40 protein-coding genes and 1 pseudogene (1 of these 41 running past the window's edge) are annotated in these 57,671 nt (G+C 62.1%); 21 read left to right on the plus strand and 20 right to left on the minus strand.

Annotated elements, in window-relative coordinates; translation table 11 throughout:
• The 19 genes and pseudogenes from sdhB to purF form a co-directional block, all read left to right on the plus strand.
• Positions 1 to 84: pseudogene (gene sdhB / locus NCT04_RS15870) on the plus strand (succinate dehydrogenase iron-sulfur subunit); the annotation flags it as partial.
• Positions 85 to 97: 13 nt separating this feature from the next.
• The gene (locus NCT04_RS15875; RefSeq protein ID WP_250466477.1) at positions 98 to 394 is read left to right on the plus strand and encodes an FAD assembly factor SdhE; all 297 of its coding nucleotides are present in this window, start codon (positions 98 to 100) and stop codon (positions 392 to 394) included.
• A 147-nt stretch (positions 395 to 541) separates the two neighbouring features.
• Entirely contained in the window at positions 542 to 1,843 is a 1,302-nt protein-coding gene (gltA, locus tag NCT04_RS15880; protein WP_244829112.1) for a citrate synthase, read from the plus strand.
• Positions 1,844 to 2,090: 247 nt separating this feature from the next.
• On the plus strand, positions 2,091 to 3,500 hold the full coding sequence (gene leuC / locus NCT04_RS15885) for a 3-isopropylmalate dehydratase large subunit (protein ID WP_244829113.1): 1,410 nt from the start codon (positions 2,091 to 2,093) through the stop codon (positions 3,498 to 3,500).
• A gap of 9 nt (positions 3,501 to 3,509) precedes the next feature.
• The gene (locus tag NCT04_RS15890) at positions 3,510 to 3,647 is read left to right on the plus strand and encodes an entericidin A/B family lipoprotein (protein WP_250466478.1); all 138 of its coding nucleotides are present in this window, start codon (positions 3,510 to 3,512) and stop codon (positions 3,645 to 3,647) included.
• Positions 3,648 to 3,718: 71 nt separating this feature from the next.
• A complete protein-coding gene (gene leuD / locus NCT04_RS15895) occupies positions 3,719 to 4,369 on the plus strand; it encodes a 3-isopropylmalate dehydratase small subunit (protein WP_244829115.1) in 651 nt (216 codons plus the stop codon).
• 141 nt (positions 4,370 to 4,510) lie between these two features.
• Entirely contained in the window at positions 4,511 to 5,578 is a 1,068-nt protein-coding gene (gene leuB / locus NCT04_RS15900) for a 3-isopropylmalate dehydrogenase (RefSeq protein ID WP_250466479.1), read from the plus strand.
• A gap of 376 nt (positions 5,579 to 5,954) precedes the next feature.
• The gene (asd, locus tag NCT04_RS15905; RefSeq protein ID WP_244829118.1) at positions 5,955 to 7,076 is read left to right on the plus strand and encodes an aspartate-semialdehyde dehydrogenase; all 1,122 of its coding nucleotides are present in this window, start codon (positions 5,955 to 5,957) and stop codon (positions 7,074 to 7,076) included.
• Between the two features lie 183 nt (positions 7,077 to 7,259).
• The gene (locus NCT04_RS15910; protein WP_250466480.1) at positions 7,260 to 9,323 is read left to right on the plus strand and encodes a motility hub landmark protein FimV; all 2,064 of its coding nucleotides are present in this window, start codon (positions 7,260 to 7,262) and stop codon (positions 9,321 to 9,323) included.
• Between the two features lies 1 nt (position 9,324).
• Entirely contained in the window at positions 9,325 to 10,128 is an 804-nt protein-coding gene (truA, locus tag NCT04_RS15915; RefSeq protein WP_250466481.1) for a tRNA pseudouridine(38-40) synthase TruA, read from the plus strand.
• A complete protein-coding gene (locus NCT04_RS15920; RefSeq protein ID WP_250466482.1) occupies positions 10,125 to 10,793 on the plus strand; it encodes a phosphoribosylanthranilate isomerase in 669 nt (222 codons plus the stop codon). Before truA ends, NCT04_RS15920 begins: the two co-directional genes overlap by 4 nt.
• Before the next feature lie 51 nt (positions 10,794 to 10,844).
• The gene (gene trpB, locus NCT04_RS15925; RefSeq protein WP_244829123.1) at positions 10,845 to 12,038 is read left to right on the plus strand and encodes a tryptophan synthase subunit beta; all 1,194 of its coding nucleotides are present in this window, start codon (positions 10,845 to 10,847) and stop codon (positions 12,036 to 12,038) included.
• 8 nt (positions 12,039 to 12,046) lie between these two features.
• Entirely contained in the window at positions 12,047 to 12,901 is an 855-nt protein-coding gene (locus tag NCT04_RS15930) for a DNA-methyltransferase (protein ID WP_250466483.1), read from the plus strand.
• An 81-nt stretch (positions 12,902 to 12,982) separates the two neighbouring features.
• On the plus strand, positions 12,983 to 13,786 hold the full coding sequence (gene trpA / locus NCT04_RS15935) for a tryptophan synthase subunit alpha (RefSeq protein ID WP_250466484.1): 804 nt from the start codon (positions 12,983 to 12,985) through the stop codon (positions 13,784 to 13,786).
• A gap of 71 nt (positions 13,787 to 13,857) precedes the next feature.
• Positions 13,858 to 14,730, plus strand: coding sequence for an acetyl-CoA carboxylase, carboxyltransferase subunit beta (accD, locus tag NCT04_RS15940; protein ID WP_244829127.1), 873 nt, complete (start codon positions 13,858 to 13,860; stop codon positions 14,728 to 14,730).
• A 76-nt stretch (positions 14,731 to 14,806) separates the two neighbouring features.
• On the plus strand, positions 14,807 to 16,117 hold the full coding sequence (gene folC, locus NCT04_RS15945) for a bifunctional tetrahydrofolate synthase/dihydrofolate synthase (RefSeq protein ID WP_250466485.1): 1,311 nt from the start codon (positions 14,807 to 14,809) through the stop codon (positions 16,115 to 16,117).
• A gap of 61 nt (positions 16,118 to 16,178) precedes the next feature.
• Positions 16,179 to 16,997, plus strand: coding sequence for an SPOR domain-containing protein (locus NCT04_RS15950; RefSeq protein WP_250466486.1), 819 nt, complete (start codon positions 16,179 to 16,181; stop codon positions 16,995 to 16,997).
• A 17-nt stretch (positions 16,998 to 17,014) separates the two neighbouring features.
• Positions 17,015 to 17,554 carry a CvpA family protein gene (locus NCT04_RS15955; protein ID WP_244829130.1) on the plus strand — a complete coding sequence of 180 codons (540 nt, stop codon included), beginning with the start codon at positions 17,015 to 17,017 and terminating at the stop codon, positions 17,552 to 17,554.
• Between the two features lie 117 nt (positions 17,555 to 17,671).
• Entirely contained in the window at positions 17,672 to 19,219 is a 1,548-nt protein-coding gene (gene purF / locus NCT04_RS15960) for an amidophosphoribosyltransferase (RefSeq protein ID WP_244829131.1), read from the plus strand.
• Between the two features lie 66 nt (positions 19,220 to 19,285).
• Here the strand turns inward: purF and NCT04_RS15965 are convergent, their stop codons facing one another.
• From NCT04_RS15965 to NCT04_RS16020, 12 genes are all read right to left on the minus strand, one after another.
• Positions 19,286 to 20,056, minus strand: coding sequence for a helix-turn-helix transcriptional regulator (locus NCT04_RS15965; RefSeq protein ID WP_250466487.1), 771 nt, complete (start codon positions 20,054 to 20,056; stop codon positions 19,286 to 19,288).
• Positions 20,057 to 20,067: 11 nt separating this feature from the next.
• Entirely contained in the window at positions 20,068 to 20,409 is a 342-nt protein-coding gene (locus NCT04_RS15970; protein WP_244829133.1) for an FKBP-type peptidyl-prolyl cis-trans isomerase, read from the minus strand.
• Positions 20,410 to 20,543: 134 nt separating this feature from the next.
• Complete coding sequence (locus NCT04_RS15975) at positions 20,544 to 21,974, minus strand: O-antigen ligase family protein (RefSeq protein WP_244829134.1); 1,431 nt, start codon at positions 21,972 to 21,974, stop codon at positions 20,544 to 20,546.
• Between the two features lie 76 nt (positions 21,975 to 22,050).
• Positions 22,051 to 24,411 carry a polysaccharide biosynthesis tyrosine autokinase gene (locus NCT04_RS15980; protein ID WP_250466488.1) on the minus strand — a complete coding sequence of 787 codons (2,361 nt, stop codon included), beginning with the start codon at positions 24,409 to 24,411 and terminating at the stop codon, positions 22,051 to 22,053.
• A 368-nt stretch (positions 24,412 to 24,779) separates the two neighbouring features.
• The gene (locus NCT04_RS15985; RefSeq protein ID WP_250466489.1) at positions 24,780 to 25,892 is read right to left on the minus strand and encodes a glycosyl hydrolase; all 1,113 of its coding nucleotides are present in this window, start codon (positions 25,890 to 25,892) and stop codon (positions 24,780 to 24,782) included.
• A 24-nt stretch (positions 25,893 to 25,916) separates the two neighbouring features.
• Positions 25,917 to 27,110 carry a glycosyltransferase gene (locus NCT04_RS15990; protein ID WP_250466490.1) on the minus strand — a complete coding sequence of 398 codons (1,194 nt, stop codon included), beginning with the start codon at positions 27,108 to 27,110 and terminating at the stop codon, positions 25,917 to 25,919.
• Between the two features lie 22 nt (positions 27,111 to 27,132).
• Positions 27,133 to 28,218, minus strand: coding sequence for a glycosyltransferase family 4 protein (locus NCT04_RS15995; RefSeq protein WP_244829138.1), 1,086 nt, complete (start codon positions 28,216 to 28,218; stop codon positions 27,133 to 27,135).
• A gap of 12 nt (positions 28,219 to 28,230) precedes the next feature.
• Entirely contained in the window at positions 28,231 to 29,385 is a 1,155-nt protein-coding gene (locus NCT04_RS16000) for a glycosyltransferase (protein WP_244829139.1), read from the minus strand.
• 422 nt (positions 29,386 to 29,807) lie between these two features.
• Positions 29,808 to 29,984 (minus strand): hypothetical protein, encoded by a 177-nt coding sequence (locus NCT04_RS16005; RefSeq protein WP_244829140.1) that lies wholly within the window; start codon positions 29,982 to 29,984, stop codon positions 29,808 to 29,810.
• A 246-nt stretch (positions 29,985 to 30,230) separates the two neighbouring features.
• The gene (locus tag NCT04_RS16010) at positions 30,231 to 31,496 is read right to left on the minus strand and encodes a flippase (protein WP_250466491.1); all 1,266 of its coding nucleotides are present in this window, start codon (positions 31,494 to 31,496) and stop codon (positions 30,231 to 30,233) included.
• 337 nt (positions 31,497 to 31,833) lie between these two features.
• Positions 31,834 to 33,324 (minus strand): N,N-dimethylformamidase beta subunit family domain-containing protein, encoded by a 1,491-nt coding sequence (locus NCT04_RS16015; protein ID WP_250466492.1) that lies wholly within the window; start codon positions 33,322 to 33,324, stop codon positions 31,834 to 31,836.
• 22 nt (positions 33,325 to 33,346) lie between these two features.
• Positions 33,347 to 34,402: a glycosyltransferase family 2 protein gene (locus NCT04_RS16020; protein WP_244829143.1), complete on the minus strand. Its 1,056-nt coding sequence runs from the start codon at positions 34,400 to 34,402 to the stop codon at positions 33,347 to 33,349.
• 620 nt (positions 34,403 to 35,022) lie between these two features.
• Between NCT04_RS16020 and NCT04_RS16025 the strand changes: the two genes are divergently transcribed.
• Positions 35,023 to 36,144 (plus strand): histidine kinase dimerization/phospho-acceptor domain-containing protein, encoded by a 1,122-nt coding sequence (locus tag NCT04_RS16025; protein ID WP_250466493.1) that lies wholly within the window; start codon positions 35,023 to 35,025, stop codon positions 36,142 to 36,144.
• A gap of 73 nt (positions 36,145 to 36,217) precedes the next feature.
• Entirely contained in the window at positions 36,218 to 37,579 is a 1,362-nt protein-coding gene (locus NCT04_RS16030; RefSeq protein WP_250466494.1) for a hemolysin family protein, read from the plus strand.
• A 70-nt stretch (positions 37,580 to 37,649) separates the two neighbouring features.
• On the opposite strand, the gene treY is transcribed toward NCT04_RS16030, so the two are convergent.
• The 8 genes from treY to glgA form a co-directional block, all read right to left on the minus strand.
• Entirely contained in the window at positions 37,650 to 40,562 is a 2,913-nt protein-coding gene (treY, locus tag NCT04_RS16035; protein ID WP_250466495.1) for a malto-oligosyltrehalose synthase, read from the minus strand.
• The gene (gene malQ, locus NCT04_RS16040) at positions 40,559 to 42,739 is read right to left on the minus strand and encodes a 4-alpha-glucanotransferase (RefSeq protein WP_250466526.1); all 2,181 of its coding nucleotides are present in this window, start codon (positions 42,737 to 42,739) and stop codon (positions 40,559 to 40,561) included. The genes treY and malQ overlap by 4 nt, the downstream gene beginning before the upstream one ends.
• A gap of 26 nt (positions 42,740 to 42,765) precedes the next feature.
• Positions 42,766 to 44,634, minus strand: a complete 1,869-nt coding sequence (gene treZ / locus NCT04_RS16045; protein ID WP_250466496.1) for a malto-oligosyltrehalose trehalohydrolase — start codon at positions 44,632 to 44,634, stop codon at positions 42,766 to 42,768.
• A 69-nt stretch (positions 44,635 to 44,703) separates the two neighbouring features.
• Positions 44,704 to 46,929 (minus strand): glycogen debranching protein GlgX, encoded by a 2,226-nt coding sequence (gene glgX / locus NCT04_RS16050; protein WP_250466497.1) that lies wholly within the window; start codon positions 46,927 to 46,929, stop codon positions 44,704 to 44,706.
• Between the two features lie 278 nt (positions 46,930 to 47,207).
• On the minus strand, positions 47,208 to 49,445 hold the full coding sequence (gene glgB, locus NCT04_RS16055; RefSeq protein WP_250466498.1) for a 1,4-alpha-glucan branching protein GlgB: 2,238 nt from the start codon (positions 49,443 to 49,445) through the stop codon (positions 47,208 to 47,210).
• Entirely contained in the window at positions 49,438 to 52,839 is a 3,402-nt protein-coding gene (treS, locus tag NCT04_RS16060; protein WP_250466499.1) for a maltose alpha-D-glucosyltransferase, read from the minus strand. The genes glgB and treS overlap by 8 nt, the downstream gene beginning before the upstream one ends.
• Before the next feature lie 72 nt (positions 52,840 to 52,911).
• Entirely contained in the window at positions 52,912 to 56,304 is a 3,393-nt protein-coding gene (locus NCT04_RS16065) for a maltotransferase domain-containing protein (RefSeq protein WP_244829151.1), read from the minus strand.
• 363 nt (positions 56,305 to 56,667) lie between these two features.
• A protein-coding gene (gene glgA / locus NCT04_RS16070; protein WP_250466500.1) for a glycogen synthase GlgA crosses the window boundary here: on the minus strand, positions 56,668 to 57,671 show its 3' portion. Its footprint extends 628 nt past the window's final position; 1,004 of the gene's 1,632 nt are visible here — the last part of the coding sequence; the start codon falls outside the window, past its right edge; it ends in the stop codon at positions 56,668 to 56,670.

Genomic DNA, 57,671 nt, shown 5'->3' on the forward strand with positions numbered 1-57,671 from the left:
TGCGTCGACGTGTGCCCGAAGGGGCTCAACCCGACCAAGGCGATCGGCAAGATCAAGGAATTGATGGTGCGCCGCGCTGTCTGAGATGGGCTAAGAGATGGTCGACAATTCAAGCAATACCGCGGACGACAGTCCGCATCAGTCCGACCCCCTTCGCCGCGCGCGTCTTCGCTGGCGTGCGCGGCGCGGCCTGCTGGAAAACGATCTGATCTTCGAGCGTTTTTTCAGCCGATATGAGCATGACCTCAGTGACGCCGACGTGTTCGCGTTGACCCGTCTGCTGGAGCTGAGCGACAACGAACTGATGGATTTGTTGCTGGCGCGCACCGAGCCCGAAGGCGAGCTTGCGACGCCCGATGTAATCCGTCTGCTAGGTATGCTGCGTACCGTGTGATTTCAGCAGGAATCCACGGAGTTCTGCACAATAAGCCGAAATAAACGAATTAAGGCCGCAAGAGGCCCACAGTACAGTTTGTGCCGCGCAGCTTCCGTCGTGCAAATTATCGAGAACCTGTATCCATACTTCGATTGAGGATGTGCTATGACCCCGTCAGATGTTAAAGCCACGCTATCGTTCAGCGACAACTCGCCGAGCGTCGAAATGCCGATCTACAAGGGCACCATGGGCCCGGACGTGATCGACATTCGCAAGTTGTACGGTCAGACCGGCAAGTTCACGTATGACCCGGGCTTCATGTCGACGGCAGCGTGCAATTCCGCGATCACGTATATCGACGGCGACAAGGGCGAACTGCTCTATCGCGGATATCCGATCGAAGAACTGGCGGTGAACGCCGACTTCCTCGAAACCTGCTATCTGCTGCTGAAGGGCGAATTGCCGACCGCCGCGCAGAACCAGGAATTCGTGGATACGGTCACGCGCCACACGATGGTGCATGAGCAAATGCACTTCTTCTTCCGCGGTTTCCGTCGCGACGCGCACCCCATGGCCGTCCTCGTCGCCGCAGTCGGCGCACTGTCGGCGTTCTACCATGACTCGCTGAATATCAACGACCCGCGTCATCGCGAAGTGTCGGCCATCCGCATGATCGCCAAGCTGCCGACGCTGGTGGCCATGGCGTACAAATTCAGCATCGGTCAACCGTTCGTTTATCCGAAGAACGATCTGTCGTATAGCGCGAACTTCATGTACATGATGTTCTCGAACCCGTGCGAAGAGTACAAAGTCAACGACGTGCTGGTGCGCGCGCTCGACCGTATCCTCATCCTGCACGCGGACCACGAGCAAAACGCGTCGACCTCGACGGTGCGTCTCGCGGGTTCGTCGGGCGCCAATCCGTTTGCGTGTATCGCAGCTGGTATCGCGTGTCTGTGGGGCCCGGCGCACGGCGGCGCGAACGAAGCCGCGCTGAACATGCTGGAAGAAATCGGCTCGGTCGACAACATCGCCGAGTTCATCAAGCAGGTGAAGGACAAGAACTCGGGCGTGAAGCTGATGGGCTTCGGCCACCGCGTCTACAAGAATTACGATCCCCGCGCGAAGCTCATGCGCGAAACCTGCCACGAAGTGCTGAACGAGCTCGGTCTGCATGACGACCCGCTCTTCAAGCTCGCGATGGAACTGGAAAAGATCGCGCTGGAAGACGAATACTTCGTGTCGCGCAAGCTGTACCCGAACGTAGACTTTTACTCGGGTATCGTGCAGCGCGCGCTGGGCATTCCGACGTCCATGTTCACGTGTATCTTTGCAATGGCCCGTACGGTTGGCTGGATCGCGCAATGGAACGAGATGATCGCCGATCCGGAACAAAAGATTGGCCGTCCGCGTCAGTTGTTCATTGGTCAAACGCCGCGTGATGCAAAGGCGCTGGACAAGCGTTAAGCGCATGCAGGTTAGGTTGGATGAAAGCCCCGGCAAGTGATTGCCGGGGCTTTTTGCTTTTGGCTTCTTCCTCGTCCGTCTTTCTATCCGGGTATCGCTGATCCAGGTACCGAACCCACCACCCAACCCACTGTTTTTAATGGATTTTTCCGTAGCCTAGTACTATCCACGCGCTCCTTGAGAGTGGCATAATCGACTCACAAGTCGTCAAACTGAAAACCCCGCAGTCACACTCCAAAGCGCTCACATGGCACAGACTCTCTACGACAAACTGTGGAACACACACGTGATCCACACGGAAGAGGACGGCACGTCGATCCTCTACATCGACCGTCACCTGCTGCACGAAGTGACGAGCCCGCAGGCCTTCGAAGGCTTGAAGCTGGCCGAGCGCCCGGTGTGGCGCATCAGCGCGAACCTGGCCGTGTCCGACCACAACGTGCCGACCACCGACCGTTCCCACGGCATTGCTGATCCCGTGTCGAAGCTGCAAGTCGATACGCTCGACTCCAATTGCGATAGCTTCGGCATCACTCAGTTCAAGATGAACGATCTGCGTCAGGGCATCGTGCACATCATCGGGCCGGAACAGGGCGCGACGCTGCCGGGCATGACCATCGTCTGCGGCGACTCGCACACCTCCACGCACGGCGCGTTCGGCGCGCTCGCGCACGGCATCGGCACCTCGGAAGTGGAGCACGTGCTCGCCACGCAAACGCTCTTGCAGAAGAAGAGCAAGAACCTGCTCATCAAGGTCGAAGGCCAATTGCCGCGCGGCTGCACCGCGAAGGACATCGTGCTCGCGATCATCGGCAAGATCGGCACGGCGGGGGGCACCGGTTACGCCATGGAATTCGGCGGCTCGACCATCCGCGCGCTCACCATGGAAGGCCGCATGACGGTCTGCAACATGGCGATCGAAGCGGGCGCGCGCGCCGGCATGGTGGCCGTCGACGACACCACGATCAACTATCTCAAGGATCGTCCGTACTCGCCGCAGGGCGTCGAGTGGAATCAGGCGGTCGAGTACTGGCGTCAGTTCAAGTCGGACCCAGACGCGCAGTTCGACCGCGTGGTCGAACTCAATGCGGCCGAAATCGTGCCGCAAGTCACGTGGGGCACGTCGCCGGAAATGGTCACGTCGGTCGATGGCCGCGTGCCCGATCCCGAGCGTGAAAAAGATCCGGTCAAGCGCGACGCCATGGAACGCGCGCTGCACTACATGGCGCTGCAACCGAACACGCCAATCGAGGCCATCAAGCCGGACAAAATCTTCATCGGCTCGTGCACGAATGCGCGTATTGAAGACCTGCGCGCCGCCGCGTATGTGGTGAAGACGCTCGGCCGCCGCGTGGCATCGAACATTCGTCTGGCGATGGTCGTGCCGGGCTCCGGTCTCGTGAAAGCGCAGGCTGAGCGGGAAGGGCTCGACAAGATTTTCACGAACGCGGGCTTCGAATGGCGCGAGCCGGGATGCTCCATGTGCCTTGCCATGAACGCGGACCGGCTCGATCCGGGCGAGCGCTGCGCATCGACGTCGAACCGCAATTTCGAAGGCCGTCAAGGCGCGGGCGGACGCACGCATCTGGTGAGCCCGGCAATGGCGGCCGCCGCTGCAATCGAAGGTCACTTCGTCGACGTTCGCAAGCTCGCCTGACTCGGTGCGATGAAGCGAAATCTACTCTCGCTCGTGGTTGCCGCCGGTTGTCTGCTCACACTGACACTCGCGGGCTGCAACACGATGCACGGTTTCGGCGAAGATTTGCAGCATCTGGGCAATTCGATCAGCAACGCGGCTAAGTAGGCGAGCCGCATTCATCCGGCAAGGCGCGCCAAGCATTGCCGGATCTGCAACAGACAAAGGGCTCAAGCGTCATGGAAAAATTCATTGTGCATAGCGGCCTCGTGGCGCCGCTGGATCGCGAAAACGTCGACACGGACGCGATCATTCCGAAGCAGTTCCTGAAGTCGATCAAGCGCACCGGCTTCGGTCCCAACGCGTTCGACGAATGGCGTTATCTCGATGTCGGCCAGCCGGGACAGGACAACAGCAAGCGCCCGCTGAACCCGGATTTCGTGCTGAATCAGCAGCGTTACCAGGGCGCGTCGATTCTGCTCACGCGCAAGAACTTCGGCTGCGGCAGCTCGCGGGAACACGCGCCGTGGGCGCTGGATCAATACGGCTTTCGCGCGATCATCGCGCCGAGCTTCGCGGACATTTTCTATAACAACTGCTTCAAGAACGGGCTGCTGCCGGTGGCGCTGACGGAGCAGCAAGTGGACAAGCTGTTCAACGAGACCAACGCGTTCGTGGGTTATACGCTGACCGTCGATCTCGAAGCGCAAGTCGTGCGTACGGGCGACGGCACCGAGTATTCTTTCGAAGTCCCGGGCTTTCGCAAGTACTGTCTGCTGAACGGCTTCGACGATATCGCGCTGACTCTGCGCCACGCGGACAAGATTCGTCAGTACGAGACGGAACGGCTGACGAAACAGCCGTGGCTGAACAATCGGCTGGTTGGATAAGAGCCTGTATTCGGCCTGCGCTCAGATGCAGGCGCGCTTTTAGTGACGTTGTTCGTGTCCGGGAAACCCGACACGACGGCGCGAACCAAACCGGGAAGCTCCGCAAGCGCGGAGCGCGTCCTGTGAATAAGGAATCGAGACATGAAGATTGCAGTCCTCCCCGGCGACGGTATCGGTCCGGAAATCACCGCCGAGGCGGTCAAGGTGCTGAACGCGCTTGGTGAGAAGTTCGAACTCGAAGAAGCGCCCGTTGGCGGCGCGGGTTACGAGGCGAAGGGCCATCCGCTGCCGGATGCGACGCTGCAACTCGCCAAGGACGCCGACGCGATCCTTTTCGGCGCCGTCGGCGACTGGAAGTATGACAAGCTCGAACGCGCGTTGCGCCCGGAGCAAGCCATTCTCGGTCTGCGCAAGCATCTGCAACTGTTCGCGAACTTCCGTCCGGCCATTTGCTATCCGCAATTGACGGGTGCTTCGTCGCTGAAGGCCGAGATTGTGTCGGGGCTCGATATCCTGATCGTGCGTGAACTGAACGGTGACATCTACTTTGGTCAGCCACGCGGCGTGCGTGCTGCGCCGGACGGCTTGTTCGAAGGCGCGCAGGAAGGCTTCGACACCATGCGTTACGCGGAACCGGAAGTGCGGCGCATTGCGCATGTCGCGTTTCAAGCTGCGCAAAAGCGTCAGAAGAAGTTGACGAGCGTGGACAAGGCGAACGTGCTCGAAACATCGCAATTCTGGCGCGACATCATGATCGACGTGTCCAAGGAATATCCGGACGTCGAGCTGTCGCACATGTATGTCGATAACGCGGCGATGCAGCTGGTCAAGGCGCCCAAGGCTTTCGACGTGGTCGTGACGGGCAACATGTTTGGCGACATTCTCTCCGACGAAGCCGCGATGCTCACCGGTTCCATCGGCATGTTGCCTTCGGCGTCGCTCGACAAGAACAACAAGGGCTTGTACGAGCCGTCGCATGGTTCGGCGCCGGATATCGCGGGCAAGGGCGTGGCCAATCCGCTTGCGACCATTCTCTCGGCCGCGATGATGCTGCGCTACTCGCTCGGCAAGACGGAGCAAGCCGACCGTATCGAAAGCGCGGTGAAGAAGGTCCTGGAGCAGGGCTATCGCACCGGCGATATCGCGACGCCCGACGGCAAAGTCGTCGGCACGAAGGAAATGGGCGACGCGGTGCTCAAGGCGCTCTAAAAAAACTCGCGATCGGCTGTTGCGACAAATGCAGCCGATCGTGACGTTTATCCTATTTTTACCCGTTTTACGGCACGATTCGCGGCGATTCGGTTCGTGATTCACGAAATAGCCCGGTTATCGTGTAGACTGTTTTGCTATGGCGAAGAACTCTCAATTCTCTTTGGAATCCATCGGACGCGGCTCAAAAGTCAGCGCGACGGGTCTCGCCATCAGCACGCGCGGTCACGCCATTGTTGGCGTCGCCAAAACGCGCATTACGAAAACCTCCATCAAAGCGATCACGATTCGCTGATCGTCCCTCGTGTCCGAGCGTCTTCCCCGCGCGGCCACGCCGGGTAAGGATGCGGGGAAGCTACCACTGGAAGGGTGAGTCATGAACGTAGGTCTCGTTGGTTGGCGCGGCATGGTCGGCAGCGTCCTGATGCAGCGCATGCAGCAGGAAGGCGACTTCGACCTGATCGAACCGGTGTTTTTCAGCACCAGCAATGCGGGCGGCAACGCGCCGTCGTTCGCCAAGAACGAGACTAAGCTCAAAGACGCGACGAGCATCGACGACCTGAAGAAATGCGACGCCATCATCACGTGTCAGGGCGGCGACTACACCAACGAGGTGTATCCGAAGCTGCGCGCGGCGGGCTGGAAAGGTTATTGGATCGACGCGGCCTCGGCGCTGCGCATGAAGGACGACGCGGTCATCATTCTCGATCCGGTCAACCTGAACGTCATCAAGGACTCGCTCGTCAAGGGCGGGCGCGATTTCATCGGCGGCAATTGCACGGTCAGCCTCATGCTGATGGCGCTCGGCGGCCTGTTCCGCGAAAACCTCGTCGAATGGACGACGGCCATGACGTATCAGGCCGCATCCGGCGCGGGTGCGCAGAACATGCGCGAACTGCTGCAGCAAATGGGTGTGCTTTACGGCGCGGCCAAGGAAGACCTGGCCGACCCGTCTTCCGCCATCCTCGATATCGACCGCCGCGTGCTGGCTGCAATGAACGGCGAACGCATGCCCGTCGACAATTTCGGCGTGCCGCTCGCAGGCTCGCTGATCCCGTGGATCGACAAGGATCTCGGCGACGGCATGTCGAAGGAAGAGTGGAAGGGCGGCGCGGAAACCAACAAGATTCTCGGCAAGCCCGCAATGGGTCAGCCGGGCTCGGTTCCCGTGGATGGGCTTTGCGTGCGGATCGGCGCCATGCGCTGCCATTCGCAAGCGCTGACCATCAAGCTCGCGAAGGACGTGCCGCTCGACGAAGTGCACGGCATCCTGGCATCGGCGAACGACTGGGTGAAGGTCGTGCCGAACGAGCGCGAAGCATCCATCCGCGATCTGTCGCCTGCAGTCGTTACGGGCACGCTTACGGTGCCGGTTGGCCGTCTGCGCAAGCTCGCCATGGGCGGTGAATATCTGTCCGCGTTCACGGTCGGCGACCAGCTCTTGTGGGGTGCTGCCGAGCCGCTGCGCCGCATGCTGCGCATTCTGTTGGACAAGTAAAGTAAACTACGCGCTTATGAGCGCGGCTTGACGAGAAGCGTCGCGTTTATCGCGGCGCTTTTTCGTTTGTGCAGCCGGTTTTGTCATGGAACGTGTCCGCGTGACCGTTCGACGAAAAATCCACCCGCGCGCGTTTGTCATGGCAGTGTTTCGATTCAACCTTCGCCGTTCCCTGGAGTTTCAATGATTCATCGACCTGGCCGGTCTTTCAACACGCCATCGCGCGCGGCGTTCGCTGCGGCTGGCATTGTCGCGTCCGCGGTGCTCGCCGCGCATCCGGGCGCGGCTTTCGCGCAGGCGAGCGAGGTTGCAGCAGGCGCTACGCAGCAGTACGCGGTGAAGCCCGGTCAGTCGCTGAGCGATATCGCCGGCGAACTCACCGGTTCCAAGGAACGGGCCGTCAAGGAAAAGATGGCGCGCGCCCTGTTCGAAGCCAATCCGAACGCGTTCGCCGGGCACGACATCAACCGGTTGAAGCTCGGTTCGGTGTTGAACGTGCCGGCATCGGATGCGGGCGGAGCGTCCGCGCCAGTCTCGGCGCCCGCATCGACGCCAGCGCCGGTCCCGCAGGAAAACGCGACGGCGAGCGCATCCGCGACTGGCGTTGCACCGGCGTCGGCGACTCAAGACGTCGCGAGCGAACCCGCGCCGCCCGAGGCAGCCTCGAATCCCGCGCTAGTTGCGAGCGCGCCGAATGCCGTTGCGCCGGCGTCCGAGGCAAGTACCACAATGGCGCCCGCGAAGCCCGAGGTCGCCACTTCCGCTGCGGCGCCCGCGACCGGGTCGCCGCTTTCGGACCCCAGGATTTTCCTTGGTGGGCTGGCTGGGCTGAGTGTCATATTCGGCCAGTGGTATATCAGAAGGCGTAATCGCGCCAAACTCGAAGCGGCGAGAGCGGCAGCGGACCCGCGCGCGCCGCGAACCTTTTCCTCGATGGAAGAAGCGGAAGCAGACGCCGCCGCGCGTAACGAAAAGCTGCGTCAGCAACGCGAGCGCGAGCGTTTGGCTGCTATCGCCGTGGCGAGCGTAGATGGCAAGGCGGTTCAGCGCGACGATCAGTCGGAACTGAACGCGGTGGCGGCGAGCATCGAGGATTACGACGCGGCGCAAGTCTTCCCCACACCGTCCGATGACGACGCGGTCGCGCGCATGACGCCGTCGGCCAGGAATCCGGCGTCGCAAGCCGAGCCGTTCGTTCCCGCGACGCCCGCCGCTTTGCACGCGGAATTCGTACCATCTGCGCGCGAAGAATCATCGAACGATGCCGACGCGCACGAAACGCATGCCCGCGAAATTGCCGCACGCCAGGCCGCCGCGCTCGAAGCGCGCAAATGGGAAGAACAGGAGCGCGAAGCCGCCGCGCGACAGGCTGCGCATCAGGAAGCCGAGGAACGGGAGACGCGCGCACGTGAGCTCGCGGCCCGCGAGGCGCTCGCCCGCGATCTGTCCGCTCGCGAAACGCAATTGCGCGAAGCCGAAGCGCGCGATGCCGCCGAGCACGCGGAACAGGCCCGCGAGGCGGCCGCGCGCGAGATCATCGCTCGCGAAGCCGAACTGCGCGAAGCTCAGGCGCGTGCGGCCGCCGAGGAAGCCGCCGAGCAGCGCGCGGCAGAACAGCGCGAGATCGAGCACGCAGCGCTCGACGTGCCGCCCGAGCCGGAACTCGACGACGATCCATCGCCCGGTCATCGTTTCCCGATGCCCAAGTTTCCAAAAGAAGCAATCCAGGCGCTCGACTCGCTCGAACTCGGTCTGCCGCCGCGTCTCGAACTGACGCTGAACGCGCCTCATGATTTGGCGAGTTCGCCGCCGCAGGCGCTTGAAGCCGCTCCCCGTGAGTCCGCTGACGCGGCGCCGTTGCCGTTCATCCCGCAGCCGGTGGCCCACGCGCAGACGGCTCACGAGGACTTGCCGCCCGTGCCGCGAGGGGATTCCGTCGTCGCTCAGATCGAAGCCGGCACTGCAGGCGCCGCGGCGGTGGCCGGCCTCGGAGCCACCCAGTACGGCCCGCTGAGCCTCGACTTCGACCTGAATCTGCCGGCGAGCCAGACTGCACCGTTGCCGGCGCTGACGCCTTCGCAACTCGCGACGATCGCGCGAAACAAGCTCGAACTAGCGACCGAATACATCGAACTGGGCGATTTGTCGGGCGCGCGCACGTTGCTTCAGGAAGTGCTCGCCTCGAACGATTCAGCCACGCGTCCGCAAGCCGCCGCGTTGCTTTCGACGCTCGCGCCGCATTCTTGAAATGCGCATTGCATTAGGCGTTCAGTACGACGGCTCGGCGTTTTCCGGCTGGCAATCTCAGCCGCATGGCAACACGGTGCAGGACGAACTCGAGCGCGCGCTCGGGGAGTTCGCGCAGACTCGTTTGCAGACGGTCGTCGCCGGACGGACAGATACCGGGGTTCACGGCCTGGGCCAAGTCGTGCACTTCGACACGGAACTCGACCGTACCGAGTTTTCCTGGGTGCGCGGCACGAATGCGTTTTTGCCGGAAACGATCGCGGTGCAATGGGCGAAGCCGATGCCCGACGACTTCCACGCCCGCTTCAGCGCATTCGAACGCACTTACTATTACGTGCTGTACATCAATGCGGTCCGTTCACCCATGCTCGCGAAACGCGCTGGCTGGGTGCACACGCCACTGGATGTCGGCGCGATGCGTGAATCGGTGGCGTGTCTTATCGGCGAGCACGACTTTTCGTCGTTCCGCGCGGCGGATTGCCAGTCGAAAACGCCGGTCAAGCATGTGTATCGGATCGATGTACGCGAGCAGGGCAACTTCGTGCACTTCCGGTTTCGCGCCAACGCGTTTTTGCATCACATGGTACGCAATCTAATGGGATGCTTCGTTGCCATTGGCCGGGGAAAACATCCGGTTTCGTGGATGACCGACGTACTCGCCGCGCGCGACCGTCGTATCGCCGCGCCGACCTTCATGCCGGACGGCCTATATCTGGCGGAAGTCGGTTATCCGGCGCAATTCGCGGTGCCGCCTGCGCATATCGAAAGCATGCCGTGGAGCGCCGTCTGGGCGAACGAGAAATGAGCGAACGGGATCTTCATCGAACGAGAATCAAGCTGTGCGGACTTTCCCGCGCCGAAGACGTGCGCCACGCCGTGGCGCTCGGCGCGGACGCCGTGGGCTTCGTTTTCTATCCACCGAGTCCGCGTTCGGTGAGCGTCGCGCAAGCGGTCGAACTGGCTCGGCATGTGCCGCCCCTCGTGTCGGCAGTCGGTTTGTTCGTCAACGCGACGCCGGAATGGGTGAGAGAAGTCACGTCGAACGTTCCTCTGTCCATTTTGCAGTTTCACGGCGACGAGACACCCGAACAATGCGCCGAGTTGGCCGCGATTGCGGGTTTGCCCTATTGGCGCGCATTGCGAATCGGGCCTGATGCTGCAACGAGCGATTTGATAGAATCGTCTCTTAAATTTGCAGATGCTGGCGGCATTCTTCTCGACGCGCTCGTCGAGGGCTTTGGCGGCGGCGGGAAGATATTCGATTGGTCACTTATCCCAACAGATCTAGGGCATCGGGCCGTTTTGAGTGGTGGGTTGAACACGCAAAACGTCAGTGAAGCCATCCGGCGCGTGCGCCCGTTCGCGGTCGATGTCTCAAGCGGCATCGAAACGCCGGGCGCCAAGGGCGTGAAAGATCCCGCCCGGATGGCGGCATTCGTGCGCGCGGTGCGCGAAGCGGATGCCAACTGAATAAAAATGTGAATTCGCCGCAATGGCGCTTCACCACCGAAGAGTGACGTAATGTACAACTTACCAGACGAAAGAGGCCATTTCGGCCAATATGGCGGCATTTTCGTGTCTGAAACGCTCATCCACGCACTCGATGAGTTGCGCGTCGCGTATGAAGCCGCTCAGCAAGATCCCGAGTTCCAGGCGGAGTATCACTACGAACTGAAGCATTATGTGGGTCGCCCTTCCCCGATTTATCACGCAAAGCGCTGGAGCGAAATGCTTGGCGGCGCGCAGCTTTATTTGAAGCGCGAGGACCTGAATCACACCGGCGCACACAAGGTCAACAACGTGATCGGCCAGGCGCTGCTTGCGCGCCAGATGGGCAAGAAGCGTGTGATCGCCGAGACGGGCGCAGGTCAGCACGGTGTTGCAACCGCCACCATTGCCGCCCGCTTCGGCATGGAATGCGTGGTGTACATGGGCGTCGAGGACGTGCGCCGTCAGGCTGCGAACGTGTATCGGATGAAGCTGCTGGGCGCGACGGTCGTGCCGGTCGAATCGGGCTCGAAGACGCTGAAAGACGCGCTCAACGAAGCCATGCGCGACTGGGTGACGAACGTCGAGAGCACGTTCTACATTATCGGCACGGTGGCGGGCCCGCATCCTTATCCAATGATGGTGCGCGACTTCCAGCGTGTGATCGGCGACGAATGCAAGGTGCAAATGCCCGAAATGGCCGGTCGTCAGCCGGACGCGGTGATAGCGTGCGTAGGCGGTGGATCGAACGCGATGGGCATCTTTTATCCCTATATCGACGACAAGGACGTGCGTCTGATTGGCGTCGAGGCAGCTGGCGACGGGATGGACACCGGCCGTCACGCAGCCTCGCTCATGGGCGGTAGTCCCGGCGTTTTGCACGGCAATCGCACCTATCTTCTACAGGACGACAACGGCCAGATCATCGAGACGCATTCGGTTTCGGCGGGTCTCGACTATCCAGGCGTCGGTCCCGAGCACGCATGGCTGAAGGACGCGGGACGGGCCGAGTATGTCGGCATCACGGATGAGGAAGCGCTCAAGGCCTTCCACGACTGCTGCCGCATCGAAGGCATCATCCCGGCGCTCGAATCGAGTCACGCGCTGGCGTATGGCGCGAAGCTCGCTAAGACGCTGCCGCGCGACAAGGTGCTGCTCGTCAACCTGTCGGGCCGGGGCGACAAGGACATGCACACGGTCGCCGAGCGATCGGGCATTCAGTTCTGAGCGGCCGGATGCGCACTGTCATCGACGAACCGTTGTCCGTCGGCGCGCTCACGGGCGCCGACATCGATATCCGCAATCGCGATTTCCTGGCCGATGCCGCGACCATTCCCGACGCGTCGATCGACTTGATCGTCGCGGACCCGCCCTATGGTTTGGGCAAGGACTACGGGAACGACTCGGACATGCGGTCCGGAGACGCCTTCCTTGAATGGACGTACGGCTGGCTTGAACTGGCCTTGCCAAAGCTCAAGCGAAGCGGTTCGATGTATATCTTCTGCACCTGGCAGTATTCGCCAGAGCTGTTCGTGTTTCTCAAGCGCCGCCTGATGATGGTCAATGAGATCGTCTGGGACCGGCGTGTACCGAGCATGGGCGGAACGACGCGAAAATTCTCGTCGGTGCATGACAACATCGGCTATTTCGCGGTATCGAAGGACTATTACTTCGATCTCGATCCAGTGCGCATTCCTTACGACGCAGTGACGAAGAAGGCGCGCTCGCGCAAGATTTTCGAAGGCAGCAAGTGGCTGGAGATGGGCTACAACCCGAAAGACGTGTGGTCGGTGTCGCGTTTGCACCGGCAGCATGCGGAACGGGTCGATCATCCAACACAAAAGCCGCTGGAGATCATCGAACGGATGGTGCTTGCCAGTTGCCCGCCGGGCGGCCGCGTGCTTGATCCATTCATGGGCAGCGGCACCACGGGTGTTGCCTGCGCGCGTCACGGACGGCTCTTCACCGGATACGAGATAAACGCGGACTACTGTGCGATCGCTGAACAGCGCACGGCGCAGGGACGCGAGGATCGATTGCAGGTTTTGCGCGCACCTAGCGTCAGTCTCGTACCGGAAGCTGCCCGATAGCGCTATTTTCGTCGCTGAAATGCGTCAGATGCCGACACAACGGCGTTTGACGCCCACGAATACGACTGCGAGAAATTTCTCATGTCACGCATCAAAACTACATTTGCGGCACTCGCCGCCGAAGGCAAGAAGGGGCTGGTTCCGTTCATCACGGCGGGCGACCCGAACCCTGAACAGACCGTCGAGTTCATGCACGCGCTGGCGAAAGGCGGCGCGGACGTCATCGAACTGGGCGTGCCGTTTTCGGACCCAATGGCCGACGGTCCTGTCATTCAGCGCTCGTCGGAACGCGCACTGGCGCGCGGCGTGACGCTCAAGCGCGTGCTTGCCGATGTCGCGCGTTTTCGCCAGACGAACGACACAACGCCGGTCGTCCTGATGGGCTACGCCAATCCGATCGAACGCATGGGCGCGGACGCTTTCGCCGCGGCAGCGAACGAAGCGGGCGTCGACGGCGTGCTGGTGGTCGATTACCCGCCCGAGGAAGCCGAGGAATTTGGCACGAAGATGCGCGCGGCCGGCATCGATCCCATCTTCCTGCTGGCGCCGACTTCGACCGACGAACGTATCGCGGCGGTCGGGAAGATTGCGAGCGGCTATGTCTATTACGTCTCGCTGAAAGGCGTGACCGGCGCGGCAAATCTGGACGTTTCCAGCATCGCGAGTAAAATCCCGGCCATCAAGTCGCATGTGCCGCTGCCGGTGGGCGTGGGTTTCGGCATCCGCGACGCGCAAACTGCCCGCGCGGTGGCTGAGATCGCGGATGCCGTGGTCATCGGCAGCCGGCTCGTGCAGTTGCTCGAAGAGGCGCCGCCGGATATTGCCGCGGCGTCGCTTACGACATTCATCGCGGAAATCAGAGCGGCGCTCGACGCCGCCAAGTAAAAACGCAGTCGCGGCCGCGCCGGATTCCCTCGGCGCGGCGCCGCGACCGTCTGAACACTGAAGGAAATTCGATGAGCTGGCTCGACAAATTGTTGCCGCCCAAGATCAAACAGACCGATCCCAAAAGCCGCAAGGGCATTCCCGAAGGCCTGTGGGTGAAGTGTCCGGCGTGCGAGGCGGTGCTGTACCGCAACGACGTGGAGGCGAATCTGCATGTGTGCCCGAAGTGCAGCCACCACATGCGAATCGGCGCGCGCGAGCGGCTCGATCGTCTGCTCGATCCAGAAGGCCGCTATGAAATCGGCCAGGAAGTCTTGCCGGTCGACGCCCTCAAGTTCAAGGACAGCCGCAAGTATCCGGACCGCCTGAAAGAGGCGATGGAAGACACCGACGAAACCGACGCCATGGTCGTCATGGGCGGCGCAATCCACACCATACCGTGCGTCGTGGCGTGCTTCGAGTTCTCGTTCATGGGCGGCTCGATGGGTTCGGTGGTCGGAGAACGTTTCGTGCGCGGCGCGCGCAATGCGCTCGAACAGAACGTACCGTTCATCTGCTTCACGGCTTCGGGCGGCGCGCGCATGCAGGAAAGCCTGCTTTCGCTCATGCAGATGGCCAAAACCACTGCGCTCCTTACGAAATTGGCCGAGGCGAAACTGCCGTTCATCTCGGTGCTGACCGACCCGACCATGGGTGGCGTGTCCGCGAGCTTCGCGTTTCTGGGCGATGTGGTGATCGCCGAGCCGAAAGCGCTCATCGGCTTCGCGGGTCCGCGCGTGATCGAGCAGACGGTGCGTGAAAAGCTGCCGGAAGGCTTCCAGCGCGCCGAGTTCCTGATGACGAAGGGCGCCGTCGACATGATCGTGGATCGCCGCAAGATGCGCGAGGAAATTGCCCAGTTGATGGCATTGATGACCCGACAGCCCGCCGACGCCGTCGCCTGACGGCTTCGAATGCAGCGCCGCGCCGCGCGTGAACCCGCGAGGTTCCGCGCGGCGCTTTTGTTTCCCGATCTCGAAAATGAACACTTTCCCCACCCTCGACGCCTGGCTCGCTCATCTCGAAGCGGCGCATCCGGTCGGTATCGACATGGGTCTCGCGCGCATCGGTCGCGTGAAGGAAGCGCTCGGGCTTTCCTTCGACTGCCCGGTCATCACCGTCGGCGGCACGAATGGCAAGGGCTCGACGTGCGCGATCATCGAAACCATTTTGCTGCGCGCGGGTTATCGCGTGGGCTGTCACACATCGCCGCATCTGCTTTCGTTCAACGAGCGGGCGCGCGTCGATGGCGTCGAGGCAAGTGACGCCGAGTTGCTGCAGCATTTCGAGGCCGTGGAAAAAGCGCGCGCGAGTCTCGCCGAGCCGGTCTCGCTGACTTATTTCGAATTCACGACGCTCGCGATCCTGCATCTCTTCGCCTCGCGCACACTAGACGCCGTGGTGCTCGAAGTCGGGCTCGGCGGGCGGCTGGACGCGGTCAATATCGTCGATACGGACTGCGCGGTGATCACGAGTATCGACATCGATCACACGGATTATCTCGGCGATACGCGCGAGAAAATCGGCTTCGAGAAGGCGGGCATTTTCCGCTCGGGCAAGCCCGCGATTTGCGGCGACCCGACGCCGCCGCAAAGCCTGATCGATCACGCCGAGGCGATCGGCGCGGATTTGTGGCTTGTGGGCCGCGATTTTCGCTACGAAGCGCAGCCGGGCAACGAGCGCCAGCAGTGGAGCTACATCGGACGCGCACAACGGCGTTCCGCGCTGGCTTACCCGGCGTTGAGGGGCGCGAATCAGCTCATCAATACGTCGGCCGCGCTGGCGGCGCTCGAAGCGCTGCGCGACCGTCTGGCCGTGTCGGCGCAGGATATCCGGCTGGGCCTGGCGAACGTCGAGTTGCCGGGGCGGTTCCAGGTGCTGCCGGGCAAACCGCAGATCATTTTGGATGTCGCGCACAATCCGCACGCCGCCGCCGTGCTCGGTCAGAATCTCGGCAACATGGGCTACTTTCCGTACACCTACGCGGTGTTCGGCGCAATGGGCGACAAAGACATCGAAGGCATCGTCAATCAGCTCAAGGGCGAGGTCGATCACTGGAACGTGAGCGCGTTGCCCACTCCGCGCGCCGCGTCGACCGACCGCCTGGCCAAGGTTTTGCGCGATGCCGGTGTCAACGAAGGCCCCGACAGCAGCGTTTCACAATTCGACACACCGGCCGAAGCATTTCGAGATGCGTTAAGTCGTGCGTCCGAAAATGATAGAATTTTGGTTTTCGGCAGTTTCTACACGGTTGCCGGCGTCATGGCATACCGGAAATCGCAGCATCACTGAGACGGTTGGCGGTCAGCCGCAAGGCAAACCCCCGCACCAAGCTTCTCGCACCAAGCCATACATGGGACTTTTCTCGTTCGGCAAGAAAGACGACTCCGGTCGCGACGCATATTCCGACTCACCGCGCGGCACGCGTCATACCGTCCGCACGGAACGCCGCACGCGCCGCCCCGAGCGCACCGACGCCGACGCGATGATGCTCGACCCCACGCTGCCCGAAAAGCAGCGTGCCCGGCGCAGGCTGGTCGGCGCAATCGCGCTCGTGCTGGCCGCGGTCATCGTTCTGCCCATGGTGCTGGACTCGCGCCCGAAGCCCGTCACCGACGATATCTCCATCGATATTCCAAGCCGCCCCGCGCCTGCCGTGAAGCAATCGCGCGAAGCCACCGATGCCGACACGCAAGCCGGCGTCGCGCATGACGGCCCCGCGGCGACATCGAACGGCGTGGCGGCGGGCGTAGCGCAGCCCGACGCGCAAGCGCCGGCGCCAGTTCAGCAACAGGCGCAGGCCAAGCCGGAAGCAAAGTCCCCGGCACCCGCGAGCCAACCCGCAAAAACCCAGGCGGCCAAGCCGCAGCCGGTCGCGCCCGCCGAAGAAGCCAATACCGCCGCCAATGCACCGAGCTCGCCTTCGTCGCCGGCCGGCAGCCGCTTCGTGCTGCAAATCGGCACGTTCGACGACGAAACCGCCGCGCAAAACTGGGTCAACAAGTTGAAAGCGGCCGGTGTGCCCGCATATCTCGAACATCGCAAGCAAACGGACGGCTCCACGCGCGCTCTGTTGCGCGCAGGACCGTTTGCGGATCGCACGGCGGCATCGGCGGCGCTTCAGAAGGTGCGGCAAGCCGGACTTGCCGGTGGCAAGCGGCCAGCGAACTGAGGCGAACCAGAAGCTCGATGTTCACCAGTTTCGACTATGCCGTGCTCGCCGTGATCGGTCTGTCAGCCTTGCGCGGCATGTGGCGCGGCTTTCTGGCCGAAGCGTTCGGTCTCGTCGGCTGGGTGGCGGCTATCTTGATTGCAGGGCGCTTCGTCAGCGTCGTCGTGCCGTACATACCGTCCACGTGGCCGGGCGGTGCATTGACGCAATGGCTCGTGGCGTTCCTGCTGGTGGTGGCGGCCGTGCTGCTTCTGTCGAGCGTGCTGTCCGCGCTCCTGACGCGCATCACCGAAGTCACCGGCCTGCGCGGTGTCGACCGCTCGCTGGGTTTGCTGTTCGGCCTCGCCAGAGGGGCTATATTGGTAGTCATCCTGGTCGCCCTGGCGGGCTTGACCGAACTGCCGCAGAAAGATTTTTGGCGCAATGCGCTGCTCGCGCCCATGGCCGAGCAAGGCGTGCGTGAACTGAAACCGCTGCTCCCCGCTACGCTTGCCGCGTATGTGCGTGTCGCCCCGGCCCCCGATGCCGGCGACGCGGCGCGAAACGTCGCACAATAGACGAACGGCTGGCTACATGAGGGACGCGATACGGCGCCCGCCTGCGAACAGGCGGTGTGGACCGGCACCGCCTATCGACCCCGTCGACCCCGTTTCGACTCTTTGAAGGACCATGCCATGTGCGGCATCGTAGGTGTAGTTTCCCAAAGTCCCGTCAATCAGCTGATCTATGACAGCTTGCTGCTTCTGCAGCATCGCGGCCAAGACGCAGCGGGCATCGCCACGGCGAACGGCAACAACTTCCACATGCACAAAGCCAATGGCATGGTGCGCGACGTGTTCCGCACGCGCAACATGCGCAGCCTGCCGGGTACGGTCGGCATTGGGCAAGTGCGTTATCCGACGGCGGGTTCCGCATCGAGCGAGGAAGAAGCGCAACCGTTCTACGTGAACGCGCCGTTCGGGATCATCCTCGCGCACAACGGCAATCTGACCAACTGGACGCAGTTGAAGGACGAGATGTTCCGCATCGACCGCCGGCACATCAACACGGCGTCGGACACGGAAGTCCTTCTCAACGTCTTCGCGCATGAACTGCAGCTCGCGAGTTCGGGCTTGCAACTCGACGCCGCCGCGCTCTGGAAGGCGGTTGCGGGCGTGCATCGGCGGGTGAAGGGTTCTTACGCGATCGTCTCGCTGATCGCGGGCTACGGGCTCGTCGCGTTCCGCGATCCGTTCGGCATTCGTCCGCTCGTGCTCGGCAAGCTGGAAACCGCGACGGGCGTGGAATGGATGGTGGCGTCGGAATCGGTGGCGGTGGAAGGCGTGGGCTTCGAGTTCGTGCGCGATGTCGAGCCGGGCGAAGCCATCTTCATCGACGCGGAAGGCAACCTCCACAGTCATCAATGCGCCGAAAAACCGACGCTCAACCCCTGCATCTTCGAACTCGTGTATCTCGCGCGTCCGGATTCGTGCCTCGACGGTGTGCCCGTCTACAACGCGCGTCTGCGCATGGGCGACTATCTTGCCGAGAAGATCAAGCGCGTGCTGCCGGACGTGCCTATCGACGTGGTCATGCCCATTCCCGATTCCTCGCGTCCCGCCGCCATGCAAGTGGCCGCGAAGCTCGGCGTTGAGTATCGCGAAGGCTTCTTCAAGAATCGCTACGTGGGCCGCACCTTCATCATGCCGGGCCAGGCGGTGCGTAAGAAGTCGGTGCGCCAGAAACTCAATGCCATGGCCATCGAGTTCAAAGGCAAGAACGTGCTGATCGTCGACGACTCAATCGTGCGCGGCACGACCTCGCATGAAATCGTGCAGATGGCGCGTGACGCCGGCGCAAACAAGGTGATCTTCGCGTCCGCCGCGCCGCCGGTTAAATTCCCTAACGTGTATGGCATCGACATGCCCACGCGCGGTGAACTCGTGGCGCACGGCCGCAGCGACGAAGAAGTCGCGCGCATGATCGGCGCGGATTATCTCGTCTATCAGGACGTGGCCGACCTTAAAAGCGCGATCCGTGACATCAACCCTGAGTTGCAGGAGTTCGAGGCTTCGTGCTTCGACGGCAACTACATCACCGGCGACATCACGACCGAGTATCTCGACCGGATCGAATCGGCGCGTCTTGCGCCGCAATCGCAGTCGGATCGCGACAATGCAAGCGACGTGCAAGAGGGCGACGTCGCGCGCTCGCAATTGCATCTGCAACTGTCGGTGGAATGATTCGTTAGCTGGTTGAGGCATGAAGAAAGCCCGACTGGTCGATGACCGGCGGGCTTTTTTACGTCTTCAATGCTGACGCGGGTCAGGCGCTCTCAGGCCATTGCGCCAGAGACCAGGCGCTATGCCGAAGCGCTTCGAGAACGCATGCGTGAACGCGCTTTGATCGGCGAAACCGACATCGAGCGCAATGTCCGACAACGCGGCGCGCGGATCGGCAAGCAACGCAAGCGCGGTATCGAGCCGCAAGCGATGCAGATAGCGATGCGGCGTCTCGCCAAACGCCTCGCTGAATAGCTGATGAAAGCGCCGCATGCCGAAGCCGCAGTGTGCGGCGAGATCGGCAATGCGCAGCGGCTCCGACAAATGCAGCCGCAGCCATCGGTCGATGCGCGCGAAGTCGAGGCCACGCGCTTCGGCCACGACGGATGCGCCCGCGTTGGCCATCAACGCGCCGCACAGATGCGCGGCGGCTTGCCAGGCGAAGCGGCCATCGTGAATGCCTGCATGCAGCGCGATATCGGCGACGAGCTGCGTCATCGCGGAATCGAGATCGACGGTGCGAGCGCGTTCGAAAAAGCGCTCGGGCACCGCTACAGACGTCGCCGGAAGATCGAGCACGAGTTGGCGATTCACGCCCTCGGCCCAGTATTCATGCCGCGCGTGAGCCGGAATGATCCACGCGCGATGCCGGTCGATATGCGACTCGCGCCCGTCCACCGCCATGCCCATTGCGCCGTCGAAGCCGAGCACGATCTGATGGAAGTCGTGCTCGTCCGTCGCCTGCACCGATTCATAGCGGCGCAGCGAAATGCCTGGACGATGGACTGGCGCGTTCATGGCGTCGACATTCAGACGTCGAGCAGTTCCACTTCGAACACGAGCGTGGCGTTCGGCGGGATGACGCCGCCCGCGCCACGCGCGCCGTAGCCGAGTTGCGGCGGAATGGTGAGACGGCGCGTGCCGCCCACTTTCATGCCTTGCACGCCTTCGTCCCAGCCCTTGATGACCATGCCGCCGCCCAGCACGAAGGCGAACGGGTCGTTGCGGTCCTTGCTCGAATCGAACTTCTGTCCGTCGGTCAGCCAGCCCGTGTAGTGCACGCTCACCGTCTTGCCCGCGACGGCTTCGGCGCCTTCGCCAACAGCGATGTCTTCGTATTTGAGGCCGGAATCGGTCGTGACTTGCGCCATGTTGTGCTCCCTGGTTGCCCGGCCATGCGCACGTTCGTCATGTCATGGTCCGGTGGTCGAAACCACCATTGTAGAACGTCGCAGGCAAGCGGGAGGGGAGTGCGCGCACTGCCCGAAGGGTCACCGGGGCGCTTTCAGGGATGACGTCCGCGCGGATTCATGCGGCTGCCGATAGCGGGACGCGGTCCCACGGGCGAGCCGACACGCGGACCCGAATGCGGTTTAGCGTTCGTACCGAAGTCGGTGCCGATAGGCGTCTGATCGATGACGACGGCGGCGTCGCGGTCATGCGACTGCTGCCTGGCCTGCTTGAGCGCGCGCACTCGCACGTAAGCCATCGCGACGAAAGTCCACGGTGCGAGATAGGCGAACTCGGGCACGGAGACCATCATCATCAGCCAAGTGCCCACGCAGCATTGACGCAGCGCCATGCCGCGCGCGTCCCAGTCGAGCTTGAACGCGGGATACAGCATGAGCGCGCTGATGCCGACGAGACCGACCACGCCCGTGTTCACGAGCAACGTGGAGAACAAATCGGTCGAGCGTATGTAGCCGAAGCCGATGCCGAACAACTGATTCATCGGCGTCGCGCCAAGCCACATCTGCACGGAATTCAGGACCAGCATCGAACGGTCCGAGCCCGATTCGTTCTTCCCTTCGAGCTTGTCCATCACCATCTGCTGGAACAGATCGGCGATATAGTCCTGCGCGAGATAGGCGATCACGCACACCACCGCGAGCGCGATCAACGCCTTGATCGGGTTGATGCCGAGCTTGCGCATGCGAATCAGCGCATAAACCGCATAGCCGATCAGCACCGTCGACGACGTACTCATGATGAGCGAAATGCCGATGACCCACACCGGCCAGCGTACGCGCGAGGTCGCGTTGAAATACACCCAGAAAGGGAAGATGGACATCGCGTACATGGAAGGCTCGCCGGTCAGCGCCTTCAGCCGCTGAATGGGGAAGCCCTTGATGTCGATCTGCTGGAACGAGCTGCCGTTCACGGTGCCGTCCGAACGCACGATACCCTTGCCGAACTGATCGCCAAATGCACGGTTCGAGATGAAGTCGCCCGGCTGCCCAGTCGCGACGAAGTAGACCACTTCGTACATGCCGTAGAGCGCGAAGAGCGTCACGGCCACGAGAATCCACTGGTCCCATGTCGGCTTGTAGAAGTAGTAGACGTAGGATGCGTAGAGCACCACCGCCGCGACGTAGATCGACTGCGTGAACATGCTCTTGCGCAGGATGAACGTGACGAGGTCGGTGTCGTCGACCATCGCGACCTTGCTGAAGTCGGGATCGAAAGGCGCCATGACGTCCGCAAGCTGCGAGGTGCAGAACATCAAAAGCCATACGACCACGGCCGCGATCAGGAAGTGCATCCAGTTCTTGCGCGCCTTGCCGCCGAAGAGCAGCACGAGCGGCACCGAAAGAAAGCACATCAGATAGCCGATCGTCGTGCCCTGGATGCTCGGCATCACGAGGAACGACGTCACGGGCATCGCGAAGGCCCATATCTGGTAGAAGCGGTCTGTCAGCGCGAGTTTTTCTTTCATCGGTCGGGGGCTCTTCAACGCGCAACGCCGCGTGAGACACGCGGCGTTGCGTAATCGCTCTTTTAGTGGGCCAAGCTTAATTCACCGGCTTGAACGAACTGGTGTATGCCGCGGCATAGCCATAACTGCGACGGTTGCTGCGCCGGCGCGGAATTGCGTTGAAGACCGAACCCACGAGTCTGCCGCCCGCGCGCTGCACCTTCTTCACGGTCTCCTCGATCTCTTCCTCGGTCTGAATGCCCGAGCGCAACACCAGCACCGTGGAGCCCGCGTCGCTTGCGACGATCGCGGCATCCGTGACGGCGAGGAACGGCGGGGTATCGACGAGCACGAGGTCGAACTGGTCGCTCATGCGCGCGAGCATGTCGCGGAAACGCGGCATCATCAGCAATTCGGACGGATTCTGCGGATAGCCGCCGCACGACATGAACGACAGGCCGGGCACGCCGACGTAACGCAGCGCATCCGTGATGCCGATATCGCCCTTCAGCACTTCCGCGAGGCCGCCAGGGTTCGACTGCTTGAAGAACGACGCGATATGGCCGCGGCGCATGTCGGCGTCGATCAGCAACACTTTCAGGCCGATTTCCGCGAGCAGCACGGCGAGATTGGCCGCGACGAAGCTCTTGCCTGCCGACGGAATCGGGCCGGTCAACATGACGATGTTGTTCGGCGCATTGACGAGATCGCGATACAACTCGGTACGCACGGCGCGCAGCGCTTCGACAGCCGGATCGTGCGGGAAGCGCGAGGCAAGCACGCGAGCGTCTTCGTCGCGTTCGTCCACATGCGGCATGGTCATGGCATCGTGTTGCGCCTGGTCGTAGTGCGGCAGGGCCTTGGGCGCGGCGCCGTTTTGTTGCGTGCCCGAGAAGCCGAGCGCGCGTCCGACCGGCGACACCGCGATCTCGTGATCGAGCACGAGTTGCTGGCGGCTGAACAGTACCTCGCCCAGCACCGGCACCGACAGACGGCGTTCGACGAACATCGGGTCGGTCACGCCGATCATGGCGTGACGGCGCAGGAAGATGAAGAACGTGCCGACGAAGAAGCCAAGACCCGTACCCGCGAGAATCACGAGCATCTTGTTCGGCTTCACCGGGCGATGCGGACGCAACGCGTTGTCGAGAATATGCGCGCCGCCGCTCGTGCTCGCACGACGCACCGACAGCTCCTCGGCCTTGTTCATCATGCCGAGGTAAATGGTTTCGGCCACGCGTGCATCGCGCGTGAGTTCGGCGCTTTGACGCTCCGACGCCGGCATGCTGTCGAAGCGCGACTGGATCTGCTTGTTGGTCGCTTCGAATTGGGCGATCTGCTGATCCAGGTTCTTCACTTGCGGGCTGTCGGGCTGAAAGCGCTGCAAGGCCTGCGTGCGCTGCAGTTGCAGCATGGCGAGCTGTTGCATCGACGTGATACTGCCTTGCAAATACGCTTGCGCCTCATTGACCGGCTGCACCGACTGCGACTTCGAACGGAACGCGCTGAGATTGCCTTCGGCCGTCTTCAGGTCGGCTTCGAGACGCGGCAACTCGCCGCGAATGAACTCGAGCGTCTTGGTGTCGTTGGCCTGACGGCTCGCGACTGCCGCCGACATGTACGCCTGACCGAGCGCGTTCGCGACATTGGCCGTGAGTTCGGGGTCATCCGCATTGAACGAAATCTGCACGATGCCCGTGTCCTTCGCTGACTCGGTCACCTTCATCGTCTTGAGCATGAGCGCGATGGCGTCGAGCGTGTTGTAGCGGATCACGTCGAAGTGCACGCCGGGATGGCCCACCACGCTGTCCACGAGCATCGACACGCCATTCGCAGCTGCCGGACGGCCAACGGTGCCACGCACGAGCACGTCGCCGTCTTCGTCGCGCAGTTCGTACTGGTTCTTGTCGAGCAGCACGAAATCAAGCTTCGAATCTTCGAGCGATGCAGGCACGTCGAGCCGGCCGATGTTCAGTTCCTCGCCGCCCCAGCCATACGAATCGAGGCCGAGCCATGCGGGCGAAAGTTGACCGCGCTTGGCGAACAGGTCGGCGATCTGCCCGAGGACCGGCAGCGTACGCGGCTTCGCCTTGATGTCGAAGTGAAATTGCTTGACGACCGGTTCCAGCACGGAACGGCTTTGCATCACCGAGATCTCGGCGGGCGCGATCTGATTGACGGTCTGCGCCTGCTGCTGCATCTGCTGCTGATTCTGCGGCGTGATACCGAGCGCGTTCGGATCTGGTGGATCGACGCGGATGATGACGTCGGCGGAGTAGATCGGCTTGGCGAGAAACGCATAAGCCGTGGCGAGCAAGGCCGCGCCCGCGATGAACAGCATCAGCATGCCGATATGGTCGCGAAGCAGTTTGAGCATATCGCTCGCGGTGAATTCACCGTCGTCCTTGCCTGAGCGCGAAGATCCGGAGTTGACATAGAGCGTGTTCAAAGGCGCCATCCTCAATTCGATAGTTAGAACGTAGTTGTCAGGGCGTTGGAAAAAACGAATGCCCCGGCGGCTAAAGCCGCGGTACGTCTCTTTGCTTTATTTAATCCGGCGGTATGGCCGGTGAGTCGCAGCAACATGAATGCTTGGGGCCTGCGGCGTCGGTCAGCGCGGGCCTTGACAGCCCCGGCGCATCTTGCAAACCCCTACGATACTTGCAGATAAATAGAAAAAAATTATCCTAAGGGGCATCTTCCGGCCCTGAGTTATCTGCGTCTGTTAAGTACCGAACGTTGTAATGCTCGAAAGGTCAGGCATGCCGCTTGCGCGATGGCGGATTTGGGCGATAATGCGCGGTTTGCCTGAACCCGGAGCACGCCTCACGGCATAGGGTTGGCTTTGATGAATTCGCGGACCACGTCGAAGCGTGGTTTTTTTGTTTTACCGTCGTCGTGAATCACGCCGTAGTTGCCGTCGCCACCGAAGCGCTGGTCGTCGTAAAGCTCGTAGAGCGTCACGTTCTGAATGCCATAGGTCTTCGCCATCGAGACGAAACCGCCCAGCGCGTTCTTTCCCACGAGATACCCCGAAGGGTCCGGATGATCCGGACGTACACCGTATTCCGTGATCCAGATCGGCTTGCCGTAACTGTCGCGCAAACGCTCCAGCACGTTGGTCTTTTGCGATCCCGCTGCCGTGATCGAACCCATGTCGGAATACCAATGCCACACGGTAATGTCCCATTGCGGCACGGGATGCCCTTTGGTTCCGTCCGGCTGCGTGCCGGAAAAGAGCATGTCCGGAAAGGCGAAATGCAGCCAGCTGAACGACGTGAGCAGAATCTTGGCGTCGGGGTTGGATTCGCGAATGCCCTTGATGAGACCGAGGATCGAGCCGCGCGCCTTCATGTACATCGCGTTGTCGTAATCCGACGGATGCTCGCCGCTGCGGTCATCGCCGCGTATGGTCCAGTTGTCGTACTCGTTGCCCACCTGATAGTAGGTCACCACGCCCTTCAAAATGCGTCCGGAGAGCTTGCCGAGTTCGTAGCCGCGCGCGAATGCTTCCGCTTCGTTGGCGCGCTTCTGCACTTCGAACGGTGTCACGAGAGCAAGCACGCCGATGCACTGCCTGGACGCCTGACGCGCGAAGTCCGCGACCATGTGCGCGCTTTCTTCGTTCGAGACGTCCTGGGCGTACATGGTGACGCCGAGTTCGCGCAGCTGCGAAATCTGCAAACCATAGTCGCTCGTGCGATACGCACCGCGATGTTCGATATGGCCAGCAATGCCGTAGAACACGCCGGCCGACTCATTGCCGCATTTCATCTTGGGTGCGGCGAATGATGGGGTGTCGGCATTGGCATTGGCCTTGGCGCCGCCGGTGCGGCTTGCGTGATACGCATCGGGACTGCCGCTGCGCGCGAAGAGCAGAACGGAGCCGCAAAGCATTGCGCCAAAGAAGGCGACTACGATCAGAATCGTTCGCTTCAATATCTGGACCTCGGGAAGGCGAAACTATTTGGCCAGCATGTCCGAATGCTCGCGCGTGGCGGGATTGGCCGCGCCGCGCGAGCTCGATGCGCTCGTCAGGATGCTTTGCGCTTGCGCGTCGAAAACTTCACGCGAGAAGCGGCGGCGGAAGTCGCGCGTGAGCGCGGCCATCGAGTAGGTGCTCGCCGAGAAGACTCGCTTTACGAAAGACGCGGAGTCGTCGACGGGAAACAGCAGCGCATCGGGCAGATAAGATTCGAGACCCGACACCCGTGACACGACAACTGGACGTTCCGCGAGCACCGCTTCGATCATCACGAGCGGCACGCCTTCATACGCTGAAGGCAACACGAGCGTGTCGCTTGCGACGATATACGGCAGCACGTCCTTCTGCGGCCCGACAATACGCACGCATGCGGCAAGCGCGGGACTCTTCTCGACGATTGCTTCGAGACGCTCCGCATCCGGTCCTTCGCCGACGATCAACACCAGCGTTCGCGCGAACGCTTCCTTGTGACTTTCGATAGCCTGCATCAGAAAGTCCTGACGCTTCTGCTGGAAATTCAATCTGCCGATATGCGCGATGATCGTGGTGCCGTCATCCGGCAGACCCAGCGATGCGCGTGCTTGCGAACGCGTGAGCGTTGAACGGCTGAAGCGGTCATCGACATAGTTTTCGAGGATCGTGGTCCGCGCACGCGGCGCAAGTGCGCGCAATTTGCCACGCAAGTGCTCGTTGAGCGTGACGAATTCATCCGGCATGCGATACAACACGCGCTTGATGAGCCACTTGATCTTCTCGGCGGCGCCCGCGTTTTCCGGCGCATCATCCACGAGAGGAAGATAGCTCACGGCGGTGACACGCGCCTGGCGCGCGGCGAAAAGACCTGCGAGACCGGAAGCGATGGTGCCTTGCGCGATCAACAATTTTTCGAGTTCGAGACTACGCAGGATGGCGGCCGTGGAGCGCACCATGCGGACGAGTTCGATCATGTTTCCGCGCAGCGATTCGGCCGTATAGGTAAGACCGATGACCTTCACTTTCTTATGCTTGAGCGATAGTTCGCTTACATAACGAAAAAGCGGTTCATTAGCGGTCGGCACGAGAATGTTAAGCGTCTCGATACCTGTGCTTGCGACGAGCGCAAGCATCAGGCGCTTGAGCATTTCCTCGTGCCCGCCATTGATGCCCGAATCGCAGTAAATACCTAACTTCACCGGCCTTCCCCCAAAAACGCGTTCAACGCGATGGCTTGTCGATGAACTGCATGAGCATGCGCGCGCTTTCCGTCCAGCGATACTTCTCCGCGTGTGCAATGCCGCGCTGCTTGAGATCCTCGCTTAGTGCCGGCGAGTCGAGCAATTCGCGCAGCTTAGCCGAAATATCCTCGACGGAGTACGGATCACAATAGATTGATGCGTCGCCGCACGTCTCCGGCAGAGCCGCTGCGCGTCCGACAAGCGTCGGACAGCCATTGCGCATGGCTTCCAGCGGCGGAATGCCGAATCCTTCGTAAATCGAAGGATAAAGAAAGCAAGCTGCATCCTGATATAAAGCTTTGAGCTTTTCATCGCTCACGTAGCCCGCTTGCTTGATGTTAGGCGCACTCGAGAGATCATGCGCGCGGCCAAAAATAGTGGCGTTCTTCATGCCGACAATAACGAGGTCGATAGACGGATCGTTCAGTCGAATGAAGGCGTCGACAAGACGTTGAAAGTTCTTTGTCGGGTTCATGCTGCTTACTGCAAGCACGTACCGGTTCGGCGTGAGATCGAGATCCTTGATGACGGACCGGTCCGGCACGACGTGATCGAGATGGTCCGCTGCGAGCGGCACGACGCCGATACGTTTGGCATCCACACCGACATGATGCGCGAGGCGGTCGCGCGAGAACTCCGAATTCGTCATCACGCAACTCGACGTGCGCGCGAGTATCCAGAACATCACGCGATACCACATGCGGAACTTCCACGAGAAGTGCGCGGGCGTGTCGAACACCGCGGCATCGTGCATGTAGATGACCTGGTTCGCGCGAAAGATCGAACCCGAGTTACTCAGATTGACAATGCGCGAGCGGCCCGCAAAGAGTGGCAGGACGAATTGTTCCCACAGCACGCCTTTACCGAAGCCGAGCTTCACGGTTTCGACGCCGGCCACGGGTTCGAGCCCGTCTTGCGGCGGCACGGCAAGCGTCACATGCGAGCCTTGCGGCAGCTTGACGAGCGCGGCTACGAGCTCGCGCGCAACGCGTTGTACGCCGGTGGTCTTCTGACTCGTGAACCTGCCGTTGTAGACGAGCTTGTTCGGGGCAATAGATGTGTCCATGTCTCGGGCGGGTCAGTACTGTGATTCGGAAGTGGGTTCGTACGATTCGAATTCGTTCGATTCGACGGGCTCTTTCAAGTACCTGTCCGAACCGAATTCGTATACCGAGAGCCACTTGCGGAAGATGGCTTCCATCGAGAAGCGCCGGCTAGCCGTTCTTTTCGCGGTTTCGCCCATGCGCGCACGCAGGATAGGGTCGTCGCGCAACATGGCGATGTACTTTTGCATGTCTTCGTGCGTCGTGGCGACGAAGCCAGTCTGCCCGTGCAAGACGACATCGCGATTGCCGACCACGTCTGTCACGACAGCGGGAATGCCCGCGACCTGCGCTTCGATCAACGCGATCGGCATGCCTTCCCAGCGCGAGGTCTGCACATAGATGTCGAGGCCGGAGGTCAGGGCGAGCGCGCGTTCACGCGTGACCCAGCCGCTGCATACGACTGAATCGCTCGCAGTCTGACCGGGCAATTCATCGAGGTTTCCGCCGATCCACAAGAATTGCGTCGTGGAGTTGCGCAGATCGGTGGCGAGCTGCACGAAGGCTTCGTGATTCTTCTGGAACGATGCGCGTCCGCTCATGCCGACCACGACTTCACGGCCGTCTTTCTCAAGACGCGAAGGAATCTCCAGCACGTTGACGCCGTTCTCGATCATCTCCGTGTTGCGCGTGCGCATCTGCGTTTCTATCTCGTGCTGTTCGCTCTTGGAGCACGCGACGATGGTGCCGCCCATGCGTGCCGCAATGCGCTCGAAGCTGAGATAAGCAAACTGCTTTGCCGCCGATACATCGCGACGCAAAAACGCAAGGCCATGCGGCGAATAGAACACGCGGGCACGCGGCGCGGCAATGCGCGCGGCGGCCCGTCCCAGCACACCCGCCTTGGACGAATGCAAATGCACGACCGACGGATTGCATTCCTTGAGCTTGCGCACCAGCTCCCACATGCTCGTCCAGTCTTTCTTCACACTGACTTCGCGAAACATGCTCACGTAGACGAGCTTCACGGCCGGATGAAAGAGGCTCGCGAAGTTGTTCGGCGTTTCGGGCCGGATGGAGTGGAGGATCGTGACGCCGACGCCTGCAGCCGCAGCACGGTTCGAGAGCTGAGTGAGCATGGAGAGGACTCCCCCTCCAAAGGCTTCGGTTATATGTACGATCTCTTTCATATAGAACTCTGCAATGAGCAAAAGCCGAGCGCCCGCGGCATTCGCAATTGAGAAGGCACGGCGGTCTTGTGTTTATAGGTGGAGTGGTGAGCTCCGCTTGCCAACGCGCCTCGCTGGGTCCGTTATCGGTTCCGTCGAAGGAGGCATCTATGACGGCCTGGAATGCAGTATCACTAATCGACCTGAGTTTTTCTGTTCGATTAATACATATGCAACCTAACCGGTGCGCCTCGATCTCTCAGAACCGGGCGGCAACGCACACGGACTTGCTGATTCCCCTGCTAATCGGCTTTGCAAAGCCCGCGTTAGCGAATCTGGCATAAGGAAAATCAAAACTGCGAACTGGTCTAAAGAATTCTTAGGCCAGCGTCGACAGTTTGTTCACGCAGTTAAAGACGAATGCAAGCGAGCAAGGCAGCGGGTTAATCGACTTCCGATTCGGCCTTGAGCCAAGCGTATTTCTGTTCGAGCGCTTGGTCGCAAAGTTGCACAAGGGCTTTGAGTTCCTTGAGCGGAATCGCGACGGACTGCATACGCAGCCTGTCTGCACGATCAGCGAGTTCTCGCACACGTTCGAGCGTCGGGTCGTTTGAGTTCATTCCGGTCCTCACCCTGCCTACCTGATGTTGTTACTAGTACGATATCGGCTCAAACAATTGGCGTCCGTGCGTTTCGACACATACAAAAACGCAACTTTTGCAGTAACGGTGCGTCGTCGAACGGAAATGTGGGAGCGTGAATCGTCTGGACATTAGGTAGAAGTGGCTAACCGTGCACCGCATGACGGAGCCGTTTAAAGCTCGTCATGCCGATGCAAACGTGCCTTGTGCACGATTCAAGCCTGGTCAGGAACCGGCGCTTTCCGGCATGGCGCGCCGGAGCAGGGGTACGCCCTGGAAGTGCAGGGTGCAGAACATTGCGGTGGCAATCGACGTCTCGACGATCAGCACGGTGGCTGCCGCGCCTTGCTCGCCGAAGAGCCTGGCAAGCACGGCGAGAAGACCGAAGTTCAGAACCGCCGAAGCGATGAGTACACGGCTGAATTGCGCCTTCATGCCGAGTGGAAGCATGGTCTGAACGCCGAAGAGATCGGAGAGGCCGGCCATCAACGGGACGAATGCCATCCAGCGCAGCACGTCGACGGTCGGCGCGAACTGGGGACCATAAAGCAGTTTCACGGCAAGCGGCGCGCCGAAGAAAATGCATACGGAGATGAGCGAGACGATCGACCCTTGCAGCACGAACATCTTGCGCAGAAAGGCGAAGGCGTCATCGCGCGCATGATGCATGAGGAAGCTCACGCGCGGATAAGCGGCCGTCTTGAGCGGCTGAAGCATGTTCAACGCCGCGCGAATCAGCTTGTCGCCGGCCGCGAAGTAGCCGCCCGCCACGTTGCCCGCAATGAAGGTGAGCAAGACTATATTGCTCGATGCATAGATATCGACGAGCGAAGTGGCCATGAACACGCTCCATCCTTCCTTGAGGCGCGTGAAGATGGTCGACAGCGATACCGGCACGAAGTCGAGTTCGCGTCGAAAGTACAAATACGTGCAAATTGCGATGCCCGAGCACAACGGCACGAGCGTGTTGACGGCCATGGCGATATCGACATCGCCGCGATGACGCACGAAGAGGTACATCGCCGGAATGCTCAAGGCGCGTCCGATGAATACGAATACGCTGATCATGCCGAGGTCTTCCACGCCCTGGAAATACCACGTGGGAATGAGCATGGAGCCAACCGCCATGCCGAAGCCCAATAGCAGCAAGTCGCGGTTTTCCGCAAGATACGGCACGATGAACGTCACCGCGAGCAGGATGATGAAGCCTGCAAGCGCAAGCACGCTTTGCGTGAGGATGGTTTCCCAGAAGACCTGCGAGCGCATGGCGCGGTCATCGCGATTGATCGAGACTCTTGGTGTCGCCGTCAACGAGAAACTGTAATTCGTAAGCGTGATGAAATAAGCGGAGAAGGCGAGTGCGAACGAAAGGCGTCCATATTCGCTGGGGCCGAGTACGCGCGCAAGCCACGGCAGCGTGAGAAGCGGTGCGAGGTATGTGGATACCTGCAACGTCATCAGGATGGTGAAGTTCTTTCGAAAAGATGCCATGTAACGATAGGTTCCGGCTTGAGCGCTGACTGATCGCGGTAACGCAGTTTGCGGCCTTGTCGCATGTTCGCCCGTTTAAAAGGGCATTGCATGACAACGCGTGTAACGAATCGTTTCGTCAGGCGCATGCGCTACTTCGAGCGCAGCAAGACCAATGGGGTTAGACACATCCTCGCCTTGGCCTCAGGGCAAAGGAGCGCAAGTATGAACGACATGAACCGCTCTCGAGCGGTAAGCCCACGCGAAGCGGTTCATGTTGTCGTGCCGGACGTATTTAACAATAAAAAAATTTATTCGTCAGTGGGTTTGCACACGCACACTGCCGGCTACTACTTGACTATTGGGCGAGCATCGCGCTAGCAATCTCGCTCTCGCTGTTCACTGTCTGGTCCAGAAGCGTGTCGTGTCGCTCGATCACGAGCGGCGGCAAGCCGATGAACCGTCGCACGACGTTACGCGTGATCTGATCGACGACGACATGGCTCTGCGCGCTCGTGTTCATGAGAACGCGCGCCCAGTCCGTGGTGCCGCCATTGAACACTTCGCCTTGTTCCGGCGAGCCATTCGCATCGGGCTTGAAGACGCCCATTGCGCCCGCGCCGCCGACATCCCAGCCCGTGAGCTTGACGGTATCCGCAAGCGTCACGAAGCCATTCGCGACAGGCGGCACGCCATCCACTTCATAGCCTACGAGACGATCTTCCGCGCCGAACGTCTGACCTTCTCGCAAGCCGGTGCCTGCAAAGACCCAGTGATTCGCCTGACGCACCGTAAAACCGATCGCTTCGCGCTCGCGTCTGATCCATCCGCCGCGCAAGCGTTTCCATTCGCCGTATTTTCCGCCGCCGTAACCATAGCTCAGGCCGATGAGATTCGATTCATCGTGATCGGGCCATTTCTCGGCAAGCCGGTTCATGATCTTGAAATCGCCTTCCATAGGCGCATCGCCGAAATCGACCGGACGGAAGCACGTATTGCCGCTGAAGACCGCGAGGTTGCCGCCTTGCGCGATGAAGCCCGCCACGCGCTCGCGCATTTCCGTGGTCCAGTATTCGTGATGCCCCACGCTCAACATGCAGCGGTAGTTCGCGAGCTTGAGATCCGTGCCGCGATGCAGATCGTGGTCGGTGTAGAAGTCGCAAGCAATTCCTTCCGCCTTGAGCCAGCGAATGAACTTCGCATCCCAATGCGTGAATTGCTGACGCGGCGAGCGCGAATCATAGGGATCGTTCGGCTCGCCGAGCTGTGCGCCAAGACCGCCGCCTGGCCGACGAAGACTCACGCGTGTCGCGGGCTTCGTGCGATGAATCGGGTCGCCATAATAACAGCCGCCGCCGATGGAGTTGTATGCGTGATACGTGTTGATCGGCACGATATACGCGATATCGGCGGAAGGCTTGCGCGGCCGCGCGATGACGAGCGCCATGCTGTCGCTGTCGGGCGGTCCCGCGAAGATCGGCTTGTGCGTGGCGGCGCGTCGACCGAGCTCGGTCAGGGGCTCGCCCTTGCCGCCGACTTCATACGCGATCACCACATACGCGCCCGTTTCGAGCGACGCCGTGTTCGGCTTGATGGTGATGGTCGGCCAGCCCCAGTCTTCGTCGAAGCGCACGGGCGTCATGCGGCCCGGCGACTGGAACACGTACTTGCCGTGCTTGAGTTCCGCCGTAACGGCGCCGCCTGCCTGAACGGCCACGCCGCCCACGCTCGTCAGATTCTCGTCATGCCCTTGCCGATAGATGGCGATGGAAAACCGCGATCCCGGTTGCACGGCGATTTCGAACGGTTCGCCAGCGGTGAAGCCGGGCTTGATCGGATAGATCTGCATCAGTGCGCCTTTATACGCGGAGTCATCGGTTGCCTGCGGGCATCGCGCGCGGCGCGGCGGCGGGCGCGCGAAGTTCCATGCCCAGCACGCGTTTGATCAGGCGCTTGGCGAGAAACAGGCGGCGGTCCGCGGCAATCTTCTTGTGGAAACGCAATTCCTTCGATTCTTCGCCGCGCTGCGTCGCGAACACGCGATATCGCTCCGCCGTGGCTTCGATCGCGCGGATCGCATCGTCATAGGCGCGGGCATCCACACGCGCGGCCTGGTGGCACGCATAGCCGAAAATCTTGTGGAACATGGCGAGCCAGAAGGCGTCGTACGGACCGCCATCGCAGCGTTGCAGTGTTTCTTCCGCGCAGATCGTGAGGCTCGTGACCGTATAGGTCGTGGCCTTGGTCGTGATGCTGCCCGCGCGGCGGCGGTAAGAATACAGTTCGTCGGCCAGACGATGCAGCGTGCGGGCGCGCGCGTAGACGAGCGGAATGGCGGCGGCGTCTTCGTACACGCGGCCTGCCGGAAACTCGATGCCGTCCCACAATTCGCGCTTGTAGACACGCGCGGCCGGGAACACCTGATACACGTGCGCGAAGTCGAGCAGCGCGTCGAGATCGCACGTGCGCGAGCCGATGGTCGAGCGGTCGATCAGCTTCACGTTGTCGATCACCTTGCCGCCAGAATTGATGATGCCCACGTTAAACTCGATTATGTCCGCGGCTTGCGCGTCGAGGAGCGGCATGATCTTGGCGGTGAAATCCGCGGACCAGACATCATCGGAATCGAGAAAGCCGATATAGGGCGATTTCGCTTCTGCAATCGCGCGATTGCGTGCGGCGGAAACACCACGGTTTTCCTGGTGAATCACGTGAATCTGCTTGCCATGCGCGCGCTTCTGCACTTCGAGAATGCGGGCGAGTGTCTGGTCGGTGGAACCATCGTCGATAACGATAAGTTCGATCTCGTCGGAGCGCGGCTGCGAAAGCGCGGATTCCAACGATGCGGCTATAAAGTGCTCGACGTTATAGGCGGGAATGATCACCGACAGCAAGGTTCTGGGGGTGTCGCTCTCGACGCGTGTCATAGGCTCGTGTCACCGGATTAAGTTTTAGTTGAAGCCACCGTGGCCGCGGCCGGCGTTCGAGGGCCGACAATAAAGGTCGACCAGCCGTCCATACGTAGTCTCCTGACAAATGCTATAGGCAGTTGTAAGCTTGGAATGTTCGCCGACGCACGCATGAAATTTCCGCTTCTTCGCAAACGATTTCCGTATCTTCAAGCGCGATTTCGTGCATCGCTCTGCAAAACCCGCTGAATCCTTGTCAGGCGCGGATAATCAGCTTAGAGCGAGTAAAAGACACGCGTGTTTCAATTGCTGCTCGCAGATGGCGGGTATAGCGGATGAGAGCGTTGGTTATCCGCGGATATCGGCCATTTGAATTGCACTGACTGTATATCGGCGCGGTTTCGCAATGGTTGAATCCGGGACGCATGACGCCCTCGTTTTCTTCGCACGTCCGTGCACGCCAATTGCTGGAATTGCCCCGTAGTTCGTGAGCAAACAGAGCCGTTCGTGCGGCAGGCGCTCACCTATAATGGCCTCTCGGAAGACCCGCAGGCTTGGCCTCGCGCGACGCGCTCCTGGTGACCGGAACGCCGCTCGCGACAGAACCTCAACACCGATCCACGCAAGGACCCAAAACCGTGATCACGTCATTTTCCAGTACGGTCGAGCCCGGAGACACTCAGTCCTTCGATACGGCCGTCGCCGGAAACGATGGCTTGCTGGTGCTCGATGCGGCCCAACGCTGCCTCAGTGCCGACGCCGTCTTCTCCCATCTCTTCGATGTCGATTCCACCGCGCTGCGCGGACGCGCACTCGCCGATCTCCCGCTGCCCGCCCCGTTGATCGCGTCGCTTTCGGTTGCAGCCGATGCCGCGCTCGCGGGCAACGGCGCCCGGCGCGCGCAGGTCAGCATCGAGGAGGACGATTCCACGCGAGTCTTCAACATACTTGCGCTGCCCGTCGCCGAATCCGTGACGCTGATCGTCTCGACCTGCGCGAACGCGACGGGTGCTAGCGGCAACGCAGCGCGCATCGCGCATCTGCGAGCCGAAGCCGCGCTGTTCATGCGCGATCACGTGCTCTCGGTCGTATCGCACGACTTGCGCGGTCCGCTCAACGCCATTCATAGCTGGGGCTATGTGCTCGAGCGCAAGGTCGATGCAAACGACCCCGCCGCCCAGCGTGCGCTCACGGGCATTCGCTCGGGCGTCGAACAGCAAGTCAAGCTGATCGAACAGTCGATCGATACGACGCGTGCCGAAACCAAGGCCGTCGCGCTTGCCATCGCGCCTGCCGCCGCGCGCGCTCTTCTCGAGCGTGGCGTCGCGCTCGCACGCGAGGCTATCGGCGAGCGACGCGGCGTGAGCATCACGCTCGACTCGCCGCTCGTGGAAGAACAAGTGGAAGGCGACGCCGATCGGCTCACCAACGCGCTCTGGCTCATGGCGGCATTCGCCACCGAAGCAAGCGCGCGCGACACGACGGTGCAGGTATCGAGCAACATCGAAGGCAGCACGTGGCGCACCGACGTGCGCTTCACGGTTGCGGCGTCCGCATTGACCGATGCATCGGCCGCGCATGTACTCGAGGCATTCGCGCGCAGACAGGCGCTGGAGCCGCGCGAAGCCGGCCGCATCGCGTGGGGCCTTGCGCTTTGCAAGCGCATTTCGGAGGCGCATGGCGGCGCGTTCGAGCACACGGATATCGTCAATGGTGCAGCCGTCACGGCCACCATGCGTATTCCGGTGGCGGGAATGTAATTGAGGACGTAAATTGACTTTCGTTTGCCTGTCGCCCATATACTGACGCTTTCCACTTTCGAAGAGAGTTGCTTTGGCTCAGGTTGTCGCGCTGGTCGGCGCATTGTTGCTCGTTGCCCTGAATGGTTTTTTCGTCGGGGCGGAATTTGGGCTCGTCAAGTTACGGGCGACGCGCGTGCAGGCCATCGCGCGGACCAACGGCCTGCCGGGGCGTCTGCTCGCGAAGGTGCATAGCCAGCTGGACGCCTATTTGTCCGCGTGTCAGCTGGGCATCACGCTCGCGTCGCTCGGGCTTGGGTGGATAGGCGAACCCGCGTTCGCTTCGCTGCTGCATCCGCTGTTTGCGCTCATCGGCGTTCAGTCGGAAAAGCTCGTCGAGTCCGTGTCGCTCTTCTTCGCGTTCTCGGTCATCTCGTTTCTGCATATCGTGGTCGGCGAACTCGCGCCCAAGTCGTGGGCCATTCGCCGTCCCGAGCAAGTCGGCCTGTGGCTCGCCACGCCGCTCTATGGCTTTTACTGGGCCATGTACCCGTTCATCTGGGTGCTCAACTCGAGCGCGAATCTCGTGTTGCGGCTTTTCGGCATGTCGGCGGAACACGGTCACGACGCCCACTATTCCACCGACGAACTCAAGCTCATTCTGCGCGGGCGTCGTCTTGGCGGGGCGTCTTCGTATAACGCGGACGAGTGGAACACCATCGCGCATTCGCTCGACTTCAGCCGCATGACGGTGTCGGACCTGATGCGTCCCGCGCACGAACTCGTCGGCCTGCGCAACGACTTGCCCATGCGCGATAACTTGGCCGTGATCTCGCGGCATCGCTTCAGCCGTTATCCCTTGTTCGCGGATGCTTCCGGCGAACGCGTGCTCGGCATGATCCATCTGAAGGATTTGTTCCTCGCGGGCGACGGCGAAGCGCGCGGCTTCAACTTCAGCTTTTCGAAGGATGCCGAAAAGATCGAGAAGCTCGCGCGCCATGTCCGTCCCGTGCAATACGTCGCGCCCAATCTGTCGGCGCTGGAACTTTTCCGGCGCTTTCGCAAGGGCGCGCCGCATTTCGCCATCGTGGGGCGCAAGGGCGCGAAGCCCATCGGCTTTATCACGCTCGACAATCTGCTGGGCGCACTCGTCGGTCAGATTCACGACGAATTCCGTCAGGGCGATGCCGACTGGTCGCGCATGGACGACGGCACTTTGATGGGCAAGGGCAGCTTGCCGGTGGTCTCACTGGAACGCGCGCTTGGCATCGATATCGACGAAGGCCGCGCGGAATCCGTCGGCGGGCTCGTCATCAATGCGCTCGGGGACTTGCCGCAGGAAGGGCAGCGCGTCGAGTTCGACGCCTTCGACATCGTCGTCAAGAAGATGAACGGGCCGCGTATCGTGCTGGTGCGGGTGTATCCGCGCGAGGAAGAGGTCGAGCACGCCGAGTAGTAGCGCAGGCAAGGGCGGGGCGCGTGGTGAGAAGCGCGCCCGCCTCATGTCTCACTAACTCATGCTTTGATCATGCGCAAGGCACGCCTTCTTCAACGAGCAAGGCCGCGGGCATCGAAGCCAGCGCATCGCGCAGGAACAGCTTTTCGCCGTCCGCCTTCGGCGCATTCGGGCTCAGCCAGTCGAAGAGCGCACGGGAACGCAACGCTTCCGGAAGGATGACCGCCGTATCGCCCCAGCTTTCCGCCTTGACGAGCGGCACATCGCTGCCAGCAGGCAGCAATGGCGCGGCGAGCCGCGTGGCGATCACGATTGCGTAAGCGCTACCGGCATGGCGCGCGTAAGCGATCACGCGGTCAGCATGTTCGCCCTCGATGGCGAGCGGCACATACTCACCTTGAGCAAAGAGCGACTCGCAATGCTTGCGCAACGCAAGCGCACGCTGTACCACCGCCAACTTGATGCGCCCATCGCGCCAGTTGGCGAGTTGCTCCGAAGGCGGACCTTTCTGGTCCACTTCCGCAAGCCACTTGCGACGCAATTCGAAATCGACCGGGCGGCGATTGTCAGGGTCCACGAGACTGAAGTCCCAAAGCTCCGTGCCTTGATAAAGGTCCGGCACGCCCGGCGATGTCAGTCGCAACAACGTCTGCTGCAGACTGTCGATCACGCCCAGCGGCCCGAGCCGCGCCACGAAAGCCGACAATTCCTGCAAAAAGCCATTGCGCCGCTGCGGCGAGACGATATCGAAAAGGAACTCGCGGCAGGCATTTTCATACGCCTCGTCCGGCGCGAACCAGCTCGTGCGCAACTTGGCTTCGCGCAACGCCTTCAACTGCCATTGCGCGACGCGTTCGGCCAGCTCCTGGACGCCCGCTTCGTCATCCGGCGAGAGCGTGAGCGGCCAGCATCCGACGAGCGTCTGGTACAGCATCGCTTCGGCGCCGGGGCCGGGCGCCCAGTCGTCGCCGGCATCGGCACCACGACGCAACGGCGTGTTCAGCGTCGACCATTGCTTGAGCGTGGTCGCCCAATCTTCGGGGATCTCGCTCAATGCCGCGATGCGCGCGCGCACGTCTTCGCCGCGCTTGTGATCGTGCGTCGCGGTGCAAAGCATGGCGTGCGGGAACGCGGCAAAGCGTTCCTTGTTGCCCGCGTGGAAATCCTCGACGGACAAAGAAAACTCGCCGGGGTCCGCGCCCACTTCGTTACGCGAGATGAGCCTTCCATAGCGATAACACGCCGTGTCTTCGACCGCCTTTGCCGCAACCGGCGATGTGAGCTGCGAAAACAGCGTCTGCGCCGCACGCCGCTGCGATCCGCTCGACGGCTGCGCGTTTTGCGCAGCCGTCGCCTGACTCTGGTTCCGGTCGCGTCCACGTTCGGCGGCGCGCTCACGCGGGCGTTCCGCGCGCTCGGCCGGTGGCGTGCTGACCGGCGCTTCGTCGGGCAACTTGCCGCCAAGCCACTGCGCCACCTGATCGAGCACCACATGATCCGCACTCGAAAGCGATGCCCGCGCGGCATTCAGCGCTTGCGAGAAGTACTTCTCATCCTCGGCGCTGCGCACGCTGCTAACGGGATAGATGCGATACACCGGATACTGAATCACCAGTTCCGCGACCACGCGACGGATCGACGTGAACGTGAAGTCGCGCGTGTTGTGCGAGTCGCGTGCAATGCGATGCAGCGCACGCGTCACGCGATCCAGTTCCGCCGATAAGTTTTCCGCGAGAATCTTGCGGCGCGCGGCGAGCGCTTCGTCGGCGAAGCTCGCGCTTCGGCCGGTGATATCGGCCCACAACGCGGCGAGCGGCTCGGCGCCTGCCGGGTCGTGCAGCAGCGCGCCGACATCGTTCATGAAGTCGTAGCCCGTGGTGCCATCCACTTGCCAGTCGCGGCGCAGCGGTTCGCCGCGCGCGAGAATCTTTTCGACGACGAAATACGTATGGCCGTTGCCATGCCGTAAAGCCTCGGGCCGTTGCGCGGACAACTCTTCGAGCCGCGCGCGCAGGCGTTGGCAGTACTCGCGCGGTTCCGCAAGACCATCGACGTGATCGATCCGCACGCCGTCGATCAAACCTTCGGTAAAGAGCCTGAAGATGAGCGCGTGCGATGCCTCGAACACTTCAGGCCGCTCGACGCGCACGCCGCCGAGCGTGCTCACGTCGAAGAAACGCCGCCAGTTCACTTCGTCGGCGGCCGTGCGCCACCATGCGAGGCGATAATGCTGCCGTTCGAGCAGACGATGCAGCCGCTCGCGTCCAACCGGCGTGTCCGGCGAATGCGCGGCGAGAATCGCTTCGATCGCGGCCTTGCCGCCTTCCGTTTGAGCAATGGTCGCGAGCGCATTGCGCGCTTCGGCCGCGCGCGGCTGATCGGCAGGCTGCGTCGTCAAGCCGGAGAAACGGTGCGCGAGTTCCGGCGCTTCTTGCAGCACGACCGGGTAATCGACAGGACAGATCGGGAACACATGCGCGTAGTACTCCACCACGAAGCGTCCTTCATCCGGCCGGTACGCGAGCTTGATCTTGCCGCCCTGCAACTCGTCGCCATAGGAAGCGCCAAGAAACGGCGCGAGCACCTTGCCGCGCAATGCAGGATCGGGCGAATGCCAGTCCACGTCGAAGAAGCGCGCATGCGCCGCGTGACGTCCCCATTCGAGGATGTCCTGCCACCATGCGTTTTCCGAACCGCCCACGCCCATGTGATTCGGCACGACATCGACGATCAGTCCCATGTCGTGCGCGCGCAGCTTCTCGACGAAGCGCCGCAGGGCTTCCTCGCCGCCCAGCTCCGGATTGACCTTCGTGTAGTCGACGGTGTCGTAGCCGTGCGTGGAGCCGCTCGTCGCGGTCGTGATCGGCGACGCATACGCATGACTGACGCCGAGCGAAGCGAAATAATCCACTTGCGCCGCGGCGTCGTCGAAAGTGAAGTCCTTATGAAGCTGGAGCCTGAGCGTGGAACGCGGAACGGTCATGGTGAGTCGGCTGGTTTGGGTGAATCAACATTGTCGGATTGCGTCGAACGCTTGCGCGCGGCATCCACCGCGAGCAGTCGTTCGGAAAATGCGTCGTCGAGAAACAGTTCCTCGACAGGCGCGGCAAGACGGCGCCGCCAGTTCGGATGCTCGTCGATCGAGCCGGGCAGATTCGGCTGTTCAGCAAGCCCAAGCAGATCTTCGAGCGGATACGTGACGAGCGGCGCGGGCGTCGCGGCCACGAAAGCGAGCGCTTCATCCACGGGCGCTTCCTCGACCGGAGGCGCATCGACATCGGACGGAGCAATACCCGCTTCCTGGAAAGCGCGCCATAGTAAGCCACGATCGGCGCCGCGCTCTTCCTGCGCTACTTCCACCGCATCGCGGCCGTCTTCGCGCGCCGCCGTCTGGCCGATCTTCGAGCGCCACACGATATCCTCGCCGCGCCACCATCCGGTGACGGTCGGCAGGTCGTGCGTGGTCGTGGTGGCGGTCACGCCGCTGTCCCACTCGCGCGGCGGCTTGAAGCCGGGGCCATCCACTTCGCGTTCGAACCACAGCACTCGTATGCCAAGCAAGCCGTGCTCCTGCAAGCGTTCGGTGAAGCCCGGCGGCACGGTTCCGAGGTCTTCGCCGACGACAATCGCGCGATGCCGCCACGATTCCAGCGCAATCAGCCGCAAGAGGTCTTCGAGCGGGTAGCGCAGATAGGCGCCGTCTTTCGCGCTTTCGCCTTCGGGCACGAGCCACAGCCGCCTCAGCCCGAGAATGTGATCGATACGAATGCCGCCCGCGCGCGCGAACGCGCAACGCAACATGTCGATGAACGCCGAGAAGCCTTGCGTGCGCATGGCGCGGGGCGAAAAGGTGGTGAGTCCCCACGACTGCCCGGCCTGATTGAAGAGATCGGGCGGCGCGCCGACCGACACGCCTGTCAGCATTTCATCGCGATACGACCATGCATGACTGCCCGCGCTGTCGCATCCGACGGCAAGGTCCGCGACGAGTCCCACGGCCATGCCCGCGTCGCGCGCCGCGTGTTGCGCGTGCAGCAGGCCTTTCGATGCAAGCCATTGCGTGAAGAGAAAGAACTGGACTTCGTGGCGATTGGCTTCGGCGAATGCGGCGACCGCATCGCTGCGCGGATCGCGCAGTTCGTCTGGCCAGTTGCGCCAGTGGCCTTCGCCGTTTTCCGCAAGCTGCGCTGCCTGCAGCGCTTCGAAGCGTGCATGATCTTCGAGCGCACGCCCGCCTTCCTCGACGAACAAAGCGAAGTCTTGCGCCAAAGGCGATGCGCTGTCGGCCGAGAACGTCTCGAAGAGCGCGCGCAGAATGGCCAGGCGCGCTTTCATGGCGCGCGGCCAGTCGATGAGCGGCAGCGCTTCGAGTTCGGCGAATTCATCCGCCACACCGGCTTGTTCGATCGCGGCGCGCGCGGCGGCCGCGCCGAACACGGCGGCGGGATCGACGTGCGCGATGTTCAGAAAGAGCCGCGACGAAGGCGAATAAGGACTGAACTTGTTCGGCTCGGCGCTGAACATGGCGTGCATCGGACTAATGGCGAGCGCATGAGCGCCGCGCTTCGCGCTCCGCGTCGCGAGCGTGGCCAGCGCCGTGAAGTCGCCGACGCCGCCATCGCCCAGACGGCGCAAACCATAGACTTGCGCGGCGACGCCCCAAAGCGGCGGCGCGGTTTCAGCGGCGGCTTGGTCGGTTGCGTCGTCGAGCGCGCGCCACGCATCGTCGATGGTGTAGCAGCGCGCGGGCGCTACCGCCAGCGTCGTGCGATGGTCGTTGATGACGAGCGTGTGATAGCCCGGCTCCGAAATCGGCGAGAGCAATGCGGTCTCGCCTTTAGGCGCGGTAAAACGCCCGTCGATAACCTCGCCGCTTTCCAGTTCGATGCGATAGCGCACGCCCGACTTCGCCGCCGACACCGGCAACGCAATGCCGCGATCCACTTCCGCCGTGATGAGCGGTGGCAACTTGCGGCCGCTCATTTCGGCATCGACGGCGGCCATGCTCTGCTTGATCTGCGAGGCGTTGCCACACGGCAGGCCGAGCTTTTCGAGCAGAATGCGCAGCGTCGTTTCCGGCACGCGCTGCATCGCCTTGTGCGCGTTCTGCCATTCGACTTCGAAGCCCGCGCGCGCGGCGAGCGTTTCGATGGGCGACATTTCGCCCGTGGTGCTTGCAGTGGCGCTCACGTGCGGGTTCCTTGTGCATGGGCAAAGCCGTTGACATCGCCGCTGAGCCACGCGATAAAGCTGCGTCCACCGAGTTCGCCCGCGCTCGCGCCATCCTGCGCGCGTGCCGGCGTCTCGAAGATGACCTTGCCCTTCGGCGCTTCTTCAAGCGTGGCCGGGGCTTGCCCGAGATTGAGCGCGATGGTGAGCGTTTCGCCATCACCGAGCTTCCAGCTTGCGAGAACGGCCTTGTCGCCGAGCACTTGAGCGCCGAGCGACTTCGAGCCCTTCAGACGCGGCGCGATGAGTTTCGCACGCACGGCCAGCGCCGACTTGTAGAAGTGCAGCCAGTCGAGGCGGTCCAGTTCGTCCGCTTTGCCTTCGACGTTCGGCGACGACATCGCGAACGTGCGCTTGTCGTTCGGGTCGGGAATCTGCGCGCGGCGCTTTTCGTCGGTGAATGCGGAGAACTTCGCGAATTCCTTGCGGCGTCCTTCGCGCACGGCATCGGCGAGTTCGTCGTGATAGTCCGTGAAAAAGAGGAACGGCTGCTTCGAACCGTATTGCTCTTCCATGAACAGAAGCGGAATCTGCGGCGACAGCAGCAAAAGTCCGGTCGCCGCGTAGAGCGAGGCGTCGTCGGTGAGCGAGCGCAGGCGTTCGCCCATCGCGCGGTTGCCGACCTGATCGTGATTCTGCAGGAACATCACGAACGCAGTGGGCGGAAGATGCGAACTCTTCTCGCCGCGTGGCTTGCCGTCGTGAATCGGCGATGGATCGCCCTGATACACGAAGCCCTCGCTCAAGACGCGTGCGAGCTTATCCGTGGGCTTCTCGATATACGCGCCGTAGTAGCTCTCGTCCTCGCCGGTCAGAAGCACGTGGAGCGTGTTGTGCGCGTCGTCGTTCCATTGTGCGTTGAAATGCGACTCCAGCAGATTGGCCGTGTTGTGTTCGTTCTCGAGCACGAGGTGAACATGACGGCCCGTCTCCACGGAACTGCGCACGCGGTCCGCGAATTCGCGCAGCCATTCGTCGTCGTTGATGGCGTGCACGGCGTCCAGACGCAAGCCATCGAAGCGATATTCGTTGAGCCAGTACAGCGCGTTATCGAAGAAGAAGTCGCGCACTTGCGGACGCTCGAAATCGATCGCGGGACCCCAGGGCGTATCCACGCCTTCGCGGAAGAAGGTTTTCGCATATGCATGCAGGTAGTTGCCGTCCGGGCCGAAGTGGTTATAGACCACGTCGAGGAACACCATGAGGCCGAGACCGTGCGCAATGTCGATGAGCTTCTTCAGTTCATCGGGATGACCGTAGGCCGAATCCGGGGCGTAGGGCAGCACGCCGTCGTAACCCCAGTTGCGCGTGCCGGAGAAGTCGTTCAGCGGCATGAGTTCGATGGCCGTGACGCCGAGCTGCGCCAACTCGTCCAGACGCGCGATAACGCCCGCATAGCCGCCCATCGCGCCGACGTGCACTTCATAAAGCACGGTTTCTTCCCACGGCCGGCCATGCCAGTCCGTATTGGTCCAGCGATACGCGCGCGGATCGACCACCGCGCTCGGGCCGTTCACGTCTTCCGGCTGATAGCGCGATGCCGGGTCGGGCACCGCGAGATCGGCATCCAGACGATAGCGATACAGCGTGCCCGCGCCGCCATCGGCTTCGACTTCGAACCAGCCGTCACCGGCCGGCTGCATGTCGATGAGCGCGGGCGCGGCATCGCCATCGCGCTGCAACTCCAGTTGCACGCGGTCGCGCGACGGCGCCCAGAAACGGTAACGCGTGCGCGGTGCTTCGCGCGCCGCGCCGGTTAGATGCGCGCCGAAGGGAAGGCAATGCGCGTGGTGATGCTTGTGCGGATCAATCGGACGTTCGGACATGATTTCGAGCCTGGTGTACTGCGGGATATGCCACTTTTCTGTGCGCCGCGCGAGCCGTGGTGAATCGCCTCACTGAGCCGAATCGATGCCCGGCGGTCGATTTGCCGGAATGGTGCCCGGATCGGGAGGCAGCGCGGTCAGAAGACGCGGACCCTGATGTGCGCCCGCCATCCAGACCGCCTGCCAGTCGGCGTCGCCGGTCGGTTGCGCGAGCAGCACGACGATACTGTGCGCCGCGACCTCCAGTTCGCTGCCGACGAGCGGCCGCTGGATGGCGTCGGGCTCAGCGCTATCCAGGAGCACGTTCCATTCCAAGTGAGGCGGAGGCGGCGTGAAGACGAGGTTCTGCCCTGAGCCATTGATGAGGAGCAGGATCACGTCGATCTCGCCGTCGAGTCCCGGCCCTGCCCGGCGCAAGGTCAGCGCGCGGCCCTCAGGGTCCTGCCATGCCTCGATGGCGAGCGCGACGCCGCGTTCGTCGAACCAGCTCACATCGTAAAGACCGGGCAGCACTTCGCGGTCGCCGTAGAGAAAGCGCGTTTCCCGCAGAACCGGGTACTTTTTGCGCAGCGCGACGACGCTTGCGACGAACTCCGTCATCTCGCGGCCTTCGGAACTATGCGCCGCGGCCCAGTCGGTCCAGGAAATGTCGTTGTCCTGGCAATAAGCGTTGTTGTTGCCGTTCTGCGTGCGCAGGAATTCGTCGCCGCCCAGCAGCATCGGCGTGCCGAGCGACAGAAGCGTGGTCGCGATCATCGAGCGCGCGAGGCGATTGCGAACGGTGCGGATCGCGGGATCGTCGCTCGGGCCTTCCACGCCCCAGTTCGCGCTGCAGTTTTCATTGTGCCCGTCGCGGTTTCCCTCCTGATTCATCTCGTTGTGCTTTTCCGAATAGGCGGTAACGTCGGCGAGCGTGAAGCCATCGTGCGATGCCACGAAATTCACCGATGCCCACGGCTTCCGGAAGCGCCGGTTGAATAGCTCGGCCGAGCCGGTGAGCCGCGCGGCGAGGTCGGGGCGCATGCCCGAATCGCCGCGCCAGAAGCGCCGCACGCCGTCGCGGTACTTGTCGTTCCACTCCGCGAAACCGGGCGGATGATTGCCGACCTGGTAGCCGTCCGGCCCAATGTCCCACGGCTCGGAAATGAGCTTGCGCGTCGAGAGAATCGGGTCCTGGCGAATAGCGTCGAAGAAGCCCGAGCCGGGATCGAAACCGTGCCCTTCGCGGCCCAGCGTCACGCCGAGATCGAAACGGAAGCCGTCGATATTGAACGCCGTGCACCAGTAGCGCAGCGAGTCCATGACCATTTGCAGGACACGCGGATGCGACAGGTTCACGGTATTGCCGCAACCGGTTTCGTTGATGTAATGCCGCTCGTCGCCGGGAATCAGACGGTAGTAGCTTGCATTGTCGAGCCCGCGCCATGACACCGTGGGCCCCAGTTCGCTGCCTTCGCAGGTGTGGTTGTAGACCACGTCGAGAATCACTTCGATGCCCGCCGCATGCAGTTGCCGCACGGCGATACGCATCTCGTTCAGCCGATGCGTCGAAAGATACGAAGGCTCGGGCGCGAAAAACGCCGCCGTGTTGTAGCCCCAGTAGTTCTTAAGACCGCGTTCGACGAGAAAGCGGTCGTTGAGAAACGCGTGCACGGGCAGGAATTCGACGGCGGTGATGCCGAGCTTTTGCAGATGCTCGATGAACCAAGGCGACGAGAGCGCGGCGAATGAACCGCGTTCGTGCTGACGGATATCGTCGCGCAGCATCGAGGCGCCGCGCACGTGCGTTTCATAGATGATGGTTTCGCCCCACGGCGTGTTCGGGCGATTGTCGCGCGACCAGTCGAAGGCGTCGTCGGTGACGATGCATTTGGGCATTGCAGGAGCGGAGTCGCGGCGATCCATCGACATGTCGAGGCGATTGGAATGCACGCGATAGCCGAAGAGCGCGTCGGACCATCGCCACGGGCCGACGAGTTTCTTCGCGTAGGGATCGAGCAACAGCTTGTGCGGATTGAAGCGATGACCATGTTGCGGCTGATAGGGGCCATGAGCGCGAAAGCCGTACACCGTGCCGGGATGCGCGCCGGGCAGATAGCCGTGCCACACTTCGTCGGTGCATTCGGGCAGATCGAAACGCATCAGTTCCTTGCGGCCCGTGCTGTCGAAGAGACACACCTCGATGCGGTGCGCATTCGATGAGAACACCGCGAAGTTGACGCCCAAGCCGTCCCAGTTTGCTCCCAGCGGGTAGGATGCGCCGGGGAGAAGTTTTTCGGGGAGTGCGTTTGCCATTTGGTCGGGGTTTTTGCCCTTGCCGGGCTGGTGGGTACTGGTTCTCTGAAGGGTTGTTTCTTGCCCGTGCTGATGAGTCGTTGAAATTGAGCCGTTAGCTTGCAGCGTTCTCAGTAGCCGCCGGGGAGACGGTTACCGAACAAAAACGCAAGCCAGCGGCTCGACTTTCCCGAACGCTCAAGAAAAAAGAAACCGCCAGCAAGGCCCCATAAACGCCTAGGCGGAAGAAGACACGAACAAACCAGCGCGCCTCCTTCCGCAACGCCCGGAAAGAACCGTCAATCGGCCCGCAAAACAATGGTAGCCAAAGGTGGCAACGTCAACGCGGCTGACTGCTCCTTTCCGTGCGAAGGGTAATCATCCGCATGAATGACCCCGCCATTGCCCATATTGGACCCGCCATAAATCCCGGCGTCGGAATTGAGCACCTCGCTCCATCGCCCGCCACGCGGCAAGCCGATGCGATACCCCTGGCGCGGCACGGGCGTCATATTGCAGACGACCACGAGTTCGCGCCCTTCGGCATCCGTCCGCCGATAAGCAAACACGCTATTGCCGCTGTCGTCGCCGACGATCCACTCGAAGCCGCGCGGATCGCAATCCAGCTTATGCAACGCCGCTTCGCCGACATACAGCAGGTTCAAATCGCGCACGAGTTTTTGCACGCCGCCGTGATAGGGATCGTCGAGCAAGTGCCAATGCGGCGTCGCGTCGTGGTTGAACTCGGCAAACTGCCCGAACTCGCCGCCCATGAACAGCAGCTTCTTGCCCGGATGCGTCCACATGAAGCCGAAGTAAGCGCGCAAATTCGCGAACTTCTGCCAGAGATCGCCCGGCATCTTGCCGATGAGCGACCCCTTGCCATGCACCACTTCATCGTGCGAAAGAGGCAGCACGAAGCGCTCGGAGTACGCATAGACCATCCCGAACGTATAGAGGTGATGGTGATACTGCCGATACACCGGATCTTCCTCCATGTAGTGCAGGGAGTCGTGCATCCAGCCCATGTTCCACTTGAAGTCGAACCCGAGACCGCCGCTCTCGACGCTTGCCGTCACGCCCGGCCAGGCCGTCGATTCCTCGGCGATCGTGATCGCGCCCGGCGTGTTCGGGATATACCGCACTTCATGGTTCAGACGCTTCAAGAACTGGATCGATTCGAGATTCTCGCGCCCGCCGTACATGTTCGGCACCCATTCGCCTGCCTTGCGCGAATAGTCGCGATACAGCATCGACGCCACGGCATCCACCCGCAAGCCATCGACGTGATAGCGCTTCAACCACGCAAGCCCCGACGCAAGCAGGAACGCGCTCACCTCGTTGCGGCCGAGGTTGTAGATCATCGTGTTCCAGTCTTGGTGATAGCCCTCGCGCGGATCGGCGTGCTCGTAAAGCGGCGTGCCGTCGAACTGCACGAGGCCGTGCGCGTCGTTCGGAAAATGCGCCGGCACCCAGTCGATGATCACGCCCAGCCCCGCCTCGTGCGCGCGATTCACGAACTCCGCGAACTGCTCCGGCGTGCCGAAGCGCGCGGACGGCGCAAACTGGCCAAGCGGCTGATACCCCCACGATCCGCCGAACGGATGCTCGGCAATCGGCATGAATTCGAGGTGCGTGAAGCCCATGCCCTTCGCGTACGGAATCAGGCGCTCGGCAAGCTCGTGCCAGTTCATGCCGCGATTCGCATCTTCGGGCACGCGCAGCCACGACTCGGCGTGCGCTTCGTAAATGGTGATCGGCGATTGCGCCGTCTGACGGCTCCCGCGAGTCTCCATCCATTCGGCGTCGGTCCATGCGTAATGGTCGATGGCATCCGCGTCCGCCACCACCGATGCCGTCGATGGCGGCTTCTCGCTCTGCATCGCGCACGGGTCGGCTTTCAGCGGCAGCGTATGGCCGTCGCGCGTGACGATCTCGTACTTGTAGCGCGTGCCCGCGCCGATGCCCGGCACGAACAGTTCCCACACACCCGCGTTGTGACGCAGGCGCATTGGATGACGGCGGCCGTCCCACGTGTTGAAGTCGCCGACCACCGAGACACGCCGTGCATTCGGCGCCCAGACCGCGAAGCGCGCGCCCGCCACGCCGCCATGCGTGACCGGACGCGAGCCCATGCATTCGAGCACCGCGTAAGGGTCGGCGGCCGAAAGGCGGTTGAGCCAGTCTTCGGAGAGAACGGGGCCGAAGGAATACGTATCGTGCGTTTCCTGCGGCGTGCCATGCCAGTCGATTTGCAGACGATACGCCGCCGGCCGCTCCACGAAGCCCGCGAACAGACCTGAATCGTGAATGCGCGCGAGATGGCCGAGCACTTCGCCGCTCGCGGCATCGACGACATTTGCGCCCGCCGCGTTTGGCAGGAACACACGCACCACATGCCCGAGGTCGGTCTGATGCATGCCGAGGACCGAGAACGAATCGGGATGGCGCGCCTCGACGATGGCGTCGATGTCGAGCGGACTGAGGCCGTGCGCCGGGTTTCGGGTATCCGCTCCGGGATCGCTACGATTATTCATGGTGGGTTCCATCCGGATTGTCCTTGGTGGCGTTGAACACGGGTCGCGTGCCGGGCGCGGGCGGAACGCCCGTGTCGCCAAGCAGGCGGCTCGCGAGCGACGCGAGGCCCCGCAACGGAAGGCCGATCCAGGTCGGCCGGTTCGCTGCTTCGTAGCGGATTTCGTAGGCGGCCTTTTCGATCAGGAAGAGATCGAGCAGGGCCGGGAAGACGCTTTCGCCGGCGATCGGCTCGGGCGATTCCGCAATTGCTGCCACGTACTCGCGCAAGAAGCTTTCCTCGGCGAACGCGCGCAGTCGCTCGAACAGCGCGCGCTTGCGGTCGGCGGTTTGCGCGGGCGCATTTTCCGTCGTCGGTTGCGCGGCGGCGCTCGCATACGAAAGCGAGCGCAAGAGACCGGCGACATCGCGCAGCGGGCTCGTCTTGTTGCGGCGTTCCTCGAGCGGACGCGCGGGCTCGCCTTCGAAGTCGATGAGATACGCATCGCCCTGAGCCATCAGCACCTGACCCAGATGGAAGTCACCGTGAATGCGGATGCACAACGCATCGGCATTGTCCGAGACGAGCTTCTTCACTGCATCCACCAGCAGGTCACGGCGATCGAGCAGACTCTGCGCGAGGAAGCGGTCGTGCTCGCTGAAATCGCCGATCTTCTGCGCGAGGATGTCGAGCGCCGTTTCCAGCAGTTGCAACGTGCCTTTCAGCCAGCCCTGAACGTCTTCCGGCGTGGCGCGGCGCGGTGCGAACGCTTCGTCGTCGGTTGGCGAGGCAAGCGCCACATGCAGTTCGCCGAGCCGCTTGCCGATGATGCCCGCAATGTTGCCGTAGCCGATAAAGCCTTGCTCCTGCGCGTCGCGCTCGGGCGTGTGCTCTTCGGAGTCGAACGTGACCGCGAGTTCATCCACCGTGCGGCGCAGATAGTCGAGCGCATAGTTCCACGCATCGCCCTGATTGTCGATGAAGCCTTGCAGAATGACGAGCGTGTGCGGCACGCCTTGCGGATCGACACGCACCACTTCGCCATACAGCGGGCCGGTGTTCGCGTAGCCGAGCTTGGTCAGATAACGGCTCATCTCCGCTTCCGGGTGAATGCCGCCAACCACGCGCCGCACCAGCTTCAGCACCACCGTGTCGCCGATCACGAGCGAGCTATTGCTCTGCTCGGCGGCGAGCCAGCGGATTTCCGGCGGCTCGACCGGATTGAAGTCGAGTGCATCGAGCCGTTCGGTCGGAATGAAGCGGATCTCGCTTTTCTGCACCGTCGGCACGACCGCGCGTTCCTTCAGTTTGCGCAAAATGCCGTAGGTGAAGTTCGGCACAGCGAAGGCATCGGTGATATGTCCGATCACGCGATTCCGCCGCGCTCGCGCCAGCGCGAGTTGCATATAAAGCGGCGAGGTCGTTTCCGTGCCCCACGCAATGGAAAGCGGCAGCACGTAGCGCTCGGTGTGATCGCCGACATCGGCTTCGATTTCCGTGAACGCAAAGCCCGCGCCTTCGATCGTCGTGAGCGCGGCGAGACGAACCGCATGCAGCTTCTGATCCTTCGACGCAAACCAGCGGCGCTTGCTCAAATACGAAGGCAGCACTTCCGATTCGAGCAAACGCACATTTTCCGGCGTCGGACCGGTTTGACCGGCGCGAATCACCATCGTGACGAATTCGGGCAGTTGCTCCGAAGGCGCTTGCGACCAGGCCGGACGCATGTTGCCCGGGCAAAGCTGGAACCACAGGAAGCCGTAGGGCGGGAAAGTCAGCAGATACGTCAACTGACCGATGGCCGGGAACGGCGAGTCCGCCGTCATTTCCAGCGGCACGGAGCCGGCGAATTCCGACAGATCCAGTTCCACCGCTTGCGGCGCGCGCGACAGATTGGCCACGCAGAGAATCGGCGGCTCGCCTTCGAGCTCGCGCAGATACGCCAGGATCTTGCGATTATTCGGCCGCAGAAAGCGGATCGTGCCGCGGCCGAACGCGTGCTTCGAGCGGCGCACGGCCAGCATCTTGCGCGTCCAGTTCAAAAGCGAATGCGGATCGCGGCTTTGCGATTCCACGTTCACCGCGTCGTAGCCATACAGCGAACCCATCACCGGCGGCAGCACGAGTTGTTCTGGGTCGGCGCGCGAGAATCCGCCGTTGCGGTCGGACGACCATTGCATCGGCGTACGCACGCCATCGCGGTCGCCGAGGTGGATGTTGTCGCCCATGCCGAGTTCGTCGCCGTAATAGATCACGGGCGTGCCCGGCATCGACAACAGCAACGAATTGATCAGCTCGATACGGCGGCGGTCGCGCTCCATCAGCGGCGCGAGCCGGCGTCGAATGCCGAGGTTCAGACGCGCGCGGCGGTCGCTTGCATACGTGTTCCACAAGTAGTCGCGCTCGGAGTCCGTGACCATTTCGAGCGTGAGTTCGTCGTGGTTGCGCAGAAAGATCGCCCACTGATTCGTCACGCCCAGGTCCGGCGTCTGCCGCATGATGTCGGTGATCGGGAAGCGGTCTTCGCTCGCAATCGACATGTAGATGCGCGGCATCAGCGGGAAGTGGAACGCCATGTGGCATTCGTCTTCATCGCCGAAGTATTCCTTCACGTCTTCCGGCCACTGGTTCGCTTCCGCGAGCAGCATGCGGTTCGGGTACTCCGCGTCGATGGTCGCGCGAATCTTCTTCAGGATCTGGTGCGTCTCGGGCAGATTCTCGTTGTTGGTGCCCTCGCGTTCGACGAGATACGGCACCGCGTCCAGCCGCAACCCGTCGATGCCCATGTCCAACCAGAAGCGCATCACGCTCAGCACTTCCTTGATGACCGCCGGGTTGTCGAAGTTCAGATCGGGCTGGTGCGAATAGAAGCGGTGCCAGTAGTACTGACCCGCGACCGGATCGTGCGTCCAGTTGGACGGCTCCGAGTCGATGAAGATGATGCGCGTCTCTTCGTACTTCTTGTCCGTATCGGACCAGACGTAGTAGTTGCGATGGTTCGATCCCGGCTTCGCACGACGCGCGCGCTGAAACCAAGGATGCTGGTCCGAAGTGTGATTGATGACGAGTTCGGTGATCACGCGAATGCCGCGCGCGTGCGCTTCCTGAATGAAGCGGCGGACATCGCCGAGCGTGCCGTAGTCCGGATGCACGTTGCGATAGTCGGCGATGTCATAGCCATCGTCGCGGCGTGGCGACGGATAGAACGGCAGCAGCCAGATCGCATCGACGCCAAGTTCCGCGATGTAATCGAGCTTTGCGAGCAGGCCGGGAAAATCGCCGATGCCGTCGTTGTTCGCATCGAAGAACGACTTGATGTGAACCTGATAAATGATCGCGTCCTTGTACCAGAGCGGATCGTCGCTGACTTGCGAAGTCTTGTTGCGCTTCACCCTTGTATCCACGGTTTGCTCCATGCGCTTTGCGGGCTTGCTGCCGCCCTTGTTTTTGGTTCGCGGCGTCTCGTAGGTCGCCGGATGAGTGCATCTTTATTCGTTCGGTTGCGGCTTGGGCAGTCCCCAGGTCGGCGAAATGCGCCAGATCGCGAACGGCAGCGAATGCGGATTGAGCCGCACATGCTGGCGCCGTCCGCGCCATTCGAACCGATCGCCCGTGACCTGATCCTCCACGGCGATCGCATCCCATTCGTTGACGCCCCAGCGTTCGAGCGTCTGCCACGGCAGTTCGATATCCGCGCCCTGTTCGTTGAACGGATCGAGGTTGATCGCGACGAGCACCACGTTGTCGCGCGACTCGTTCGCCTTTTCGAAGAACAGGATCTTGTCGTTATGCGCGGGCAGGAAGTTCACGCCGAGATGCGTCTGCAACGCTGGATTCGCGCGGCGGATGCGATTGAGCGCCGTCACTTCGGTGACGATATTGCCGGGCCGGTTCCAGTCCCACGCGCGCAGCTGATACTTCTCGGAGTCGAGATATTCCTCGCTGTTCGGCAGCGCGGCTGCCTCGCACAGTTCGAAGCCGCTATACACGCCCCAGAGCCCGGAGAGCGTTGCCGCCAGCGCCGCGCGGATCACGAAGCCCGGACGTCCCGAGCTCTGCAAGAAGCGTGGGTTGATGTCCGGCGTGTTGACGAAGAAATTCGGCCGGAAAAATTCCTTTGCATCGGTCTGCGTGAGATCGTGCATGTACTCGATGAAATCGCGCTTCGACTCGCGCCACGTGAAGTACGTGTACGACTGCGAGAAGCCGAGCTTCGCCAGACGGTTCATCACGCGCGGACGCGTGAAGGCTTCGGCGAGGAAGATCACGTCGGGGTGACGCGCACGCACGTCGCCGATCACCCATTCCCAGAACGGGAACGGCTTGGTATGCGGGTTATCGATCCGGAAAATGCGCACGCCCGCCGCAATCCAGTGCAGGAACACGTCGCGCAGCCCAAGCCAAAGATCGGGCTTGGCGTCCTGCGCATAAAAGTCCGGATTCACGATGTCCTGATACTTCTTAGGCGGATTCTCGGCATAACGCAGCGTGCCGTCCGGACGCCATGCGAACCACGTCGGATGCTCCTTCAGCCACGGGTGATCCGGCGAGCATTGCACGGCGAAGTCGAGCGCGATCTCGAGGCCGTGTTCATGCGCGGCGTCGAGCATGCGCTTGAAGTCGTCGAGATTGCCCAGTTCCGGATGCACCGCCGTGTGTCCGCCTTCCTTGCCGCCGATAGCGTAAGGGCTGCCGACATCGCCCGGCTCGGCCGTCAGCGAATTGTTCTTGCCCTTGCGGTTGGCAATGCCGATAGGATGAATCGGCGGAAAATAGAGCACGTCGAAACCCATCTCGCGGATGCGCGGCATCTTGCCGATCACGTCGATGAACGTGCCGTGACGATTCACGTCGTCGCTCATCGAACGCGGGAAGATCTCGTACCAGCTTGCGAAGCGGGCCGCCGCGCGCTCCGAGTCGATGCGATACACCACCGGGTCGCGCGACAGAAACGGCCGGTGGCGCGCCGCCGCGATGGCCTTGGCGGTTGCGGGCGCGAGCGCAAGTTCGAGCTTGCGCGCGGCATCGGCCTTGGCGAACTCCTTGACGATCTTCTCCAGCGGCGCGCTATCCGACTCCTCGACCGTCTTCACTTCGGCGAGGATCAGCGCGAACAGATGCCGCACTTCCTCTAGTTCGAGTTCGACGGTTTGCCCGGCCTTCAGCTTCTTCGACATGTGGTCGGTGAGCGAGGCGAAATCGTCGCGCCATGCCATCACGACGAATTCGTGACGGCCCACGCGTTCGAGCGGAATGCGCGTGGTCCACAAGTCGTTGCCGAGCGGGAGCACGGCGGTCATCGGCGCTTCGTGCCATTCGGTTTCGTCGGCGGCACGCCATTGCACGGCGGCGGCGATCTTGTCGTGACCTTCGGCGAAGATCGCCGCCTGAATCTGCACGGCTTCGCCCACGATACGCTTTGCCGGAAAGCGCCCGTTATCGACCGAAGGCGTGACGCTCTCGATAGACACCCGCGGCGCGGAGATCGCTTCGGCCACCGACTTTTTATCGGCGCTCTTCGCGCCTCGCTTGACTTGCGGCTGCGCGAGCAGGATGAAAGGCTCGGCTTCGGCGCGGAACAAGCGTACATCGCCCGCTTTCAGGGTGAACGGCAAGAGACGTTCGGGCTTCGCCTTGGCGTCGTCGAGCGGCGCGAAACGCGTGTAATTGCCCGGCACCGATTCGAGCAGATGCAGGGTATCGACATGCACCGGCGCGACGAGATCGGGATTGAAGATCGCGAGAATCGCCGAATCGCTGCGGCGCAGGTCCGCGCTGTCGGAGCGAATCAACGCGGCGTAGGGCGTGCCCGCGCCGGTCAGCGCGCGCAATTCGCCGACGCTTTCGAGCGTGCCGGTATCGCGCTGCAATGCGTTCGCGCGCTTGACCTGACTCGACAGGTCGAAGCGCGCTTCGCTTTTCGCGCGCTGATATTCCGCCGCGACGCCGTATTGCGGCGACATCGGCAAGGGCACACCGTATTCGAAGCCCATCGGCACGAGCAGACCGGTGCCGAGCGCGGTCGCGGTGAAGAGCGAGCGGTTATAGGCGCGTTCGACGAGCGCGGTATCGCTGGTATCGCTCAATTCGCTGATGAGACGCGCGCCGTACGGCTCTTCCGGAAACGTGATCGGCGATGCAATGCGCGCGAGCGCCGCGTGTTCGTCCGTGAGCCACGCGCTGCGATAGTCCCACCAGCGCGTGGAGGCGAAGACCGCGTCGAAGCCGGCGTCGCTCAGTCCATGCAGATCGTGACGCGTGAGGCCGACCGTCCATGCGAGCCAACGGGTTTGCGGATGTTTCTCGCGCACTGCCGCGCCCAGACGCCGCCACACGTGCGCGGGCACCGCATGCGGCGAGTCGAAGCGAAAGCCGCCAACGCCCGCGTCCGCGAGCAGACACAATTCCTTCGCCCACCACTCGGTCAGATGATGCGCCGCCTCGCCATCGCCGAACCTTGCCTGCGCGACATCGCGCTGACTGGGCGCGCGACGCGGATCGAGCCGCGCATCCGCGCTCTCGAACGGCTCGAACCAATGCTTGTTGTCCTGATAAAGACCGCCTTCGGCACTGACGCGGTCGATCACGATATCGACGAGCAAGGTCAGCTTGTGCTTCGTGGCGATATCGGCGAGCTGGCGCAGACCGTCCGCAGCGCTCGCGTCGGATTCAAAAACAGCGTGAAGTTGATGATGATCGGCAACTGCCTCGCGATGCCCGTTGCTTCCGGGCGCGAACGGCGAGCCGATCAGGACGTGATCGAAGCCCAGCGCCGCTGCGTGCTCGAACTGAGCTGGCCAGTTCGGCAAGGGGCCGACGAGAAGGGGATCGATGAAGTAGATACGAGGCGCATACGCATGATGAGCTTGATGGTTTTCCATCGTTCGTCTTTTCCAGAGTCGTCCTGCGGTGGCGGGGATGCGGGCTTTGAATCGCGATCACGCTCACGGGCCAAACTGGCAACGCGTCGGTCCATATATCACGACGCGTGTCGTTTGTGCACGCGTCACGGGCCAAGACGTATCGACACATGGATAACACAGTACCGCCGGTATCGACACTGGCCCGCGTCGCGTATCGCGAGGCACCGGCGCGAGAGTGCATCTCGCCGGTGGGCGCCACGGCCCCCCAAGAGTTTCCTTCGGGGCTTCGCATGGGGGGTTGGAGCACGTAGCGTGCCGCGCCCCGAATGCCATTGCGTCTGACGTGACGACGCTGCCGTGCAATAGCTTCGAGGCTTGGGCTCAGGCAGTGCGCGCGACGAGGCGCTCGGCTGTCTCGAGAATGGCCGGATGCGCGGCTTGCGAAGCGGCATCGGCAATACGGCGGGTACGCAAGGCGGTCTTGCTCGGCTTGAGGCCGCTGAGATCGACATAGAGCGCAACCATCTTCGCCACGGCTTCGCGCCAGCCGAAGTCGCACGACATGGCGTTGCGCTGAAGTTCGCGCCAGGTCTGCGGGCGCATGTAGGCGTCGGTGGCGCGGCTCGCGGCCTGCACGACATCTTCCGCGGATTCGCCTTCGAAGAGGAAGCCCGTCGGCGCCGCCGACGTTTCCTCGATGGCGATCGGCGTGTCGTATGTGCCGTCGCGCAGATAGACGGTTTCGCGCACGGCGGCTTCGGCGGCGTCGACGATGGTATCCGCCAGACCGCCCACGCGCGACGCGACGGGCAGGGTGCCATAGCGCATCGCGTAGAGTTGCGTGAGGCCGCAAGGCTCGAAGCGGCTGCCATGCAGGAGAATGTCCGCGCCCGCGTGCAGTGCATGCGCGCGCCGCTCGTCATAGCCGATCCGCACACCCACGCGATCGGGAAACTCTTGCGCAAGCCGCCTGAAACCTTTCTCGATGTGCGATTCGCCCTTGCCGATCACCGCGAGTTGCAGACGCGGATGCTTTTCGAGCAGACGCGGCAGTGCATCGAGCACGACATCGGCGAGCTTTTGACCGGTCATGCGGCTGCCGATTGCCATCAGCGGCGCGAACGGATCGACCGGCAGGCCGAACATGCGCTGCAAGGTCCGCTTGCAAGCGTGCTTGCCGCGCATATCGTCGAAGGAATAGTTGCGCTCGATCAGGGGATCGCTAGCCGGATTCCACGTCTCTTCGTCGATGCCGTTCACCACGCCCGACAGCTTGTCCTTACAGCTTTGCAGCACGCCTTCCATCAGATGGCCGAAGCGCGGCGTCAGAATTTCGCGCGCGTAGGTTTCGCTGACGGTCGTCACTTTGTCGCTATGGACGATGC

Source organism: Caballeronia sp. GAFFF2, from assembly GCF_023631485.1.
Lineage (GTDB): Bacteria > Pseudomonadota > Gammaproteobacteria > Burkholderiales > Burkholderiaceae > Caballeronia.

What these genes read in the sequence shown, in the direction of transcription:
- NCT04_RS15875 (WP_250466477.1), top strand. Translation starts at nt 98, where the DNA reads ATGGTCGACAATTCAAGCAATACCGCGGACGACAGTCCGCATCAGTCC.
- gltA (WP_244829112.1), top strand. Translation starts at nt 542, where the DNA reads ATGACCCCGTCAGATGTTAAAGCCACGCTATCGTTCAGCGACAACTCG.
- leuC (WP_244829113.1), top strand. Translation starts at nt 2,091, where the DNA reads ATGGCACAGACTCTCTACGACAAACTGTGGAACACACACGTGATCCAC.
- NCT04_RS15890 (WP_250466478.1), top strand. Translation starts at nt 3,510, where the DNA reads ATGAAGCGAAATCTACTCTCGCTCGTGGTTGCCGCCGGTTGTCTGCTC.
- leuD (WP_244829115.1), top strand. Translation starts at nt 3,719, where the DNA reads ATGGAAAAATTCATTGTGCATAGCGGCCTCGTGGCGCCGCTGGATCGC.
- leuB (WP_250466479.1), top strand. Translation starts at nt 4,511, where the DNA reads ATGAAGATTGCAGTCCTCCCCGGCGACGGTATCGGTCCGGAAATCACC.
- asd (WP_244829118.1), top strand. Translation starts at nt 5,955, where the DNA reads ATGAACGTAGGTCTCGTTGGTTGGCGCGGCATGGTCGGCAGCGTCCTG.
- NCT04_RS15910 (WP_250466480.1), top strand. Translation starts at nt 7,260, where the DNA reads ATGATTCATCGACCTGGCCGGTCTTTCAACACGCCATCGCGCGCGGCG.
- truA (WP_250466481.1), top strand. Translation starts at nt 9,325, where the DNA reads ATGCGCATTGCATTAGGCGTTCAGTACGACGGCTCGGCGTTTTCCGGC.
- NCT04_RS15920 (WP_250466482.1), top strand. Translation starts at nt 10,125, where the DNA reads ATGAGCGAACGGGATCTTCATCGAACGAGAATCAAGCTGTGCGGACTT.
- trpB (WP_244829123.1), top strand. Translation starts at nt 10,845, where the DNA reads ATGTACAACTTACCAGACGAAAGAGGCCATTTCGGCCAATATGGCGGC.
- NCT04_RS15930 (WP_250466483.1), top strand. Translation starts at nt 12,047, where the DNA reads ATGCGCACTGTCATCGACGAACCGTTGTCCGTCGGCGCGCTCACGGGC.
- trpA (WP_250466484.1), top strand. Translation starts at nt 12,983, where the DNA reads ATGTCACGCATCAAAACTACATTTGCGGCACTCGCCGCCGAAGGCAAG.
- accD (WP_244829127.1), top strand. Translation starts at nt 13,858, where the DNA reads ATGAGCTGGCTCGACAAATTGTTGCCGCCCAAGATCAAACAGACCGAT.
- folC (WP_250466485.1), top strand. Translation starts at nt 14,807, where the DNA reads ATGAACACTTTCCCCACCCTCGACGCCTGGCTCGCTCATCTCGAAGCG.
- NCT04_RS15950 (WP_250466486.1), top strand. Translation starts at nt 16,179, where the DNA reads ATGGGACTTTTCTCGTTCGGCAAGAAAGACGACTCCGGTCGCGACGCA.
- NCT04_RS15955 (WP_244829130.1), top strand. Translation starts at nt 17,015, where the DNA reads ATGTTCACCAGTTTCGACTATGCCGTGCTCGCCGTGATCGGTCTGTCA.
- purF (WP_244829131.1), top strand. Translation starts at nt 17,672, where the DNA reads ATGTGCGGCATCGTAGGTGTAGTTTCCCAAAGTCCCGTCAATCAGCTG.
- NCT04_RS15965 (WP_250466487.1), bottom strand. Translation starts at nt 20,056, where the DNA reads ATGAACGCGCCAGTCCATCGTCCAGGCATTTCGCTGCGCCGCTATGAA.
- NCT04_RS15970 (WP_244829133.1), bottom strand. Translation starts at nt 20,409, where the DNA reads ATGGCGCAAGTCACGACCGATTCCGGCCTCAAATACGAAGACATCGCT.
- NCT04_RS15975 (WP_244829134.1), bottom strand. Translation starts at nt 21,974, where the DNA reads ATGAAAGAAAAACTCGCGCTGACAGACCGCTTCTACCAGATATGGGCC.
- NCT04_RS15980 (WP_250466488.1), bottom strand. Translation starts at nt 24,411, where the DNA reads ATGGCGCCTTTGAACACGCTCTATGTCAACTCCGGATCTTCGCGCTCA.
- NCT04_RS15995 (WP_244829138.1), bottom strand. Translation starts at nt 28,218, where the DNA reads ATGGACACATCTATTGCCCCGAACAAGCTCGTCTACAACGGCAGGTTC.
- NCT04_RS16000 (WP_244829139.1), bottom strand. Translation starts at nt 29,385, where the DNA reads ATGAAAGAGATCGTACATATAACCGAAGCCTTTGGAGGGGGAGTCCTC.
- NCT04_RS16005 (WP_244829140.1), bottom strand. Translation starts at nt 29,984, where the DNA reads ATGAACTCAAACGACCCGACGCTCGAACGTGTGCGAGAACTCGCTGAT.
- NCT04_RS16010 (WP_250466491.1), bottom strand. Translation starts at nt 31,496, where the DNA reads ATGGCATCTTTTCGAAAGAACTTCACCATCCTGATGACGTTGCAGGTA.
- NCT04_RS16015 (WP_250466492.1), bottom strand. Translation starts at nt 33,324, where the DNA reads ATGCAGATCTATCCGATCAAGCCCGGCTTCACCGCTGGCGAACCGTTC.
- NCT04_RS16020 (WP_244829143.1), bottom strand. Translation starts at nt 34,402, where the DNA reads ATGACACGCGTCGAGAGCGACACCCCCAGAACCTTGCTGTCGGTGATC.
- treY (WP_250466495.1), bottom strand. Translation starts at nt 40,562, where the DNA reads ATGACCGTTCCGCGTTCCACGCTCAGGCTCCAGCTTCATAAGGACTTC.
- malQ (WP_250466526.1), bottom strand. Translation starts at nt 42,739, where the DNA reads ATGTCGCCCATCGAAACGCTCGCCGCGCGCGCGGGCTTCGAAGTCGAA.
- treZ (WP_250466496.1), bottom strand. Translation starts at nt 44,634, where the DNA reads ATGTCCGAACGTCCGATTGATCCGCACAAGCATCACCACGCGCATTGC.
- glgX (WP_250466497.1), bottom strand. Translation starts at nt 46,929, where the DNA reads ATGGCAAACGCACTCCCCGAAAAACTTCTCCCCGGCGCATCCTACCCG.
- glgB (WP_250466498.1), bottom strand. Translation starts at nt 49,445, where the DNA reads ATGAATAATCGTAGCGATCCCGGAGCGGATACCCGAAACCCGGCGCAC.
- treS (WP_250466499.1), bottom strand. Translation starts at nt 52,839, where the DNA reads ATGGAGCAAACCGTGGATACAAGGGTGAAGCGCAACAAGACTTCGCAA.
- NCT04_RS16065 (WP_244829151.1), bottom strand. Translation starts at nt 56,304, where the DNA reads ATGGAAAACCATCAAGCTCATCATGCGTATGCGCCTCGTATCTACTTC.